This window comes from Microcoleus sp. D3_18a_C4 (assembly GCF_036702415.1).
Lineage (GTDB): Bacteria > Cyanobacteriota > Cyanobacteriia > Cyanobacteriales > Microcoleaceae > Microcoleus.
On the sequence record NZ_JAUBTI010000050.1, the window covers coordinates 1 to 47,754 of the forward strand.

A 47,754-nucleotide genomic window follows, 5' to 3' on the forward strand; every position below is an offset into this window, starting at 1 on the left:
ATCTCAGTTTTGCATTTACAGTGCGAGCGTCCCCGCTCGCGTATTGTACAATACGCGAGCGGGGACGCTCGCACTACCATAAAAAAAATGCTTTTTACAAAACTGAGATGATCCCAATTTTTAGATAAACTCCCCGGTTGAAAAGCTGGGGAGTTAGTCTTACATTAGAAATGAGAAATTGCCGGCCACTCAACAATCTCAAATCTCAAATCTCAAACTGCATCGCAATTTCACCGGCCGCCAACCCAAAATCTCAAATCAGCCATCTAAAATCTCAAATAGTTTCGTTAGCGGCGAACCACGCCAGTAAAACCTGTAGCTTTAAATTGCTTGAGCTTCAAAGGTGTTCTCTGATTGGCTGCAACCGAAATTCTGAGCTGAAAATCGCTAACTCCGGGAGGAACTTCTTCTATAGAACCCAAGCGAGTCCGATTTTGCATCACCGGATTGTCGTCAGCATCATAAATGCGGCCGAAAATATCGGCATTGACAACTGGTTTGCCGGTGCTATTTTCAGCTTTCCCAGTAATCAAAAAGCAGGTAGCTTCCATAGAACTGCCGCTGGTGACTGTTCCTTCTCCCATTTCTGCCGGACATTCGCGATAAGAAAGGTCGGAAAGTTTAATCTGCGTCAGAGCCCAAGCAGGTGGAGTGAATACCAAACTAAAAATTCCGATTAGGCAAGTAGCAAAAAAAAGGCTGATAGCTCGAAATTTCATAAATTGCGGGGCAAGTATATTTTAATTTTCAGCTTAGCGCGAATTGGGCCTCAAATTCCTACTTATAGGAATTCGGAAAACAACAGCTACTTTTTGAAGAAATGGCATTAATCTAGACCTAAATGCTGTCGCAAGGCTTGGCGCATCACATCGACTGGGACGGATTCTTTATCCAGCCAAATTTTTAAGGCGGCTGCTCCTTGTTGAACTAGCATTTCGAGTCCGTCAATAGCTCGCGCTCCCCGAAGCTGTGCATCTTTGAGAAACTGGGTAGGATTAGGGTTGTAAATTAAATCATAGACGATCGCACCTGCGGAAATTCGATCGAGCTCACCAGCCGCAACCGGCGACTTTTCCCCCTGCGGATACATCCCCACAGGCGTCGTGTTCACCAGCAAATCTGCCTGCGAGATTAAACTTGACAAATTATCCCAAGTATGCACCTGCAAATTCTGCACGGGCATCGGAGAATTGACCCAACTCTGCTGAAATTCCGCTAAATTTTGTTCGCTGCGGCCGAGAACGTGAATCTGGGCACATCCCAATTGAGCGCATCCAGCCACAACAGCTCTCGCCGCCCCGCCATTCCCCAAAATTACTGCTACTTTCTGACTCCAATCGGAACCCGGAGATCCCCCTAAATCCCCCTTAAGAAGGGGGACTTTGACACAATTCTCCCCCCTTTGTAGGGGCGGTGCCCCCGTGCCCGCCCTGCGGGGGGGATCGGAATCTGATTGGAAAGTTTGAAAACCCCCCGTTTGCAGCGGCGCGAGAAAGCCTTCAACGTCAGTATTTGTGCCGCACCAACCTTTGTCAGTCAGGTATACGGTATTGACAGCGCCGATCGATCGGGCGATCGGGGAAACTTCCGACAACAGCGGTAAGATTGCTTGTTTGTGCGGAATCGTGATGCTAAATCCCCGAACGCCGATCGCCGCAAATCCTGCAAGAGCAGCTTTTAAATCCCCTGGTTTTACCGGAAACGGTAAGTAAACAAAATCGACTCCCAAGTGGGAAATAGCAGCATTGTGCATCGCCGGCGACAGAGAATGTTCGACGGGATGACCAATTACTCCCAACAGTTTAGTAGTGCCTTTAATCATTTTTGTTAGTTGAGTGTTGACGGTTGACTGTTAACGGTTGACTGTTGAGTTTTGTTAGTTTTCATACCAGATCCTGCTACAGTTGGGCCCTTATTCTTTAGTCGGCTAGGAGTGAACTTCGTTGGTTCAGAAGCGATTTTCCTCGCCGAGTTACTGTCAACTGTCAACTGTCAACTGTCAACTGTCAACTGTCAACTGTCAACTGTTTCTCGAAACTCTTTGGCGTCAGCCAAAATCGGATTGACATCAAACCAGTAATCCTCGCCGTAACGGTATTCAAACACCCAGAGACTCCGCAACAATATTTGGTATTTAGTTTCCCCGTTCACAGTTTTGGTAGCGGATACTTGGCGCAGCAATTTCCACTCATCAGGTTCGATCGCCAAAGTAAGCTGGTGGCGGCGCTGGACGATCACATTTTCCAAAGTTTCCCGCGACAGAGGAGGGTCTTGTTTCTGCAGACAGCCATACAGTAGTTGCAGCAAATTGCGGACATGACCGCCGCTGACTCGACACAGGCGATCGAGAGTTTCCGCAGAGTCGAAAACTTTGCCAACCAAAGCATAGCGCTGCGAAGGGTGCACTGTGGGAAAAGCCCGCGCCAGAACCATCTGCCGCAGCAATTCCAGACCCTCAGAACACTCAGAACCGTCGCTAAACTGCACCGGCACCATCGGCAAAACCTTCGGATCTACCCCAAATCGATTGGTCAACTGGCCCAAATCGTTAGAGAAAATCAGCACCAAAGGAATTGTATACACGACGTGGCAATTTAGTCTTGCCAACTGTTCGCCGCGATCGACAAACAAATATTCCGGCTGCAGCCGCCCCGTCGGTTTCGCGCACAGGTGTATGCGATCGAGATTGTCGATAATTACTACAAGTCCTTGTTTCCCTTGGCGTTTGAGTTCTTGGTTAGCCGGTTCCAACAACTCCTTATTCAGTGCATCTAAAATTACGTTAGTTCGCGGCTCCAAATATTGCCTCAACTCCGATCGCAGATTCGGAGCATCTTTCGCCTTAGCAGTAATTTTGCCAATTCCCAACGCCAGAGAAAACTCTCCCTCCGTGCTGGCATTTATTTCCCCCAAACCAGGGACAGTAGCTTCAGCGCTCAAGTCTATTTGAGTTTGAAAAACATCAGCAACCCCTTTGAGCAAAGCTTTAAAACCCGTCGGTTGCAGCTTGATTTTCATTTTCTCAATGCTTTCGCTCACCTGACGAGCAACGCTCAACAAAATGTCAGTGATATCTACATCTGCCATGTCTAAGTCTTTACTCGACTCAAAGTAAACAACATGAAATCCTTGTTGCTGCAATTGAGCTTGCAGCCGCAGCAATTCTGTTGATTTACCAGAGCCGATGTGACCGGTGAATAATTGACAGGTAGGTGCATCGGGGGACAGACGGCTGATGGTGCGCTCCAATTGTTCTACGATTGTGCCGCCCCGCACTGATGAGAAATCGATATAGTATTGTCGGTCTTCTTGATTTGCTACTGCCAGGGTGTAGCTGGGATTGCAGGCGCTATAAAATTTCTGTAAATTTAGTTCCATACCCTGTTCCATCTTTCACAACATTATGCCCTAATACCTTCTTCGTTTCGCTATGGTAATAATCAGAACAACTTACCAACTTTTTCTGAGGTTTTATGGACTCTCAATACCTTAATTTTTCCCTAAACCAGCACTCCCCAATTATACGTAATTTTTGCGTACTGGGAATGAATTGAATTCACTAATACCCCCATAAATAAGTAATTTATCCTCGTACAGCGAGCGCAACTTCATTGACATCACAGACGAAAAATTTCCCGTAATGTTCTCGGATAGAACTGGGTATTTGAGTACGGTTAACCGAAGAAAATAGGTAGTAATTAGGTATCCAAGAACCAGGTGTTTTTTATAATACCTTCGCCCTTTTTAGAACACGTTGGGTTCTTGTGAAGCGAAGCCAACAACAGATTTTAGATGTGAGATTTTAGATGGGAGCAAAAATCTCAAATCTCCAATCTCGAATTTAAAATTTATGGCGTTGGATACGAGTGCCTCAACCCAACCTACTTTCTTAGAGCATTTTGACTTAGGCGCGAAGGTGTTGTTTAACAAACCGGGTTTTTCGGTGTGATCTTTGTTTGGACTATACTTATTTTTTATCAATTCTACCATTTTGTGACCGACACCTGCTGCCGAAGCGGGATTTTGGCCTGTGACGGGCCTCTCGCTGGCCACAACGCAAACTTGAAAATTAGGAACTTTCGTAAAATTAGCGCCGCGTTCAATTAATTTCGACTCCAGCAAAAACGGCACTATTTCAGTCAGTCCCACAGCGGCTTCCTCTTAATTAGTAAAAGCAGCCACAGTCTTGTTAGCAACCAAATATTCGCCATCCGACAACTTAATATTAACTAACGCCGCGGGCCCGTGACAGACAGCACCCACAATGCCACCTGCTTCGTAAATAGCACGAATCCCAGCAAGTTCCTGGTTATCAGCAAAATCCCACATTGTACCCTGTCCCCAGCGTAGAAAATAGCCCCTTATTCTGCGGAGTCAATTTGTGCAGGACTGAGAGTATTTCCCACTCGCGACACTTGCTGACCGCCGCTTTTTGTGAGTTGTACTTTGCCGAGTAATTGACGTTCTTCCAAAACTATTTTTTCCAGATTTAATAGAAATTAGACAAGCCGTTGCATCGGGATTTTGCGTGAGCGTTCTTCCCGAATAATTGTATACAAAGTGGGTGAAATAAAATCGCTTAACCCTTCTCTTCCAACCTGCACAAGCTTTTATTAATAGGCTTTGGCTAGCTTTTCGTAAATCTGAGAGACAGTTGCCAAAAATCAAACGGATGTTTGAATTTTAGCAATTTTAATAATTCTATTAACGCAAGGCTAAGCCTCAAAATCCGTATTCCCCGGCACTGCTAGCGAACGAGAATTAGGACTTTATAGCGGTTCTCATTAGGATGAGGTACAGGCTCAGAATGCCGAAAAGAATAAGCTCCTCATTAGGGCTGTAGTTTATCCAATTACCAACCACTATCTCAATGGGCCCTTTTTGTAGAATACTTGACTTTCACCCAGTTTTGTACAAGGTGCCACCGCTATTATTGGGGTAGATTTTGCATAAATCTAATCGGTTAAGGACATTATAGAAGAAAATTATATAAGGTCAACAACAAACAAGATTTGGTAACACAATGCTCATATAATTTAGGGAATTTCCCCAATTGTTTATAATTCAATAAGTATACATTAAATTTATAAAAACCTCTAAAATAAAGCCGATTAAGGTAATGTAAAGCCTGCACATCCCTACTGAAAACAACGTCAACTGGCTGAACAGACAGAGCAACTAACAGCCCGGTTAGCGGCGCAATTACGAGCCACTGGGGTTGACATTGAACAATTATGAAACAACCTTAATGAGAAGTTAAACCAACCTTATCTTGGTCTTGATGCAGGTTTAGTATGCTTTGTTTAATTCACCGGAAAAGCTGATGCAACTATCACGACGAAAGTTTTTTACCTTGGCAGGAGCGAGCGCTGCTGGCACTTTGATGATGTCTCCTCTAGAAGCGCTTTATGCCAGAAAGGCCAATGGTGAATCAGTATTTGGAGGAGGGTATGGGCCCCTCGTACCCGATCCGAATGGATTGTTAGATTTACCGCAGGGGTTTCAGTATCGGGCTTTTTCACGAACGGGCGAAATGATGAGCGACGGTTCCCCTGTGCCCGGCGGTCACGATGGCATGGCGGCTTTCCCAGGTCCCCAAAACACGATCATTCTGGTTCGCAATCACGAACTGAGTCCGAATTCTTCCACCCAAGTTGTGGGCCCAAATCCTTACGATCCTCTTTGCAAAGGCGGGACAACCACACTACAGGTTGGACCCAATCGTCAGCTCATCAAGCACTACGTTTCGCTGAGCGGCACCTATCGAAATTGTGCGGGCGGCCCGACTCCCTGGGGTTCTTGGATTACTTCCGAGGAGGATGTCTCGACGCTGGCGACTAATAGACCTAGACCAAACGATGCAAGAAATGTATCGAAATCTCACGGCTACAACTTTGAAGTTCCGGCTCTGGCAACGGCTCCTGTGAATCCCGTACCTTTAGTTGCAATGGGACGGTTTAACCATGAAGCGGTGGCGATCGACCCCAAAACCGGAATTGTGTACGAAACTGAAGACCGAGGAGATGGCCTTTTCTATCGCTTTATCCCCAATGAAGTGAAGAATTTAAGCGCAGGGGGCACTCTCCAAGCGCTGAAGATTAAGAATATGCCGCAGGCAAAAACTTTTGCAGGGTTTCCCAAGGGCCAACCGATGTCGGTGGAATGGGTGACAATTGACAATCCTGACCCTGCTACGGATACGGTACGGGTCGAAGGTTTCGGTAAAGGTGCTGCCCAGTTTACTCGTGGGGAAGGCATCTGGTACGGCAATCGTGAAGTTTACTTCTGTTGCTCGAACGGTGGCTCTGTTGATCCTGCCACTGGCAGACCCAACGGATTTGGTCAGGTTTGGCGGTATCTTCCCGATCAAGATATGATCGAACTTTTTGTTGAGGCTAAATCGGCTGACGAACTCGATGGCCCTGACAACATTGTTGTGGCCCCTCATGGTGATCTGATCATTTGCGAAGATGGCGAGGATGAGCAGTTCGTGGTGGGTGTAACTCCTAACGGGGAACTGTATCGTTTCGCAAAAAATGCGCTCAACGATCGGGAGTTTGCCGGAGCCTGCTTCTCGCCGGACGGTCGAACTATGTTCGTTAATATCCAAACCCCAGGCATCACGTTTGCCATTTGGGGCCCTTGGAAGTCTCAACGAGGAGCATAACATTACTGCCTTGTAGTGCGAGCATTTTATTGGCCGGTAAAACGCTTAATGTTCGCACTATGTAATGACGAATCACGCCGGATTGTAGCAATATCCGGTGTGAGTTCTTCTCTATAAGCTTATGAAAATTTAAGGATTTGTGGGAGTTTGAAGAGTCGTGCCATACGTCAGCCGGTCGAAACAAGTGTTTTATTGTGTAGTAATGGTATTGAGTGCCTTTGCCGTTGACCTATTTCAATCTAGTGGTTCACTCGCTCAAATACCTGATGATTACGTTTGCTATATACAGAGGAGTAATGGTCAAACGATCGACTTAGGTAAGCTTTGTGGAAGTAGTGGCAGAGGTCGCCCGATCGCTTTACAGCCAAATGACCAGGCTTTTATTAATAATTACCAACGATCGTTGAGCAAACGGCTCAATTCATCCTCATCCGATGCGGTGTCTCGCGTTCAGCGAAATCCCCAAGCTGCTATCGAACGTGCGCGCGGGATATGTAATGCGCTCAGTGGGGGAATGTCGATCGACTTGCTGCAACCTAAAGGCAATGCTGAAGTTGATGCGCTTAACGCTCTGGCTCCTAAATATTACTGCCCTGAGTTTGACGACTGAGCAAGGAAGTCTGAGTGGAGCGATCGCACTCCCACAGATAACTGAACCGAACCGGAGCCTTTCGGGAAGCAGATACCCTTTTGGCACGTCACCTCTGAAGCTTGTCAAGCCTAACAACGTTGCTCATCACCCGCCACACACAGACAACCTCTGCATCATAACCGAGGGACTCTCAACGGTCGGCGTGCATGGGCGTTGTTATGCAGCTCACAGATAGCTATGCTTGATAGTATCCTTGCTGTCTAAGGAAACTGATTAGAACCTGAACATTGGGTACATCCGCAACTAGAATTGGGGCTGTATCTCTATATGTAGCTCTAGCTATAGATGTAGCTATATATATTTTGCCTTTCCTGACCCTAACACGACCAACCGTTGACCAAGGGATGCCTTGCCCATAAATCACAATTCCCTTTTTATGAAGACGGATAGGACCAAATTCAAGAGTATAGCCCTGATTATAAGCAGCGATCGCCTGTGGGAGTTGATGTTGGACTACCAGTACCTGCAATTTGTCCGCAAGATCTTCGGAGATACTAAGCAGTTTACCTTTGGGAAATTCTAGAGTGTAGGTACGACTCACCTCTACTGAAATAAATAAAATCCTACGATATAGGCTCTCTTGCCAAATTTGTAACTCCTCATAATGTGCAGATAGTCGATTGTTTGGTTTATCGTAAACAATGCCGTGTTCATAAACCAATATATTGTGTTTTCTATGCTGAATTGTCCGATAAATTATCCATATTCCGCCCCCCACACAAAAAATACTTGTTGTCAGTTTGAATAAAAAAGACACGCTAGTAGTAAGGATGAATCCTCCAATAATTAAAAGTATAGGAGCTACAATAATTGCTTTAATCCATCCTGGAAAACTACCACTCCTATATTGCTCCAAAAAGTTTCCTAACAAATGAGGCTCATTTTGAATTACGGAGACTTTAGTTGGCGGCAATTGAGGTGGTTCAGTTAAGCCGCGTCTTTGTATTTCGACTCTAATTACCTCTTGAGCTTCTTCTGTGTAATCAGAAATTACTAGAGCAGCAAACTCTAGTTCTCGATCGCTTTTCTGCCGCCATATTTCTTCAAGTGTCACTGTCAACTCCTCTTTCAAGAAATTGTGTTTATACAGTTAAATTTTTCAATTAAAACGACTATGTTTGCTGTCTAACTTAAGCATTACTTTATTTCCCCAATTGTTCTTTCCAAGGTTTTATCCATATTGGAATCTCCGGGTCGTCGCTGTTGCGGTACTCATCAGCCCTTTGGATTCATTTTAACTCGACTCTCACTGCCCGATCACCCTCTACCAAAAATCCCTCCATACACGTTTACCATAGCGAGGGATTTTTGTCAACCTACCAACTCAATTTTCTTGCAGTTTGTTGTTAGCTTCTGTCAGTAGCAGCTACTGGTTCAAAGCTTGGAACCACCAACTCACCATTCTGCTTAGTGAGTTGATTGTACAGCCTTTCGGTATTCGGGAAATTCGCAGCCGGCAGAGTCGGAAAGCGACGGTAAGGAACAGTATCCTCGCCAAACGCCTCGGCATATTCAACGCTGTTCAACATCGCGTTGATAAAGCCCTTAATCCCTTTACTTGCCAAGATTTGGTTGTACGTCCGAATCTCCGCTTGATTGCGGGGAGCGCGGCCCAAGAAGTGCTTCGTTCCCAACTCAATCACCTTAGTATTGGGATAAGGTGCGTAGAACTGTTTGACGTACAGCGACGAGCAGCCCAAAGCCTCAATGAACTCCTTGAGATTGATTTCATTGTTGCCCAGTTTGCTTTCTAGCGCCGTGAATTCATTCTTCACAACATACGGGTTGATGTCGCGCTCAAAAATTTGACGGTAAGCAGCTTGAATTAAAGTTTTCAAAGCTACTTTGTCCGAAGTATTCGTCAGCTTGAACACCTTAGTTTGTTCGCGCCGCTTGCTGACACTTTGAGCAATCCGACTTTGCAACTCGATATCGCCCCGATCGCCCGCAGCGCCCCATTCGATAAACCTCGGAGTTTCTTCCTCAGTCTCGACAGTTTGCTCGACAACAGAACCGCTGCGCGTAGTCACAAGCGAGCTTAACGAAGAGAACCTCTCTTCGTTAAGATCCGAAGAAAGGCAATCGCAGAAGTTTCGAGTTATTTACATTCTGTTACATAAGCGGGTTTATTTACGCCTACCTACTGAAATTTCATAATTGGTTTTCTATCGCTCCTAACGCCTTTAATGTTGCTTTTTGAGGTTCCGTTAATCCGGTTACTCCAGTAATATTCATGCCTTCATATAACCGATCGGGACGGAGAATCTTGAGACATTCTCCTGTTTGAACATTCCACAATCGCAGGGTTTCATCATAGCTACCACTGGCTAGAATCAGCGGACGATCTGAAGAAACGCCATCACAATGCGGTTGAAACGCAATAGAAATGACCGCTCCTGTGTGTCCTTGCAGCACTCGCAGGCACTGCCAAGTTGTTGTATCCCACAGGCGAATTGTGCGATCGGTACTGCTGCTTGCCATTAATCTACCGTCTGGGCTGAAAGCAATAGAACAAATCGAACTCGTATGTTCCTGCAAAGTAACGCAGCATTGACCTGTATTAATGTCCCACAACTTCAACAAATGGTCATCACCACCTGTTGCCAGCAAGTGCCCCTGGGGATGAAAGGCCGCTGTCCAGTTGCGACTGGTATGACCCTGCAAAGCCATACAACGCTCGCCAGTGTTTGCATTCCACACTCTGACTAACGGATCGTTACTCACGCTTGCTAGGAGATGAGCTTGCGGATGAAACGCGATTGCTAGTACATTCCAATGCCCCCCATCAAATAGGGTTTTAATCGTGGTTTCAGTAGTAATATCCCAGAACCGAATCATTGCATCGCCATGACCCATCACTAAAATATCGCTTTGAGGATGAAAGCCGATCGCTTGCACCCAATGGGTATGCTGGTAAACCGTCTTAAGACGACAGTCAAATGCAGTTTCTGAAGCTTGACTGAGAGTAGAAGGTTGAGCAATTACCTCAAACTCCCACAGGCATACCTTGCCACCCAAATCGGACGTAGCAAACCAGTTTTTTTGGGGATGAAACGCAGTACCCCAAACCTGTATAGTATGTTCTGCTATAACTTTCAAGCAGCGTCCAGTTGCTATATCCCAAATTCTTACTTGACCATTTTCACTGCCACTAACCAGTAGAGTTCCCTGGCTGTTGCAGGCGAGGGTTCTAAAAGCAATCATCTTTCCTTGCAAAGTTCTGGTACATTGCCCGATTGTTGTATCCCAAAATCTGATGGTTCCGTTAACGCTGCCACTGACAACGATCGAACTGTTCGAGAAACAGCCAATTGCGAAGACAGCATCTCCATCGCCTTGCGACAGAACTTTAAGACATCTTCTAGTCCGGACATCCCAGAGGCGAACGGTGCCATCGCTACTGCCACTTACCAAAATGCTGCTATCAGCAGTGTAGCCGATCGCATTTACAGGACCTTTGTGACCTTCCAAAGTATGGAGACAGTCCCCCGTTTCTAGATCCCAGATTTTGACTGAAGAATTTGCTCCACCCGTCGCCAGATGAGTACCGTCAGAATTAAAAGCAACTGACCACACCATATCTGTATGGACAAATGTCTGCAAACATTCTCCAGTCGAGACATCCCAGAGTCTGACTGTTAGTTCGGCCCCAGCACTCGCCAGTAGCCTGCTGTGAGGGTGAAATGCCAACCCAATACCTTGAGCCTGACTGCCTGAAAGCACCCTGAGACATTGCCCGGTTTGGACATCCCACAGTTCGATCGTATTGCCATCTTTACTGCAGGCAACTAGCTTACCGTCTGGGCTAAATATCGTTACTAGCACAGAATTACCAACGAACCAGCTTTGCAGGCATCTTCCTGTTGTGACATCCCACAACTTGACGAGATGATCGTAACCACCACTCACCAGCAATCGTCCGTCTGGGCTAAAATCCAAACCTTTCAAGACTAAAGAAGTGTGGGCTGCTAAGGTAAGCACTCGTTGACCTGTTGCCACCTGCCAAACACAAATCATGCCATCGTTACCGAGCTTTGCGACTAAGGTATTGTCTGGGCTGACGGCAACTGCATTGAGGCTGCCCAGTAATTCGGCAAAGACTGAGTTAATCAAATGGGTATCAGCTAAATTAACTTGTTTAAGCGACACTTGTCGCAAATCTGCTTGACGAATCGTTAAGCCAGAAAAATCATATCCACTCAGATCGGCGTGCAATTGAGATAGTAGATTGATTAAGTTACCAGCTCCATATCCCGATCGCAGGTGAGGTTCTCGTTTCAGGCGTTCTAGCATTGGCTGTAATTGTTGCGCGATCGCCTGTTGAGTGCCAAAATGACCCAACAGTTGAGCAATCAGAGGTTGCACGAGCGCTCGCAGTTGCGCCTCTCGAATGTAATCTTTTGCCTGCGCTTTTAACAGTGCGTAGGTTGATAATAATTGCGGTGCCTGCTGACAAATTTCATCACAAACAGTTTCGATCGACTTCTGTGTCATGTATTCCATGACAACAGGTTGCTGGGTAAATCCTTGAGTGCTGCATTCAATCAGCGATCGCCGCCGCAAGTATTCTAATGCTTCTAGCAGTTTGGCTTTAGAAAGCGCAGGGAAAAAATCATTTTGCAATTCCTGAGTTGTTACCCAGTCTCGATTAATAGCCAGCCAATACATTACCTGTTTTTCTATATCCGACAGACGATTGAATTGCCCATCAAGTAACAACCGAATTCCGTTAAAAACAGCAGTTTTTTCCTGTATAAACGCAGAAATATTGCCGTCAAATACTTCGCTAATCGAGGTGGCGACAATCTTTAAAGCCAGAGGATTTCCCCCATAAAGTTCATTAAGCTGTTGGCGATCGGCATCTGAACCGCTCAAAGACTTACTTGAGAAAATGCCATCGCTTTCTGCAGCGCTTAAACCGATCGTTTGCAGTACCCGCACTAGAGAGAGTTCTCCTGCTAGAACCGCAACTTCGTCTGGTTTTTCACGACTGGTAAAGACTAAACAGCTTTGATGGCTGCTCTCGCCAACACGCTGCAACAATTGTCCGTAGCCTTCATACTGAGGTAAATAGTGCCCGGCTCGATCGCCGCTCTGCAAGATCGATTCGCCATTATCTAGAATCAGCAGACAGCGATGTTTTTGCAAGTATTGCAATAAACGAGAAGTTTGTTCGTAAGTCGATCGAGGCAGCTCAATGTCTTGTTGCTGGGAAAGTATTAGAATTAGGTCTTTGAGCAAGTCTTCTAGGGGAGGCGCGTTCCGCAGCGATCGCCACACAACAAACTCGAAGTGTTCTTGAATCTGCTGGGCCAGTTTTACTGACAGTGCGGTTTTGCCAATGCCACCCATCCCTAACAGGGCGACTAATCGACAGCGATCCCACACTATCCACTGGGTTAGCTTGCCTAATTCTTGAGTGCGTCCGTGAAAAATGGAGACATCGATCGCTTCTCCCCAATCACAAAGAGGATCCACATTGAGGCAGCCGATCGCAGTGGCTGGTGTTTGGGCCAGGCTAGCTTGATGGTCAGCAAGAACAGGAGCATTCTTTTGTTTTTCTGTGTCTTGTCCCTGTTGTTGTGCAATTATTTGTCCGGCCGCAAGGCGTTCTATACAAGCACGAAAGCTTTTCTTCGTTACAGATTCGCCAAAGGCAGTTGATAAACGTTGCCATAACTGGGGTGCAAAGGTACGGCTGAGGTAGCTGGCAGAGTAGTTAGTTGTCTGTGCGATCGCTTCGTAGGTTTGTCCCAACCACGCACCTCTAAGCAGCGCAATTTCCATAGCAGTCAGAGGATTGCCCGTGCGATTTTTCACCAGCCGATCGACCCATTCAAGTCCGTGTTCCAGCTCCATACTTTATCGATAAAAGTATTAATTGTTACAAAAATTACCTATCGAACAATATTTCCTTTGAAGCTTACCAAATAATTTACGAATTTCAGCTATTGACAGGAAACGGATTTTGTGAATTGCAATGCGGTTAAATTTTTTGGACTCTAACCGACTGCCAGAAGTTGGCTCAAACTCCTTTAAGTTCAACAGTTTGGCTGTGGCAGATACCCTGCACGAACTTGCTCTGTGGAAAATCGATCTGTAACGCGAAGTTTATCTATCGACATGAAAGCCTGAATTCGAGATGCTGGTACACATGATGCAAACAACACCTTGCATTAGATTGAGAATAAATCGAATTAGAAATCAGCCAGTCCCAAAAATTATCGTATCCTATCGTGTAGGCGCGAGCGACCGCAATAACTATGCTTCGTATTCTGGACTTTAACCCGCACTATCCTGCTGCATAAAGTCCGCACTACAAACAGTTTTTGTTATGGTAATCGATCGGACACGAGCTCGGTTATCTGCTTGCTAAAACTTGCCGATAATTGCAAATATTTGTGAGGCTAAACCGATGAAATTACAAAAATCAATCCTAACAATGAAAGCAAAATTTGTTTCTACAGTCATGGGAATTTCACTGTTAAGCGTACCGGTGCTGTCTGATATTACCAATGCCCAAACCCCATCACCCGCCCTGCAAACCGGATTGCAATTTCAAGCATCTGAGGAATTCAATGTCGGTGCAGTAACTACTTTATCTGTCACTACAACTTACCAAGTAGACTCAGGCAAGTGTGTCGGTCAGTTCTACCACCCTAATATGGAGACTCACAGCCGCACCCACGAAGAGCTAGTCTTCGGGAGAGCAGCCTTCATTTCCCAAACTACGCCACCCGCTCCAGGGTTGCGCGTTACTATCAGAAATGTCACCCCCGGGCTCGATCGCAACCCTTCTCCTTATACCGATCGCGGATACGATAAAGCTCCAATGTCGCAAGGATTTAAAGTGTCTTTTGACATCACACACAAGGGTAGCTATTTAGCCGTACAACCTGGCAATAATGACTTTTCCTATGAGATAAAACGCGGTAATACCATCATTGAATCCGGGACTTTTACCGCCAGAATCGATCGCAGAAATCAAAGCACCACCCGCAACGAAAATTTCAGTTGGAACATGGGCTTTGGCTTAAATGACGACAAAAAGCGGTGTCAACAACAGCCTGCTTCCCAGCAGAATGGCTTCCCAATACCGCCCCTCGATTGGCCGCCTAACATCCCAAGAGATTTGTTTAGGGATATGAAGCCGTAATTAAACGACTAAAAAGCAAATGCACCGACAGCACCTAAGTGATGTCTAGTTTTGCGTGAAAAAATTTTGGAATTTGGCATAACTTCTATGAACATCGATCCTGTAAATATCAACTTATCTACTTTCCTCGATCGCCACAATCTGCTGCTAGCCAGTAACATGAAAAGCCCGATGGCACTTCCCAACAATTTCAACGATTTGATGGCAAGATTCAACCATGTCAGCGAGGCAATAAACAATCAAAGTGGCGATCGCATCAATGGACTGAATGATGATGACATCCTGTTGGGCGATGCCGGCAACGATACGATTTGGGGGAATGCTGGCAGCGATTTGCTCGCGGGCGACGCGGGGCTAGATGTATTAATCGGCGGGACTGAGAGCGATATCTTCGTGTTGGAAGAGCAGGAAGGAACTGATATTCTCACTGACTTTAATCTTAACGAGCGCGATCGGCTCGGTTTAGCTGCGGGGTTAACCCTTGATGAATTAATCGTTTATCAAGGCACAGGCGACAACAGCGACAGTACATTAATTAGCACTAAGACTGGGAATTTGCTGGCAATTATCAAAAACACCAGTGCCAGCGCGATCGACAATTCAGCCTTCCTCACTTTAAAACCTCCTGGATCTGTAACCAGCCTGGGCGATCGGGCCATGCGATCGGATCTCGCTAGAGAACAGTTTAAGGTAGATGGCACTGGCGTAAAAATCGGGGTTATATCTAATGGTTTCAACAGGTTGGGTGGAGCCGCCAAAGATATTGAAAGTGGCAACTTGCCTGCAAAAGTCAAGATATTAGCAGAAGAGCCGGATAATAACTTATCTGCGCCTAATGATGAAGGCAGGGCTATGCTGCAACTCATTCACGATATTGCTCCGGGAGCAGATTTGTTATTTCATACAGACAGACCTGTCGGTCAGTTTAACAGCTTTCTAGAATTTTCCAAAGCAAGTGAAAGGGTAATGGCTGATGGCATTCGCGCGCTGGCAGCACAGGGAGCTCAAATCATTGTGGATGATTCGAGATTCCCATCTCAACCGATGTTCCAGGATGGAATTGTTGCCCGAGCGATCGAGGAAGTCACTAAAAAGGGAGTTGTCTACTTTACTGCGGCGGGTAATAGCGATCGCGCTAGCTATCAAAGTGCTTTCAACTCGGCTGGTTTCTTTGCTGGTTTTGGAGAATTGCATGACTTCGATCCGGGGATTGGGGTCGATATCTATCAAAGCATCACGCTAGAGAAAGGTGATTCCTTCAGCCTCTCATTCCAATGGGACTCACCGATGGGTCGATCGACTAACGACCTCGATATTTACTTTGTTGACAGTACAAAACAAAAAGTATTGGCTCGCAGTATGCTGTCAAATGTAGGAGGAGATCCGATCGAGCTTCTCACATTCCGCAATGATGGGTCCTTTGGCTCCGATCGATTCAATCTCATGATTGCCAAGCGATCGGGTGCGGATCCCAGTTTGATGAAGTATATAGCGGGCGGTTCCGCTACCTTCAAAATCAACAATTACAACACCAATAGTTCAACGGTATATGGCAATGCGAATGCCAGAGGAGTCGCAGCAGTCGGGGCAGCCTCTTACTTGCTCACCCCTAAATACGGTGTAAATCCTGCAATATTGGAAAACTTTTCTTCGGCTGGCGGCACTCCTATTTTGTTTGATGAAAAGGGCGATCGTCTATCTAAACCTGAGTTGCGCCCGCAGCCGAGTTTCGTCGCTCCCAACAATACCAATACGACGTTCTTTGGCAACGATATTCTGGAAGATGCTGACAGTTTCCCCAATTTCGCGGGCACATCTGCAGCGGTTCCTCATGCGGCGGCAGTTGCGGCTTTGATGCTGCAAGCAAATCCCTACTTAAGCCCAGCGGACATTAATAGAGTCCTAGCGCAAACGGCTTTGGATATGGACGATCCAAACACGCCCGGTTTTGATGTTGGATTTGACCTTGCCAGTGGATATGGTTTGATTCAAGCCGATCGGGCGATCGAGCTAATTAGTTAAAAGTGTTCGGTTGTAGGCATTAGGTAATAGCTATGAGGTGATAGAGTTCGGTTGTAGGTGTTAGGTTTGAGGTGTGAGGCTATTTTCGCAAGTTGCCGAAATTAGCATTTCATATCATCCCATCAGCGTTTATCCGCGTTTATCCGCTAAGGAATGAGAATTAAATAACTTAGAATTTTGATGGTTCTTGTGGGATGGGCGTCCCGCCCGTCCAGAAAGGGCGGGCTATAAGCCCAACCCCTACTCCCCACTTTCAAGAGTGTAAATTATTTAATTCGCGATCCTAAAATCTGCGGTTGCAAAAATCCCCCGCTACAGCATTACCATAGCGAGGGATTTTTGTCAACCTACCAACTCAATTTTCTTGCAGTTTGTTGTTAGCTTCTGTCAGTAGCAGCTACTGGCTCAAAGCTTGGAACCACCAACTCACCATTCTGCTTAGTGAGTTGATTGTACAGCCTTTCGGTATTCGGGAAATTCGCAGCCGGCAGAGTCGGGAAGCGACGGTAAGGAACAGTATCCTCGCCAAACGCCTCGGCATATTCAACGCTGTTCAACATCGCGTTGATAAAGCCCTTAATCCCTTTACTTGCCAAGATTTGGTTGTACGTCCGAATCTCCGCTTGATTGCGGGGAGCGCGGCCCAAGAAGTGCTTCGTTCCCAACTCAATCACCTTAGTATTGGGATAAGGTGCGTAGAACTGTTTGACGTACAGCGACGAGCAGCCCAAAGCCTCAATGAACTCCTTGAGATTGATTTCATTGTTGCCCAGTTTGCTTTCCAGCGCCGTGAATTCATTCTTCACAACATACGGGTTGATGTCGCGCTCAAAAATTTGACGGTAAGCAGCTTGAATTAAAGTTTTCAAAGCTACTTTGTCCGAAGTATTCGTCAGCTTGAACACCTTAGTTTGTTCGCGCCGCTTGCTGACACCTTGAGCGAGGCTATTTTGTAACTCGAATTCGCCTCGATCGAGCGCAGTGCCCAATTCGATAAATCGAGGAGTTTCGGGCGTCTGAGCTTGGAAATTTTGCTCAGCGATGGAACCCGATCGCATCGTCCGCATCGACAAACCACCGGGAGTCACATAGCGCTCGTAGGGCACTGTATCTTCCCCAAAAGCTTCGTTGTACTCCGTGCTGTCCAGGATGCTATCGACCAGCGCGTAGAAGCCCTTCTTGGCGCAAATGTCAAAGTAAGCGTTCATTTCCTGGCGGCCATAGGTAGGGCGTCCCAGGAGTCGGCGGTGAATGTACTCGATCGCCTTACAAACGTAGAGCTTGCTCCAGTACATATTGCGGAACACGTCAGACTTCGCCAACATCCGAATAAACTCGCGCATCGGAATCTCGCCGTTTTCCAGCTTAATTTCCGCCACCTTTTGGCGCTGGCCGTCGAACACGTCGCGACCAAACACTTGCAGGTAAGCAGCCCGAATCACCGCTTGGGTGGAACTTTCGGTAAATTTGACACTGGAAGCATTGCTGTAGCTGCTGGAGACACCGCGGGCAGTTTTCTTGGAAGCAACATAGTTGCTCGGTAACTGGTCTAATTTAAAGACCTTGGGGCCCAGAGAACCAGGAGCAGCACCGCGAGCCGCCGGATTGCTCAACTGATTGTCAATCCCCGCACCTTGACGGATCAGGATGCGGCGAGTGTCTTTGCCGAAGGGAGCCGGACGGCTCTTGGGGTTGCGAGTTTCTTTCGGGAAAATCGCGCCAAACTGAATTTCTAAGGGGTCATTGCCAACACCGTAAACGTGCTGGTCTGGCAGAGGCTGGGTGTAGCCGGCGAACAAGGTGATGAACTGAGGCACCTTGCGGAACGGAGCGCTGAAATTGAACAAATCAATTTGCGGGCCCCAGTTGCGACACTCCTGAGCTTCTTGGCCCAAACCGCGCAGGTAAGGCACTGTTTCTTCGCCGAAGTAGTCGGAATATTCTTGCGAATAAACCATCGCGTCTACGAGGGCTGGCAGGCCGCCTTTGCTGACGATCGCAAAATACTTGCTAAATTCCTCCCGCGAGCTCAAACCGCGGCCGAGGAAGTGGCGGGCGGCAAGTTCTACAGCGCGGCTGTTGACAAACGGCTCGTAGAATTGCTGACGGTACAGAGGAGATTTACCAAGGCGGCGAATAAACTCTTTCATCGAGATTTCGCCATTTTTGACCTTGGATTCCAAGTCAGAAATGCTTTGGCTGTATGCGCGGGTAATATCGCGCTCAAAAACTTGGCGGTAAGCTGCTTTGATTACTTCTAGCTTTTCGGCCGAAGACAGACCGGTTTTCATGACGAATTTCGATCGCCGCTCGGCTGCGTTGAAGTAGATTTGAGGCAGTTGCAAGCCTTGCTGGTCGTTGCTTTCGCGCTGCCGCACCTTGTCTGAAGGTGTGGGAGCTTTGAATTCGGTAATTGCTACGTCGAAATACTGTCCGACGATCGCACTTGCCTCTGGATTGTTTTTGAAATAGCCCAAAGATGCAGCCTTCATTTCCTGCATTGCCACAATTGTGGCCGCTGAAGAGCAAGCATTTTCGATGATTTCCCGCAATCCGCGCACGTTCACCGAAATAATGTTCGGGTCGCCAGCGACGATCGCGTAGGTGATGTAGCGCAAAAACCAGCTCAAATCCCGCAGAGATTTGGTCATGTTGCCCGGGCCGTAGCGCGAGACATTGATTGGCTGAAATCCTGCTGGGATTGGGCCGCTGTAGCCGCCACCGTTGCCAGAAAACAGATTTCCCAGCCCTAAGAATCCGCCGCCACCGCCACCGCCGTTGCCGCCGCCTGCGCGACCTTCAACGTAGGTAACAGTTCCCAGTTTCATGCCTTCAGAGACATTCCCCGAACCGCCACGAGCCGCGCCTGCTACAGCCATCGCTTCTTGTGGTCTTTCCAAAAATGCCAGCGGGGAACCGCCCGTAAAAATCCGGTTGGCTGCGCGGGATACTATCAGTTCCGAGTTTTTGGTCAGCGTCGCAGAGATATCGATCCGAAGAGCCCCTGAACTGAAATAACTTGCCAGTTCGCTGAGTTCGCCCCGCTGTAGAAAGCGGTCTTGCTGTTCTGCTTGCGAAATTGTTGCGACCGGTACAGTTTGATATAGTTGCGGACGCGCAACCGAGCTTCCACCACTTGCTTTTACAGTCATTAGACTCTTTCGCTCCCTATCCAAATAGTTGCAGCATTTAACCAGACTAACCTTGCCTTCTGATGCAGGTCAAAGTAGGTATTTTTGCTTTGTTTACTTTTTGCCTTTACCTGTCACGAGGTTCGGGCGCGCTTACTTTCTTAGATTAAAATGTTTTGGTTTCATCTTTCTTCCTGCCGGGAAATGTCCGACCCGAAGGCAGGCACGGGGTACTCCCTCCGCTGCACTCCGCCGGCATACCCGTGGAAAAAAAGACTCGGCAGGAGAGTTGCCTTTGGGCGATCGCAGCCAGTGCCTTGAATTAAAGGAAAAGAAAATCAAAAATTTTCTTGTGCCTTTTTCTGGATCTGTGACTTTCTGCGGAAAGACGCCTCCGCTTTACCCAAAAGCTCAGCGGTGGGTTATTGACAGTCCTGGTTTGTTAAAAAGCCTGCCGACATTTATTGTATAGATTTAAGAGAGCGTATATGAGAAAAAATGATAAGTTTTATTACGCAGAAGCTGTCAGGGCTTGGCTACCAGGGGTTAGTCGATCGCCCGATCCCTCTCTCTTAGGCTTCCCAACTTGGCGAGACGCCACTTTGGTTGCCAGTAAGGAAGCAATAGAAGTGCATCGCGTCGCGCTGTTCGTCCGTAGCTACTGACAACCAATCTCCAAACTCACGCACTATTACCTCACTTATGGATACTACGCCTGATATCAGTGCTGCCGTGCGGCGGCTGTACGATACTTTCCCTTTCCCGCCCGATCCGTTGTCCGATGAACCGCCCCCAGGCTACAACTGGCGCTGGAGTTGGCCTGATGCTTACAATTTTTGCACCGGCCAAAAGCCGCCAAAACTCGATATTCGGATTTTGGATGCTGGCTGCGGCACTGGTTCGAGCACCGATTATCTGATTCACCTCAATCCAGAAGCTTCGGTGACGGCGATCGACCTGAGTGCGGGTGCTTTGAAAGTAGCACAAGAACGGTGTCGGCGATCGGGGGCGCGCGAAGCTGATTTCCGCCACCTCAGCCTGTACGATGCCGCCGAGTTAGAGGGCGAGTTTGATTTGATCAACTGCGTGGGCGTGCTGCACCACTTACCCGATCCGATCCGGGGCATTCAAGCGCTGGCGGCGAAGTTGGCGGCGGGCGGTTTGATGCACATTTTTGTGTATGCTGAGCTCGGGCGCTGGGAAATTCAACTCATGCAAAAGGCGATCGGACTTCTCCAAGGCCCGAAAAAAGGTGACTATCCCGATGGTGTGAAAGTCGGTCGTCAAATCTTTGCTTCTTTACCAGAAAACAACCGTCTTGTCAAGTACGAAAAACAGCGTTGGGCAGGAGAAAATCAGCGGGACGAATGTTTTGCTGATATGTACGTTCACCCGCAGGAAATTGACTACAATATTGAGACTTTGTTCGAGTTAATTGATGCTTCGGGATTGGAATTTATCGGTTTTTCAAATCCGGGATATTGGCAGTTAGAAAGACTTTTGGGGAAAGCGCCGGAATTGATAGAAAGAGCTCAGGGTTTGACGGAAAGAGAGCTTTATCGATTAATTGAATTGTTGGATACGGAAATCACTCATTACGAGTTTTTCTTGGGCAAAAAGCCTGTTAATAAAATTGATTGGTCGGACGATCGGGTACTTTTGGCGGCAATTCCAGAGTTGAGTGGTTGTATGCACGGTTGGCCTAGTCAACAAGTGTTTGATTGCAACTACCAATTGATCAATTTGTCAAGTGCTGAATTTGAGTTTTTGCAAGGTTGCAATACCAAAACTGTGGGAGAGATTTTGGCGGATGTGGAGATGGGATTGGATGAAGTGCGATCGATCTTATCAAAACAGCTAATTTTGCTAACACCGTGCGATCGGATATAACAATCGACAACAGGGGAATTGAGGACACGGCAATGCCGTTTCCCTACCCCAAAATAATCGATCGATCCCCCTGGCAACAGATGTAACCATCGCCAGATTAACTGTAGGGAAACGGCACTGCCGTGTCCTGATTGTGGGTAACTTCCCGTAAAATCCAAAACTTGTGCTGAGCGAAGTCGAAGTATCCCAAATGGATTGACACAGGCCCCCCTCTGCGGCTACGCTTTGAAGTTAGAGGTTGCTTTGCTTGTAGAGGAAGTAGCCGGCGTCGCCCAAAAATCTAGTTGCACTGCCCAAAGCTGCTGGTAACAGCAATGGACAGCTAACCGCCAAACTGATCAAAGCAGTCTGGAGGCTAACGGAGTATGATAACACTCTCTGTAGCCGCCCTGCTATGTGTTGAAATGCGGGGCGGCTGGGTTTTTGGGTTTTTCTAGAAAACCCAAAACCAGGAGAACATAATTATGTCACAGGAATTCTTGCCTGACGACAACAAATTCGATCGGCCAAATGACGACTCAGCAGCAGAATCGGAACAGGATGTGGTGTGTGTAACGGTGACAGGTTCGCCCAAGGGTGTCAGGGAAACCATACTCACTTTGTACCGCCTGGGATTTGCCGAAGTTGGCGATTGGAGTCCCGTACAACGTGCAGCTAATCCGAAGCAAGTGATGAGTGTGCTGATTCGCCGTCGGAAGCGCAAAGCGTAGGAAGTAGGCGATTGCTCGTTCCCAGTTAAAATATGTCATTGCGAGCTCTTAGCGAAGCAATCGCCTAGTCTCTGCGATTGCTTCGCTAAGAGCTCGCAATGACAAAAAATACCACAAAAGGTTAATAAACCCAGATTTGTTATATCACTCGCGAGGGATGAAAGAAATGGCTGCGATGTTGGAAGTTCGTTCTAGCCCTCGATATATTGCTATCTAAGGGTTTCAGCGATTGCGACGGTATGCTGGGAGGCGGTTTCCAGGTACAAATTTGCTATCCCTCGCAAACGGCCTCTGGACACCTTGCGCTGTCTTGGGTGTACAATGTAGGTCTCCCCACTCGTTGGGGAAACTAATTGAATGGAAACACCATATTAGCTGTAAGTTTACCGACTTTCTCAAGCATATCCTCCCCACTCGTTGGGGAAACTAATTGAATGGAAACATGTTTGCAGTTCTACATGATGGATGGACATTTGACTCCCCACTCGTTGGGGAAACTAATTGAATGGAAACTAGGTTGCAATAATCCACTCTTTGCCGTTGGTTCCGCAACTCCCCACTCGTTGGGGAAACTAATTGAATGGAAACTTTCGAGCCTTGTCAAGCACCGATTGAAGATTGCTTACTCCCCACTCGTTGGGGAAACTAATTGAATGGAAACGCAACAGATACAGCCTTCAGCTTGGGTGTCTTAGCCTCCCCACTCGTTGGGGAAACTAATTGAATGGAAACTGGATAAATTGTCCTGTCCCTAGGTTGTGGTATCTATAGCTCCCCACTCGTTGGGGAAACTAATTGAATGGAAACATCAACTGCAATTTCACGAGCCTTCAACATCTGCCATTGCTCCCCACTCGTTGGGGAAACTACTTGAATGGAAACCGGAATAAGTCGAGGCGAGCACCGAAGTAGACAAACCTCCCCACTCGTTGGGGAAACTAATTGAATGGAAACAAACCGATCGCCCGTTGCCCAAACCAACAGCAGCCGCAAGCTCCCCACTCGTTGGGGAAACTAATTGAATGGAAACAGCTTGGTATGCTCTTTTAACCACTCTTTTGCAACAGACTCCCCACTCGTTGGGGAAACTAATTGAATGGAAACCCATCAGGATCGAGTGTTTCAAAACGTACCCTGTTAATAGTCAAGTCTCCCCACTCGTTGGGGAAACTAATTGAATGGAAACAGTATCTTTTCTTGTCCTGTTTGGATGCAAATTGATTTATCTCCCCACTCGTTGGGGAAACTAATTGAATGGAAACTTGATCGCGTAGGTCAATCCTTTAAACCACTCCTCTTGGTAAACTCCTCACTCGTTGGGAAAACTAATTGAATGGAAACTCTTCGATCGCACTTTCTAGAGATTTGTGTCCGGCTGCAACGCCACCTTCTCCCCACTCGCTGGGGAAACTAATTGAATGGAAACCAGAGATGCCGACCTAAACCAAACTTAGCGGCTGCTGTCCCCACTCGCTGGGGAAACTAATTGAATGGAAACACAAATGATACTTTACCGAATTTTTGGGTTACGTTTGTCCCCAATCGCTGGGGAAAGTAATTGAATCGAAACCTAAGTGGGTATCTTTATCTGCTTCATAAGTTTGAAGCCCCCACTCGCTGGGGAAACTAATTGAATGGAAACTCAACACCGAGTTTATTGTCAATTTGATCAGTAAATTGTCCCCACTCGCTGGGGAAACTAATTGAATGGAAACTCAACCCACGGGAGCGGATCAGAAAATGGAGGGTTGATGAATACTGTTTTATTCCAACTCCCCACTCGCTGGGGAAACTAATTGAATGGAAACCTTTCTCATTTGAGAGAATCGATAGAGAGTAGCTTGCAGGTCGTCCCCACTCGCTGGGGAAACTAATTGAATGGAAACGAAATCAGTTCAATCTTTGTCAGCGCTCCGATGTTTGGTGGCAAGGCCCCACTCGCTGGGGAAACTAATTGAATGGAAACATTTGTAGGCTGACGGGTGTATTACCGTCGTTGAGAGTCCCCACTCGCTGGGGAAACTAATTTAATGGAAACATAATCAGTGGCAAAAAACGGTGTTTATCAAGTCCCCACTCGCTGGGGAAACTAATTTAATGGAAACGCAACACGCCACGCTGCCTGAGCGCCTATCTTTCCGCTGAGATCCCCACTCGCTGGGGAAACTAATTGAATGGAAAATCATCTGCCCTGGCTATTTTCAACGTCAGGGTTTTTTTTCTCCCTATTTGCTCAAACCTGAAATCCTGACCTAAACAAACCAGGATTATTTGCAGTTATAATTACGCTTATTAGTACAAAATATTGATTTATGGACTACCACGACATCATCACAATTGAACCAGGAAAACGCAGTGGCAAACCATGTATTCGGGGAATGCGAATCACCGTCTACGATATCTTAGAATATCTCGCAGGTGGCATGACGCAAGCAGAAATTCTGGAAGATTTTTCACAATTAACTGGGGCAGACATCAAAGCCTGCCTTGCTTTTGCCGCAGATCGTGAAAAAAAGTTATTTGTGGCATCCCTGTGAAACTTCTATTTGAAGAAAACCTCTCAGATGCAGCCTTATAATATAATTGAAACAGTGCTAGCCAGCTTGTTAATCCAATGAAAATCACTGCGGCCGCCGCTTCCCTCGGATGTGTAAGTATTTTAATAACAATAGAAATCCTGGAAGGTAAAAGATGATACAAGCCCGCAAGCAAAAACTCACCTTTGAAGAGTACCTCACCTATGAGGACGACACCGACAACCGCTACGAATTAATTGATGGAGAGTTAGTAACATTGCCGCCCGAATCCGAACCCAACACCGCCATTGTCAGCTATCTGTTTTTAGTGCTTGTTAATACTGGCATCCCTTGGCGGTGTATCAAACTTCACCTGTGCGAAATCCAAGTTCCGATCCTGCGGGAGGGCGACGCAGCTAACCGCTACCCCGACTTAGTGGTTTTGCGCCCCGAACACATCTTGCTGACAGCAACCAGGCTAACCATCACCCAAACTATGCCACCTCCTCAGTTGGTTGTCGAGGTTGTTAGTCCAGGTAGAGTTGGGCGCGATCGCGATTACATTAGTAAACGAGCTCAATATGCAGCGCGGGGTATCCCTGAATATTGGATTGTTGACCCTCAAGAGGAGATAGTAGCGGTACTACGACTAGAATCGGGTCAGTATGTCGAAGTTGGGGTTTTTCAAGGGGAACAAGCGCTGATATCGCCGACTTTTCCGCAGTTGAACTTGACGGCCCAACAAGTCCTGGAAGGGGAGCTTTAGCCGCCGATTTACAAGGAATTCACAAGGAGAAAATGTATGAAAATTAGAGCAATTATTCATCCCGCAGAAGAAGGTGGCTATTGGGCTGAAGTACCTGCACTTCCCGGGTGCATTACCGAAGGAGATACTATGGAAGAAGTGATGGCTAATTTAAAAGATGCGATTGAAGGTTGGCTCGATGTTGCTAATAGTCGTGAAGCAATTGCCTCCACAGATAAAATTGTTGAAATTGCTGTATGAAATCTATTTCAGGGAAGCGACTGTGCAAAATAGTAGAGTATAAAGGTTGGGTTTTGAAAAGGATTACTGGGAGTCATCATATCTATGAAAATACCGAAATAGAACAAATTTTGTCAATTCCTGTTCACCGGAATCAAGATTTAAAAATTGGAACCTTAAGAGCCTTGATGAAAATAGCCCAGCTATCTGAGGAAGATTTACAAAGTTTGTCTTAAGCCGAAATTAGGAGACGGCAGTGCCGTGTCCCTACCGAAAATAATACTGTAGGGACACGGCACTGCCGTCTCCTCTATATCATTCCGGTGTAACCGGAATTGATACTACCCGCCGATTTGAGACATGGTGCGGCTGTAATTTCCTTGAGTAGTTCCAGAATCCCGCTGCTTGAAATTAATTTCGGGTTTAATCTCTAATATGTGCCGCACTCGATCGCGCAATTCGCCTGTAGACACCCCATCCCGTAAAGCAGTTTTTAAGTCAATTTGACCAGTTTCGTTCAGCAGACAAGGCCGCAACCACCCGTCAGCAGACAAACGCATCCGGTTGCAGCGATCGCAAAAACACTCGGACATTTGGCTAATAAATCCTAAAGTGCCTTTCGCCCCCGGAATTTGAAACACATCCGCCGGCCCGTTACCGCGCACTCCCGACTCGGCTAACCCGTATTTGTCGCTAATTTGTTGCCGCAATTCTGCCGAGGCTACCCAACCTTTATCGCCAAATAAATCCCCATTCCCGATCGGCATAAACTCAATAAAACGAACGTGCCAATTCCGGTTAATTGTTAACGCCGCTAAATCCAATATTTCGCTGTCATTCACACCAGGAATTACCACAACATTCAGTTTTAGCGGGTCGAATCCTGCTTGATAAGCCGCTTGAATTCCCTCCCAAACCTGCGTCCATCGCGATCGTCCCCGACTACCAATTATCTTATCAAAAGTCTCCGGTTCCAAGGAATCCAAACTAATATTAATCCGGCGCAAACCAGCATTGTAGAGATTTTCCGCCATTCCGGCGAGCAAAAAGCCATTAGTTGTCATTGACAAATCTCGCGTTTCCGGCATCGAGGCGATCGACCTTACCAATTCCACCACCCCAGGCCGCAGCAGCGGTTCCCCTCCAGTCAAGCGAAACTTGGTAAATCCCACGGGTATGAAAACTTCGCGCAGCAGAGTTAGCAATTCCGAGTGAGTTAACAACTGCTGCTGCAATACATAGTCCAACTCGCTACCTTCCGGCATACAGTAGAGACAGCGGAAGTTGCAGCGGTCTATCAAGCTAATCCGAAGGTAGTCTACGGTATCCATGTCAATAGTTTGTAATATTATTTAATTATAAATGCTGACTCGATTTTCTGCAATTATTGATAGAGAGCAATAAACCTGCATCAATTTCTTTTCACCTTCCCCCTCCTCTCTTACTCTGCGCCCTCTGCGCCCTCTGCGGTTAATAAAAAAAAATCTCATTCACAAATTTGTATATTTATGTTCTTTGAATTTGAAGCTGACTTTGTAGAAGCCCTGCGCTGTATCCCCATGCAAGTACGTCTCAAGTTAGATACTTGCGGCATTAAATTAAAGTTGCAGGATTGGAATCATTTTAACCAAGCAGAACGTCAAATGCTTGTACAGAAACCTTGCTTGACAGAAGCAGAAATTATCGATTACCGAGAACAGCTAAACCAAGTATTAATTAAACAGACAGGTAAACCGGGAACTGATTTGGCTGTTGATGAAAATCCCCCCTGGATGGATGCTGCAACTGTACCGGAGTCGGTTTCTGCAAAAGCGCAAGAGCTCGGCGTGACAATTACTTTGGGACAGTGGGCGAGTTTGCAGCCTCTACAGCGATTTGCTTTGATTAAGCTTAGTCGATCGAGCCACGAGAATAAAAATTTTATTCCGGCGCTTCAAGAGTTTCAACTTATTGAATAAGTATATGGTAAAAAGTTTATAGCCAGCACGAGCAATCGCTCAATGTAGGTTGTTGGTTGGGAGCGATTTCTTTACCATATCGCCTCATTTTCAGCGAGAATATAACTTTTAAGTAGCATTTACTTTCAAGACACCATGTCTAACAATCCTCAGTTTTTTGATCCACTGCCCTACTCAGCTTTCAACAATCCATCAGCAGGAAGTGCCATCAGCCCATTTAGCCCAGTTAGGTTCACTTACTTTCATTTAGAAGACTTTGAAGACGGCGCTTTAAATACACCGGGTGTTACTGTTTCTGAGTTTGCCACAACAAATATTGCAACAACCTTCAGCGACTCGGTGGACGGCGATGACGGTGTTATTGATGGTCAGGCCAGAGGAAACAGCAGCAGCTTATTCTCGAATTTGAGGACTAGCAGCTTTACCTTCAACTTTTCCGCTAATGCACTTGGGGGTCAATTACCAACCCATGCTGGAATTGTCTGGACGGATATTGGCAGGAATGGTGGCGGCACACCCCTGTCTGGCGACCTGCTAAATAACACGTTATTTGAGGCGTTTGGGCCATCGGGAGAATCTCTGGGGGTTATCGGTCCCTTTTCGCTGGGTGATGAGAGTATTTCGCGTACAACCTCAGAAGATAGATTCTTTGGAGTGGTCAATCAAAACGGGATCTCATCAATTCGATTGTCCATGCCCGGTAAAAATAACTGGGAAGTCGATCATCTTCAATATGGTTTCACACCTGGAACCATTTCTCCTTCCCCCTTGGGCCCCAATGGCCTCTTCTTCAACCTCTCCACCAATGCCGATAACTTTACCATCGATCCAGCTCTAGTCGGCAATCTATTGGTTCAAGGTTTAGATGGTAACGACTTGATCCAAGGATCGCCATCGGTCGATCGGGTAAATGGCAATGCCGGCAACGATACTATACTAGGAGGCGACGGCAACGATACGCTCTGGGGCGGTCGCGATAACGATCGCATCGATGGCAACGCCGGCAATGACATTCTCGCTGGAAACCTCGGAAATGATACGCTCTCTGGCGGTTCGGGTGACGACCTCATACGTGGCGGACAAAACAACGATGTGCTCAATGGAGGAGAAGGTAACGACCAATTGGTAGGTGACTTAGGTAGAGATATTCTGACAGGTGAAGCTGGAAACGATCTGTTTGTACTGCGGGGGAATGCAGCGGCCTCCAATGTATCTGAAGCCGATGTTATTGCGGATTTTACGGCGGGTCAAGATGCGATCGCCCTCACCAACGGACTTGCATTTGCAGGAATTGCCTTAGATGCTTCGGGTAGCAACACAGCGATTCGGATTGTTGCTACCGGACAAATTTTAGGGGTTGTTACTGGAGTCCAACCTGCTGCTCTAAGCGCAGCCAATTTTACCACGTTGAATGCGGACTTTTAACTGTTATCAGTTATAGCAATCCTCAAGCTGAATGCGGTGAAGTAGTTTTCTGAAGACGACTGCAAGAAGACTAAAAATTATAGGATTTCAGTCGGTTTTTAACCGACTTGTGCTATGAGACAGGGAATTAATTCCCTGTCGGTCTTCTGGACAATCCGACAGCCCGACAATCCGACAGCCCGACAATCCGACAGCCCGACAGTCCGACAGGGGGTTGCAAACCCCTGTCTCATAGTGAAAGTCGTCGGTCGCCGACTAAAAATGATGATGCGTTCAGTCGGTTCTGCCTGGTAACGCAGATAGGCGAGAAGAGCCTCCAATTTACCCTTCGCCACGCGAGGCAGAGCAAGAGTGACATCGGTTCCCAGGCTCTTCCTAGAAACCAGTAAAGTAAAAAATATGATTAATTTTATTTTAAGTATTGTTACCGCCGCGTGGTATGATTTTTCTGAGTTTGCAAAGCACTCGCCTGCTACCTGCATTAGTTTCTGAGCTTCGTGAACACGCAAAACACACCCACCGAACCCGCACCAGCAAACGAGGATATTCCTCAAGCTGGCACAGTCTCGACAGTCTCGACAGTCTCGTCCGAGACAACGAATCCCATGCAAGACTTTTATCGCCTCCAACAAGAGTTGTTGGCGTACACCCTTGCTTTTACGGCGATTATTTTTATCTCCGTTTGGATTTTTTACTCGCTCAATATTGCCCTGAATTATTTGCTTGGGGCGAGCACAGGTGTGGTTTACTTAAAGATGTTGGCTAGAGACGTTGAACGAATCGGCAGCCAAAATCAGCGCATCAGCAAGACAAGGCTCGGTGTGTTTTTAGCGGTGATGATAGTAGGAACACAGTGGAATCAGCTACAGATTTTACCGATATTTTTGGGATTTCTGACTTACAAAGCTGCGCTGTTGGTTTACGTGATCCGAAGTGCATTAGCACTAGACTACAGGTAAGTCAGGCAATTCGAGCAAAACTCAACTCATCGATTTGTATGGGGAAGCCCGTTGAATGGCAATGCTTGACGTTCTAAACACCTTTAATCGTTTCCCCCTCGCCGAATTGGAAGTTGGGCAGCAGTTGTACTGGCAACTCGGCAATCTGAAAGTGCACGGGCAGGTTTTTCTAACCTCGTGGTTTGTAATTGCCGTTTTAGTCGTAGTTTCGATTTTAGGAACCAGCAAAATCCAGCGAATTCCCAGCGGAATGCAAAATTTTATGGAGTATGCGCTGGAATTTATTCGGGACTTGGCTAAAAACCAAATTGGGGAAAAAGAATATCGCCCTTGGGTACCGTTTATTGGTACATTATTTCTGTTCATCTTTGTGTCAAACTGGTCTGGCGCTCTAATTCCTTGGAAGCTGATTAAGCTGCCATCAGGCGAATTGGGAGCTCCTACCGCTGACATCAACACGACGGTAGCATTTGCACTGCTGACTTCTCTAGCATATTTTTATGCAGGTCTCAGCAAAAGCGGCTTGGGGTATTTCGCCCACTATGTTGAACCGGTGCCTTTCATGTTGCCGTTCAAAATCATAGAAGATTTCACTAAGCCTCTGTCCCTGAGTTTCCGTTTGTTTGGCAACATTCTTGCGGACGAATTGGTGGTCGGAGTGCTAGTCTTGCTAGTGCCTTTATTTGTTCCTCTGCCAGTGATGGTTCTGGGACTATTTACGAGTGCAATTCAAGCTTTGATTTTTGCTACCTTAGCCGCCGCCTACATTGGTGAAGCTCTAGAAGGCGGTCACGGCGAAGAACACCACGATTAACTAACGATAAACGGCTAAGAATGAAGGAGGAAAAATAAAAATTCTGAACTCAAACTTTCTCCCGTTAAATCGGACAATTCTCTAGACTTTCTGTTCTCAATTTTGTACTTTAGATAAGGAAAATCATCATGGACTCAACAGTTGCTGCCGCTTCCGTAATTGCCGCCGCTTTGGCAGTAGGTTTAGCCGCAATCGGCCCTGGCATCGGTCAAGGTAATGCAGCAGGTCAGGCTGTAGAAGGGATTGCCCGTCAGCCGGAAGCAGAAGGTAAAATTCGCGGCACTTTGCTGTTGAGTTTGGCGTTCATGGAAGCGCTCACAATTTACGGTTTGGTCGTAGCCCTAGTGCTGCTGTTTGCCAACCCCTTCGCATAATAATTGGAAATTTTAGATTTGAGGTTTTGGCGATTCTAATCCAAAATCTCAAATCTAAAATCGATTAAGCGAATTAGATGGAAGCCGTCAAAAAATCATGATGCACTGGACAGTATTACTAGCAGTTGAAGAAGCGGCTAAGGAAGGGGGACTGTTTGATATAGATGCTACGCTGCCTCTGATGGCGGTGCAGTTTTTAATTCTAGTCGCAGTCTTGAATGTAATTTTTTACAAGCCGCTCAGCAAGTCAATTGACGATCGCGCCGATTACATTCGCAACACTCAAGTCTCCGCCCAAGAACGCTTGGCAAAAGCTCAGCAACTAGCGCAGCAGTACGAGCAAAAACTGGGAGAAAGTCGCAAACAGTCTCAATCAGTAATTGCTGCTGCTCAAGCTGATGCCCAAAAAATTGGGGCAGCAAAAGTAGCTGAGGCTCAACAAGAAGCTCAAGTCGCGCGGGAAAAGGCTGGGCAAGAAATAGAGCAGCAAAAGCAAGAAGCAATGCGCTCACTAGAACAACAAGTAGACGCGCTCAGCGGCCAAATTCTCGAAAAGCTATTAGGGCAGTCGCTGGCCAAATAGCGAGACAGAAGAGTTTTAGATTTTTGAGGGAATCTCAAATCTAAAATCGCTTCACCCAATCTGCACGCGCAATTATGGAAGAGTATCATGGGGACTGTTTTATTGCTAGCCACAGAAGCTAGCGGCGAAGGTGGTTTCGGTTTAAATTTCGATATTTTAGAAACCAACCTGATTAACCTGGTCATTATTATTGCAGTGCTGTTTTATTTCGGGCGCGGATTTGTAGGTAAAATCCTGACAGAGAGGCGTTCGGCCATCCAAGAGGCGATTCAAGAAGCAGAAAAACGCCAAAAAGATGCAGCAGCAGCTCTAGCAGAGCAACAGCAAAAATTGACTCAAGCGCAAGCAGAAGCGGAACGAATTCGTGCCGCGGCTGAAGAAACTGCCCAGAAAGCAAAAGAAGCAATTCTAGCTCAGGCAGCGCAAGACGTTGAACGCATGAGAGCAACAGCAGGTCAAGAGTTGGAAGCGGAGCGGGAAAGAGCGATCGCCCAACTGCGATCGGCTGTTGTATCTCTGGCATTAGCAAAGGTGGAAAGCCAGCTAAAAACTAGCTTGGACGACGGCGCTCAACACCAATTAATCGATCGCAGCATTGCGTTACTGGGAGGCTAAAACGTGAGTACAGTCAGCACAGAAGTCTTACAGCCTTACGCATCTGCCTTGATGTCACTGGCTCAGTCCAACAATCTCTCAGAGAAGTTCGGCGAAGATATTCGTTCCTTGCTGAGCCTGCTAGAAGGTTCGGAAGATTTGCGTCAATTTTTAGCCAATCCGTTGATCAAACCGGATGCTAAAAAAGCCGTAATTGGGCAAATAGCGGGTGAAGAAATGAGCCCCTTGATGCACAGCTTTCTGAAGCTATTAGTAGACAAAGGAAGAATTCTTTTTTTAGAAGGGATTGGCAAACAATACTTGGCAAGGCTCCGAGAACTAAACCAAACAGTATTGGCTGAAGTTACATCGGCAGTCCCGCTTTCAGACGCTCAACAGCAGACTGTTCGCGAGAAAGTGCAGGCGATGACCAGCGCTAGAAGCGTAGAAATTGAAACCAAAATAGACGCAGATTTAATCGGCGGTGTGGTAATCAAAGTAGGCTCTCAAGTAATTGATGCCAGCCTGCGGGGACAATTGCGCCGTCTAGGAATTCGCTTGAATTCCTGAGAGTTAATAGCTGATGACTATTAGCTAATTTAATTAGCAGTTAACGGTTGGTAGTTTTGAACAACTGATAACTGACAACTGACAACAAACAACTGACAAAAAACAACTGACATGGCAGCAATCAGACCTGACGAAATTAGCAGCATTATTCGCCAGCAAATTGAGCAGTACGACCAAGACGTAAAAGTCTCTAACGTCGGTACGGTTCTGCAAGTAGGCGACGGCATTGCCCGGATTTATGGCTTGGATAAAGCCATGTCTGGGGAATTGCTAGAATTTGCCGACGGCACCGTGGGCATTGCACTGAACCTGGAACAAGATAACGTCGGTGCAGTGTTGATGGGCCAAGGCCTCGGCATTCAAGAAGGTTCGGCAGTTACTGCTACTGGCAGAATTGCTGAAGTCCCCGTGGGTGAAGCAATGTTGGGACGGGTAGTTGATGCTTTGGCCCGTCCGATTGACGGCAAAGGAGAAATTAAAACTACTGAATCTCGCTTGATTGAATCTCCGGCACCGGGGATTGTTTCTCGCCGTTCTGTTTACGAACCGATGCAAACAGGAATTACCGCTATTGATGCGATGATTCCGGTGGGAAGAGGACAGCGGGAACTGATTATCGGTGACAGACAAACCGGTAAAACTGCGATCGCGATCGACACAATCATCAACCAAAAATCGGAAAACGTGATCTGCGTTTACGTGGCGATCGGTCAAAAAGCTTCTACAGTAGCTAACATCGTCAACGTCCTGCAAGAAAAGGGCGCGATGGACTACACGATCGTAGTAGCAGCCAACGCTAGTGACCCCGCAACCCTGCAATACTTGGCTCCCTACACAGGTGCTAGCTTAGCCGAGTATTTCATGTACAAAGGCAAGCACACTTTGGTCATTTACGATGACCTTTCCAAACAAGCACAAGCTTACCGCCAAATGTCCTTGTTGCTGCGCCGTCCTCCCGGTCGCGAAGCTTATCCCGGAGACGTGTTTTACCTGCACTCTCGCTTGCTAGAACGCGCTGCTAAATTGAGCGACGATTTGGGCGAAGGCAGCATGACTGCTTTGCCAATTATCGAAACCCAAGCTGGTGACGTTTCTGCTTACATTCCGACGAACGTAATTTCGATTACCGACGGTCAAATCTTCCTTTCTTCTGACTTGTTTAACGCTGGTTTGCGTCCCGCAGTAAACCCCGGTATTTCGGTATCGCGGGTAGGTTCGGCGGCTCAAACTAAGGCGATGAAAAAAGTAGCCGGTAAGGTGAAACTGGAATTGGCGCAGTTTGAAGAACTGGCAGCATTTTCTCAGTTTGCTTCTGACTTGGATAAAGCTACTCAAAATCAATTGTCGCGCGGCCAGCGCTTGCGGGAACTGTTGAAACAGCCCCAAAGTTCGCCTCTGCCGATGAACGAACAAGTGGCTGTAATCTATGCCGGTATTAACGGCTATATGGATGACATCCCAGTGGAAAAAGTCAGCAAGTTTACTGTTGGTTTGCGCGACTATTTGCGGACTAGCAAGCCGAAGTACGGCGAAATTGTTCAAGGCGGAAAAGCCTTGACTGATGAAGCTGAGAAGCTGCTGAAAGAAGGCATCACTGAATACAAGCAAAGTTTCTTAGTTTCTGCGTAATTAGTCATTAGTCATCAGTCATTAGTCATTAGTTAAGTCACAGATCCCCCCTAGCCCCCCTTAATAAGGGGGGGACAAGAGCGTTCAAAGTCCCCAGTTAAGTCACAGATCCCCCCTAGCCCCCCTTAATAAGGGGGGGACAAGAGCGTTCAAAATTCCCCTTCTTAAGGGGGGAGATTAGAAGCACTCAAAGTCCCCCTTCTTAAGGGGGATTTAGGGGGATCGAGACTTTGAAAAAAACGAGAGAGACAGGTGGTTTCGGTCTTAAGTTGACACGAAGAAGGACACGGTGCCGTATCCCTACCGTAGCTAAGCTTAAAAATTGATGACTGGGAACTAAAAACTCAGAATAAAAGCTAAGAAAAAAGGAGAAAGTTATGGCAAATCTGAAAACTATTCGCGATCGCATTAAGTCGGTCAAGAACACTAAAAAGATTACAGAAGCAATGCGCTTGGTGGCTGCTGCAAAGGTGCGCCGCGCTCAAGAACAGGTGACTGCAACTCGACCTTTTGCCGATCGACTGGCAGAGGTATTATACGGTTTGGCGGAACGCTTGCAGTTTGAAAACCTGGATTTGCCGCTGCTGAAAAAACGCGAAGTGCGATCTGTGGGACTGTTGGTAGTTTCGGGCGATCGGGGTTTGTGCGGCGGCTACAACAGCAACATCATCAGATACGCCGAAAATCGCGCTAAGGAAATCAAAGCTGAAGGCTTAGACTACAAATACGTGTTGGTAGGACGCAAAGCTACCCAGTATTTCCAGCGCCGCGAACAGCCGATTGATGCTACTTACGCTAACTTAGAACAAATTCCGACAGCACCGGAAGCGGCACAAATTGCTGACGAATTGCTTTCCTTGTTCCTGTCGGGAACTGTGGACAGAGTTGAGCTAATTTACACCAAGTTTGTGTCGCTAATTAGTTCGCGCCCGGTAATTCAAACCTTGCTGCCCCTCGACCCGCAAGGTTTGGAAACTCCCGATGATGAAATCTTCCGCTTGACATCGCAAGGCGGACAGTTTCAAGTATCGCGCGAGAAGGTTGCTTCACCTACGAAGAGCTTGCCCAGGGACATGATTTTCGAGCAAGATCCGGCGCAAATTCTGGAGGCTCTTTTGCCCTTGTATTTGAACAACCAATTGCTGCGGGCTTTGCAAGAGTCTGCTGCTAGCGAGTTGGCTGCGCGGATGACGGCGATGAACAATGCTAGTGAGAATGCTAGCGATTTGATCGGTAGTTTGACGCTGACTTATAACAAGGCGCGGCAAGCAGCAATTACTCAGGAAATCCTGGAAGTTTGCGGCGGTGCTGAGGCTTTGAATGGTTAGGTTAGGGTTGACAATTGGTTGATTTTATGGTATGCGTCTGGGGGAACTCAGGCGCTTTTTTTTAACAGTTAGATCCTTGATAATATCAGGTTCGGTTAAATAGATATAATTCCTGTAGGGGCGGGTTCACCAATAATAATTGGCTAAAACCGACAATCTCATAAACCCGCCCGGCCGGTTCTTATCAGCAATTAACCAAACTTGATATAATTCGGCGGTTGAAACCGCTTCTTGTCAAACGAAGTCCGCCTGCGCGGACTAAGAAATAAGAAGGGTATTTAAGCCAGATTTGTTATTAGACTATCTTCCCGCGTTCTTCTAACCACCGCTGAAATGACTTCTGACTTTCTCCAGATGGTTTACCGAGAATAATATTTTTGATGCTAATGTCTTCGTCAATATCAGGCCAGTGGATTCCATCATTTCCACCAATAAATCGCCAATTATTGCGTTCGTTTGGTGTGCTATGCAATAGCCGAGGATACCAAGCTAAAGGAACAGAAATAGTACGACCATCGGATAGATCGACTGTTAGAGCGTCGTCTGTAACAACTACGTTTTGTGCTTGGGGGATTTCTAGCAACTCAACCATTAAAGAAGTCATTCCAACCTGCTAATAATTGCTGTTGATGTTCTTCAACAAGTTTCTGAATGTCATTGATTTCTGTACGATTGAAGCCTTTATTATTTTGAAGGCGAACTGGACTAAGCCAAAACTTAGCTTCTTCTCGATCGCGCTCAACGTGAACGTGGGGTGGTTCATCCCGATCGCCCGCCTAGCAGAAGAAACGGTAGGGGCCGACTCGGAGTAACGTAGGCATTCAGACTTATTAATCACAAACTGACTTCTATATTTTAACCGATGCACGAGCTTTCATCTCTGATATAGTCGAAGTATTGAACGCGATTGTGCGATCGTCTTTAAAAAAATGACTAAAAAAATCTGGATTGTCTACAAAACCGAAAGCATGAGTGCTCCGGGCTGGGAAGAACGTCAGCTTATGCCGAGGGGCGGTCTAACTAATATACTTTGGGAAAATTGGACTTGGGAAGAAAACCCAGAAATTCCTCAAGTAGGGGACAAAACCCGCGATTATGAAAATCTATCTGACCCCGGTAATGGAGTCACCCACGGGAAAGATGGAGATTGGGTAGTTACTCGCGTTCAGCAGTTTTCTGCTTCTGATACTGACGAGCGAATTGTGGTGTGTTACTGTTCTTACCAACCTGTTACATCTGATTGGGAAGCACTACAACGGGGTGAGTCTGTCAATCAGATGCTAGCAACTGTCGAGCAATATTGAGTGGATAATTAGTTCGTAAAAAGCGATCGACTATTCCTGCACAATTTCCACCAAGTCTTCAATCATCACATCAAAGGTTCGGGCCAATTTGTGTATGGAAATGAAGTCAATGGTGGACACTCCCGGACAGCGGGCGTAGTGTCTGACGGTGCTGTAAATTACTCCCGATCGCTCTGAAACTTCTTTCAGCGTCCAACCTTTCTCAGCAGCGAATTCTCTGACTTTTAGCCTGACTAAACCCATACTTGACAAATGATGGTGTACCATCATAGGATAGTTTTATCCCAAAAAGCTATCGCCCCAAGGTCTGCACAACTGACGGTCGATCGCCGATTCAAATCCCTTGAAAAAGGATTTATCTATGATATTAGCCTGGTTTCAGCCAAAAGCTACTCTTTGACGACCTCAACCAAATCTTCCACCATCACGTCAAAAGTACGTGCCAACTTCAGCAGACAAGTAAAATCAACCATTGCCATTCCCGGAGAACGTGAATAGGTGCTGAGTGTGCTGTAAATGACTCCCGATCGCTCAGAAACCTCTTTGATCGTCGGGCCTTTCTCAGCAGCCAACTCTCGAACCCTCAATCTAATTAAACCCATTGACAAAAAACTAGATTTACTCTGGGATAAAATTTTATCGTAAAAAGCGATCGCTCACTCCTGCACAATTTCCACCAAGTCTTCAATCATTACATCAAAGGTGCGAGCCAATTTGTGTATAGAAATAAAGTCAATGGTTGACACTCCCGGACAGCGGGCGTAGTGTCTGACGGTGCTGTAAATTACTCCCGATCGTTCTGAAACTTCTTTCAGCGTCCAGCCTTTCTCGCTAGCTAGTTCTCTGACTTTTAACCTGACTAAACCCATACTTGACAAATGATGGTGTACTACCATCGGATAGTTTTATCCCAAAAAGCGATCGACTACTCTTTGACGACCTCAACCAAATCTTCCACCATCACGTCAAAAGTACGTGCCAACTTCAGCAGACAAGTAAAATCAACCATTGCCATTCCCGGAGAACGTGAATAGGTGGTGAGTGTGCTGTAAATGACTCCCGATCGCTCAGAAACCTCTTTGATCGTCCAGCCTTTCTCAGCAGCAAATTCTTTAACCCGCAATCTAATTAAACCCATTGACAAAAAACTAGATTTAGTTTAGGATAATTTTATCGTAAAAAGCGATCGCCCCCAGGTCTGGAAAACTAAAAGACGATCGCCTATCCAAATTCAATCCCTTTACAAAAGTTTGTACTCTTTACAAAGGATTTGCTTAAAATCATGTTAACAAAATTTTCGCGAAAATCAACCCCCAGACACAGATTGAGCCGGTTTGTGACAAAAGAGGCGATCGCGCGGCTGCTGAAAATCAAGGTAGAACAAATATATCGCTTCGAGTGCTGGGCGCATATCCTGTACGTGCACGCCAAAGGCATGAGTCGGTTTGTCAGTTATGCGGACTTTCCGCCAGTTTTGGGAGTGGAATCGCCCTCTGGTTTAGATTTTGGTTATTGGAAGCGCCGGATGGCGAGTCAGAAAGAGAGACACGCGCCGGATTTTTGGGTGGATTTTTATGCGGATAGATTTCACAAAGCTGTTTCTGTTTCTGAATTGTTCGAGTGGGGAAATTTGGTGGGGGTGATTAAATTGATGTTAAGTGCGATCGGGCTGGAGTCGCTGCGAAAGGTTTACGCCCAAGAAAAATCTCTGCTGCAACATTTTTAAATTATGACTAAAACACGGGTGATTAGAAACCGGGTTTTTTTGCGAAAATACGGCATCCCAGCCTTTAACTAAGTGAAAAACCCGGTTTCTTTGCTGTGCGTAACTCTCATAAATCCGATCTCTGCCACAAATATTCAAAAATTGGTTCAAGCTCGACTGCAACAGTTATAATTTCTCCATGCGTTTCCCTCTCTATCCCTTGTTAACCCCATGAGTAACCTTTCAAACATCCTAGGCGATCGCGGGAATTACAGGCTAAGTCCGCTCAGTCTGCGGTTATGCGTTTGGCGGGGTTCTCGCCGTCGGAGTCGAAGCAGGCTTTGATTGAGTTGGCTGATTATGTTTTTAGTCAACTTTATTAGGTGCGATCGCGCAGTTTTAGGGAAGATAATCAAATTGTGGTTTACATCTTGCCTGAAAGTTTTATGTCAATTAGTTGGAGTAATTTACAATGAGTGTTATTAGAAAATTTGTAATTTTGGAAGACCGTCAAAAAAGCTTGGAAACGACAATAGATTTTTTATTAAATTGTAAAGAATACTCTTGGGATAAAATTTATCTGTTTTCTGCTTTTGTTAGTGATGATGGGGTGAAAAAAGTAAAAAAGATTCTTGAACACCCTTATTTAAATGAAAATACGGAAGTTGTGATTGCGATCGGAACAAAAAATTATTTTAATAAACCTAGTGAGATCGAAAATTTATTAAATTTTATCGATAAAAAATCAATGAATGTTAAAGCTAAGTCTGTTCGTTTTATCTGTCCCACAAATAACTTTCATGTCAAAGCCTATTGTTTTTTAGGCCGTCATGTTAGAGACAATAGAGAAATAGGGTTTTCTATCATAGGGTCATCTAATCTAACCAAGGTAGGTCTTGAATGTGAGGGAGAATTATGTATTAGTATCCATAACTTAAATTTAACAAAAGGATTGATTGATCGTTGGTCAAATAAATATAATAGTGAATCGCATCTGTGGAATCAACTAAGAATTAAGGAGTATGAAAGACAATATAATAAAGAACACTCTCGTAAAGATCAAGATGAAGATCCCGAAATTCTCGTTAAAGAAAACTCTACGCTTGTAAATCAAGATCAACCGATACCAAAATGTAAATTCCTTAAACTAGGTGTCACTGATGATATTGCTCTTATTGACAAGGGAACTAATCTCGTTAATGGTAGGGAGAAGATAGATTGGTTCCACTGGTCACACACAACTATAGAGCAAGCGAAAGTGGATTTGCCCGAACGTTCTTTATGCCTCTTATCCACAGAAAACAAGATATTCCAAATTGGTGAAATCATGTCTCACAGGGCCGCCAAAGAAAATACAGAAGGATGTTTTGTAACATATAGAGTAAATGTAACTTATAAGCTTAGTGAAGATATTGGTGAAATTCTTGCGAATGAAAAGTATAAAATAATATCTAATCCAGAGCATATGGAGGAATTACCGTATGACACTCTAAAGGATTTTGAAGAAGAAGTTAATAAATATCAGAAAATGCTCAACGATCCGAATTATCAAACAGGGCTAAAAAAAGGTGAGAAGAAGATGCAGAAGATGCAATCAGAAATTGACAGAATATTAGAATTAGAAATTGATCCCAGTTTAATGAAGGAACAGATAAAAAAAATTCTTCACTCCATTTAATGCGCGATCATTGTGTTCTCAATGCTAACTTAATTTGACAATAGTTATGGGATAAAATCATCGTCTTTACCAGCCATAATATTAATAGCAGGCTTCTTGCAAAAGTGCCATTAATAGTCAGAAAATCAAATATAATTTCTTGTTTCAGAGTTTATACTTATCTTAAGTCTTTGCTAAAAGTTTAAGTAACTTCTTTGCTGGTAAGCCTGTAAGATGGCATATAGAAGGAACTAGAGATAGTGTTAGTATTAGGGTAATAGTAGAACCTGATGGGAGAGGAATCATTGTATTGACTAAGTGAGAAACCCGGTTCTTTTTCTCAAGTGACTTGGCTCATAATGTGCGATAATTCACCAAAATTTTAAATAACAAAAAATGGTGAATAACGGGACTAACCAAACCCCTAAGCAAAATTCGGCTAATTGTGGCAGTATTGATGAATCAGAAAGAGCTTTTGGTGCAACCGAAAGAGCGATTGCTGAATTTCTGGAAAGAGAGGGAAAGAATGTTAAAGCCTTGGTGGAAAAAACCGATGGAGGTAGAAATCCCGATGCTGAGGTAGATGGAAAATTCACTGAATTCAAAAGTCTGGATGCCGGTGCTACAAGCGCTACAGTAAAAAATCAGATCAACAACTCGATTAGACGAGGGGGACAAGCTAGGGATATAATTATAGATGCTAGGGTGTCTGGGTTGATAGAGGCTGAGGCTGAACGAGGTTTGCAGAGGGCGAAAAATATTACACGCGGAAAAATTGATAGCGTCCGAATTATTGGCGATATCTATGACATCACTTTTACTGAGTTTCAATAAAGGAGGTTTTTATGTCTCGCACACTAGATATTTTTGTAGACTTTCCACAGGACATCGAACATTTAATCAAAGAATTAGAGTTTATATTGGCTCTTAAATTAGAGCTGGTTTCTGATGGCATTGACAACTGGTATGAGTTTCGGAACTCAACAATCACTCTTACAGTAGGAAAGCATGATTTTGAAAATGATAAAGAGCTCAACTTTGAAGAATACCCTTACAACCTATCAATCAGAGCGCTGAACATCTCGAATGAACTTGATAGAAAAAAGTGGCGCGATGAGTTTGCTAGTTATGTTCTCCACAAGTTGAAAACTACCGAAAGGTATCGTTTAATGCTGGTGGATGACTTACAAGTGAAGTTAGAGGAGTTTGCGCCATTGGTGAAGGTTTGATCGAACATCATACAGGCAAGTTCTGAAACCGATTTGTAAAAACGAGGAAATGACTATGGTCACTGCTACTGCTGTACAGGATAATTTTACTTTAGAAGAGTTCGTCACCGAGCCGCCGGACAACATGGAATTGGTAGACGGCAAACTTGTGGAGAAAAATGGCATGACACTAAAAACGGGTAAAATTCAGTTAAGCCTGGGGGAAGCTTGGAAAAATTACAAAAATTCTAGCGGACAAGGTGGAGAGGCTTATGTCGAGGTTCCTTGTCGCACCAACCAACAAATTCGCCGCCCCGATGTCGCTTATCTCACACCCGAATTAGTTGCACAATTTGGCAACCTTGCCACTTTACCCCAAAGTTTCCCCTTAATTGCCGAAATAGTTTCACCCACCGATATCGCTGAAGATGTTTTTCTCAAAGCACAGGAATATTTAGAATCTAGCTGTCAGGAAGTTTGGCTAGTTTTTCCCGAAAGTCATTTAGTATTTGTGATGACTCAAAATCAAATATTGACATTTAGATCCGGCGATACCGCCACCACCCAACAAATCCTGATCGGTTTTAGCATTGAGGTCGATCTATTGCTAGCTTAAACTAAAATTATGAAATCAGAAACTCAGTAGGTTGGGTTGAGTTTACGAAACCCAACACTTTCTGGGATTTGTTGGGTTTCGTGAACTCAACCCAACCTACTACTGAAATCAAATTGTTACAATATATTTAATACTCCCCTGTCCCCCTCAGCTCGGACTTGGTTTATAGAGCCTCCGAATTCTATTCGGTGGTATTTAATCCAGATTCGATATCCCACCATTATCGGAGCAAACCGCCATGTCAGACGACTTTTCCTTAGACGAGCTTTTAAATAGAAGTTACTACGCCTTCAAAGACGCAGAAAACCAAGTGGGACAGTGCAATGTTTTAGTCATCGGCAAAACCGGCGTCGGCAAAAGTACCCTAATAAATTCCGTTTTTCGCCAACGCTTAGCAGAAACCGGAGTCGGCCGCCCCATAACTCAAGGCATTCGCCAATATACCAAACCGAATTGCCCAATTACAGTCTACGATACTCCCGGACTCGAACTCAACGCCGAACAAATTAAAGTTATTCAATTAAACGTTGCTAAACTAATTGAAGACCAAAGACTCCTGCACCCAAAAGAACACATTCACGTCATCTGGTACTGCATCAATCACAGCGCCAATAGAATAGAATCTGTCGAGGAAAACTGGCTAAAAGAAATGGAAGTCAAAGATGTACCAGTTCTTTTAGTGCTGACTCAGACGACATCTAAAAAGCCGGGCGAGTTTTTCAAGCAACTGGAACACATGAATTTGCCAGTCAGTCAAATCATCCCTGTGATGGCTGAACCGGAAGAAATCGATGAGGATTATACAGTAAAATCTCACGGTTTAGACAAGTTGGTAGATGCAACTGTTCAACTGCTGCCGGAAGTAGCTAAAAAAGCTTTTATTAAAGAACAAATTGCCAATATTGCGCTCAAATCCGATATGGCATTTAAGTATCTAAGTGCTTATGTTGCAGGTTCTGCAATTGTCGGCGCGACTCCTGTACCGTTTGCTGATGCGCCGATTTTGATGACGATGCAAACGGCAATGATTGCTAATATTACTGTAATTTTTGGAATGCCCTTTGATAAGGGCTTTATTTCGGCGATGCTGTCTGCTATTAGCGGCGCTGGCGGGGTTACTGCTATCGGCAGAAGTATTGTTACTAATTTGATTAAAATGATTCCTGGTGCGGGTACTGTTGTCGGCGGTGCTATCTCCGGTGCAACCGCAGCAACTCTCACGCTGGCCCTCGGTTTGGCTTACATTGAAGTGCTTAAAGCTTATATGAAAGCTCAAATTAATGGCGAACAACTTTCTTTGCAGCAGTTGACAAAGATGTTTGTGGATTTTTATAAGGATTATGCTAGTTCGGGGCGTAAAACTTTGAAGGATGACAAACCGAATCAACCTAAGCCTCCCAATCAAATTAATATTGAGTAAATTGGGCATGGGGCATGGGGCATAGGGCATAGGGCATGGGTTATTTTTTTACTCCAACTGAGATATTGCACCATTCTCAATAAGCCTTTTATGAACAGGCAAGATGCCTGTTCCACAAAGATATTGATTTTCTTGTGGAACAGGCATCTTGCCTGTTGCTGAAAAGGGCGCCTGTTCCACAAAGATATTGATTTTCTTGTGGAACAGGCATCTTGCCTGTTGCTGAAAATGGTGCAATATCTCAGTTCCAATTCCCAATTCCCAATTCCCAATTCCCAATTCCCAATTACCCATTACCAATTGATTGCTACAATATGAGTGAATTCTGCAAAAGAGAGTAAATGGCTATGGTAATGGCTGCCGTTTTATCAGAAAATGTTTCTCTAGAAGACTTTATGGCTAATCCCCCCGACGATATGGAATGGGTGGACGGGCAAATCGCGGAGAAAAATGGCATGACAGTAAAACACAGTCTCATCCAATCTAGACTAGATCGTTATTGGGGAAATTACAAAGATTCTAGCGGACAAGGAGGCGAAGTTTATGTCGAAGTTCCTTGTCGTACTGACAGGCGTGTGCGCCGTGCTGATGTAGCTTATCTGACTCCTGAACTTGTGGCTCAATTTGGCGATGTTCCTGCTTTGCCTCAAAGTCCGCCGTTAATTGCTGAAATAGTTTCTCCTACTGATAGTGCGGAAGAGATTTTTCTGAAAGCACAAGAGTATTTAGATTCGGGTTGTCTGGAAGTTTGGATAGTTTTTCCAGAAAGTCGCTGGATATTGATCGTGACTAAAACTCAAAAGTTAACCTTTAACCAGGGTTCTACCATCAGCACTCAGTTAGTGCTGGCGGGTTTTAGTGTTGCTGTTGAGGAGTTGTTGGCTTGAAGGCAAAAATTAGTTAGGTATAAGTGCTTTCTGGCAGAGTTCGCCCGTGACGATCGTTATAATTTGTGAAAAAGTCATTGACAAAATGCCACTCGCTCGCCCAGCCAATTAATAAAAAAAATTATCAATAAAAAATGCAGTTGTAAAATTGCACAAAAGCACAAACAGCGGTAAAATACTGATTGCTTTGTTTCCAAATCTAGCGTAAATTCCAATTGGGGAATTAAAACCAATAATTGAAATATGTCTAAGACTTACACTGTTGAATTGATCCACCAAGGCACTACCTATACCGTAGAAGTACCCGAAGATAAACAAATTCTCCGCGCCGCCAACGCCGCCGGCATTGAGTTGCCGAGTTCTTGCAATGCGGGGGTTTGTACTACTTGCGCTGCTAAAATTATTGAGGGTGAAGTTGATCAAGTTGATGGCATGGGCGTTAGTCCCGAACTTCAGGCAGAAGGTTATGTGTTGCTGTGTGTTGCTTATCCCCGATCGAACTTGAAGATAGAAACAGAAAAAGAAGACATTGTGTACGATCGCCAATTCGGTAAATCCTAGGGCTAAGCTAAAATTGAGCTAAGTACCGATCACAGTAAAATCACTATGGATCGCCCGATGACTACCCATTTCATTTCCGCAGAAGTTGACCTCCACGATACCGCCGAAGAATTGCACTCGGCGATAGAAATTGAACTGCAAAAGCACGGCGAACCCCTGCGGTGGGCAGTCACAGACGTGGATGTCGATCGGCAAAAGGCTGTGGTAGAAGGCTACGTGCTCGTGGAAGCATCCCCCGCAACACCGTGAACCCCCGCCCTTTGACAGTGGTTTTGATAGTCCCCACAGGCGTTGGAGCCTCGATTGGTGGGTTTGCAGGAGATGCGCTGCCCGTGGCTAGGGCGATCGCCCAAATTTCAGACACCCTAATCACTCACCCCAACGTCCTCAACGGCGCTCAACTTTATTGGCCGATACCTAACGCTCTCTACGTTGAAGGTTACGCCCTTGACAAATTTGCTGCCGGATGCTGGGGCCTGCAACCGGTACATCAAAATCGCATCGGCTTAATCCTCGATGCCGGCATTGAACCAGACTTGCAACTGCGCCAACTGCAAGCGGCTGATGCAGCGAGAGCTACATTGGGTTTGAATATAACCGATTGTGTTTTAACCGATCGCCCCCTGCAAGTAGAATTGCGTATTTCTGAATCAGGGGCATCCTGGGGGACGATCGGCAATCCCGACAGTTTATTGCGCGCGGCAGAAAAATTAATCAAACAAGCAAGAGTAGAGGCGATCGCAGTTGTAGCCAGATTTCCCGACGATGAAGGCAGCCTCGCCCTCGAAAACTACCGCCGCGGCAAAGGAGTTGACCCCCTCGCCGGCGCGGAAGCTGTAATCAGCCACCTCGTCGTCAGGACGTTTAAAATCCCCTGCGCCCACGCCCCCGCGCTGTCTGCGCTTCCCCTCGATCCGCACCTGTCCCCGCGATCGGCTGCTGAGGAAATCGGCTATACTTTCCTACCTTGCGTCCTTGCCGGCCTCAGCAAAGCTCCCCAATTTGTCACTCCTACTGTGGGACAGGCATCTGGCCTGTCACAGGTATTGGGCGGGCAAGATGCCCAACCCCTACTCCCCACAAGAGAGAAATTCTATGCAAACAGGAGAGATTTCGAGTCTCAGGGTTTGTGGGCAGATCGAGTCGATGCGGTGGTGATACCCGCCACAGCCTGCGGCGGCAGTGCTATTCTGAGTTTGAGTGGGCGATCGTCCGTACAAATCATCGCTGTCGGGGACAACAAAACCCAGATGCAGGCGACTCCAGAAAAACTCGGAATCAAAGCTTTGCAGGTAAACTCATATTTAGAGGCGATCGGAGTTTTGGTCGCTTTGCGAGCCGGCATCAGTCCAGCTTCCTTGGGTGCAGACATCTCCTCCCTGCGTTGTTTATCTAACTAATACCAATTTAATGTGAAGTTGCACATATCTCGATCCCCCTAAATCCCCCTGATTGTTGGGGAGTAGGGGTTGACTTTGATCCGGCTCTTGTCCCCCCCTTATTAAGGGGGGCTAGGGGGGATCGGATTCTACGGGGCCTCATAAAAAATTGGTATAAACCCAACAAATCTCAAATCTCAAACCTCAAATCTAAAAGTGATTAAGTGGCAGAAAAACTTCCCGGAAATCCTGAAATTGAACCCTTGACGCGCACCCAAGTTTTAGTAGCAATGGGCGTGACAGCAATTATGTTGCTGGCGGTAGCTAAATTGTGGTTGCTATTTGCATCGGTATCGCTTTTGCCAGTCAAATTGATAGGAATGGACTTGCTCAAAGGATGTACGCTCGGACTGGCAATTACAGGCGGTAGTGCGATCGTTTATCACCTCTGGCCTGGTTATCGCCGGAGTGCGGATGTTTACTTGGAAGTAGTGCTCAAACCTTTGTTTTGGCCGGATTTAATTTGGCTGGGACTGCTGCCGGGACTTAGCGAAGAATTGTTATTTCGAGGCGTGATGCTGTCTGCTTTGGGATTGAATGTTACCAGTTTAGTTTTATCGAGTTTTTGTTTCGGCATTCTGCACTTGGGAGCCCTGGATCAGTGGCCTTATGCTGTTTGGGCAACGGCTGTCGGATTGCTGTTGGGTTACAGCGTTTTAGTTACTGGGAATTTGTTAGTGCCAATTACGGCTCATATCTGCACTAATTTGATTTCTAGCTGTGTTTGGAAGTGGGAACACAATCTGGTGAAGCGTTAGCTCGATCGCGCTACAATATCGAGGTTGGGGCGGGTTTAATGAATCTCTCACTGGATTGGAGAGATTCATTAAACCCGCCCCTACGGGAATTATGTCTATTTAACATGATACCGAGTCAATAAACGTAAATTTTGTAGGGGCGGGTTCACCCGTATCTCTGCTTAGGAATGAGAATTAAATAACTTCCACAAGTTTGTGGGATGGGCGTCCCGCCCGTCCTTTTTGGACGGGCGGGA

49 protein-coding genes, 2 pseudogenes and 1 CRISPR repeat array are annotated in these 47,754 nt (G+C 46.0%); of the genes and pseudogenes, 33 read left to right on the forward strand and 18 right to left on the reverse strand.

Annotation, left to right across the window (positions count from 1 at the left end):
• Window positions 1-287: 287 nt before the first annotated feature.
• From QUB16_RS20390 to QUB16_RS20410, 5 genes are all read right to left on the reverse strand, one after another.
• Window positions 288-719 carry a hypothetical protein gene (locus QUB16_RS20390; RefSeq protein WP_190657424.1) on the reverse strand — a complete coding sequence of 144 codons (432 nt, stop codon included), beginning with the start codon at window positions 717-719 and terminating at the stop codon, window positions 288-290.
• A 107-nt stretch (window positions 720-826) separates the two neighbouring features.
• Window positions 827-1,822, reverse strand: a complete 996-nt coding sequence (locus QUB16_RS20395) for a shikimate dehydrogenase (RefSeq protein ID WP_333318877.1) — start codon at window positions 1,820-1,822, stop codon at window positions 827-829.
• A gap of 191 nt (window positions 1,823-2,013) precedes the next feature.
• Window positions 2,014-3,378, reverse strand: coding sequence for a P-loop NTPase fold protein (locus QUB16_RS20400; RefSeq protein ID WP_333318879.1), 1,365 nt, complete (start codon window positions 3,376-3,378; stop codon window positions 2,014-2,016).
• Window positions 3,379-3,744: 366 nt separating this feature from the next.
• A complete protein-coding gene (locus tag QUB16_RS20405) occupies window positions 3,745-4,149 on the reverse strand; it encodes a hypothetical protein (protein WP_333318880.1) in 405 nt (134 codons plus the stop codon).
• A gap of 12 nt (window positions 4,150-4,161) precedes the next feature.
• Window positions 4,162-4,329 carry a hypothetical protein gene (locus QUB16_RS20410; protein WP_333318882.1) on the reverse strand — a complete coding sequence of 56 codons (168 nt, stop codon included), beginning with the start codon at window positions 4,327-4,329 and terminating at the stop codon, window positions 4,162-4,164.
• A gap of 994 nt (window positions 4,330-5,323) precedes the next feature.
• Here QUB16_RS20410 and QUB16_RS20415 point away from each other — a divergent pair.
• Complete coding sequence (locus QUB16_RS20415; protein ID WP_333318884.1) at window positions 5,324-6,667, forward strand: alkaline phosphatase PhoX; 1,344 nt, start codon at window positions 5,324-5,326, stop codon at window positions 6,665-6,667.
• A gap of 157 nt (window positions 6,668-6,824) precedes the next feature.
• A complete protein-coding gene (locus QUB16_RS20420; RefSeq protein WP_333318885.1) occupies window positions 6,825-7,277 on the forward strand; it encodes a DUF732 domain-containing protein in 453 nt (150 codons plus the stop codon).
• A 217-nt stretch (window positions 7,278-7,494) separates the two neighbouring features.
• Here QUB16_RS20420 and QUB16_RS20425 read toward each other — a convergent pair whose 3' ends face one another.
• The 3 genes and pseudogenes from QUB16_RS20425 to QUB16_RS20435 form a co-directional block, all read right to left on the reverse strand.
• The gene (locus QUB16_RS20425) at window positions 7,495-8,373 is read right to left on the reverse strand and encodes a DUF6585 family protein (RefSeq protein WP_333318887.1); all 879 of its coding nucleotides are present in this window, start codon (window positions 8,371-8,373) and stop codon (window positions 7,495-7,497) included.
• 292 nt (window positions 8,374-8,665) lie between these two features.
• Window positions 8,666-9,304 (reverse strand): annotated as a pseudogene (locus tag QUB16_RS20430) (phycobilisome rod-core linker polypeptide); the annotation flags it as partial.
• 166 nt (window positions 9,305-9,470) lie between these two features.
• Entirely contained in the window at window positions 9,471-13,178 is a 3,708-nt protein-coding gene (locus QUB16_RS20435) for a WD40 domain-containing protein (RefSeq protein ID WP_333318889.1), read from the reverse strand.
• 583 nt (window positions 13,179-13,761) lie between these two features.
• On the opposite strand from QUB16_RS20435, the gene QUB16_RS20440 reads away from it, so the two are divergent.
• Window positions 13,762-14,475 (forward strand): hypothetical protein, encoded by a 714-nt coding sequence (locus tag QUB16_RS20440; protein WP_333318891.1) that lies wholly within the window; start codon window positions 13,762-13,764, stop codon window positions 14,473-14,475.
• 87 nt (window positions 14,476-14,562) lie between these two features.
• On the forward strand, window positions 14,563-16,497 hold the full coding sequence (locus QUB16_RS20445; RefSeq protein ID WP_333318893.1) for a S8 family serine peptidase: 1,935 nt from the start codon (window positions 14,563-14,565) through the stop codon (window positions 16,495-16,497).
• 377 nt (window positions 16,498-16,874) lie between these two features.
• Here QUB16_RS20445 and QUB16_RS20450 read toward each other — a convergent pair whose 3' ends face one another.
• Window positions 16,875-19,649 carry a phycobilisome rod-core linker polypeptide gene (locus QUB16_RS20450; protein ID WP_333318894.1) on the reverse strand — a complete coding sequence of 925 codons (2,775 nt, stop codon included), beginning with the start codon at window positions 19,647-19,649 and terminating at the stop codon, window positions 16,875-16,877.
• A 467-nt stretch (window positions 19,650-20,116) separates the two neighbouring features.
• On the opposite strand from QUB16_RS20450, the gene QUB16_RS20455 reads away from it, so the two are divergent.
• On the forward strand, window positions 20,117-20,293 hold the full coding sequence (locus QUB16_RS20455; protein WP_333318896.1) for a hypothetical protein: 177 nt from the start codon (window positions 20,117-20,119) through the stop codon (window positions 20,291-20,293).
• Between the two features lie 37 nt (window positions 20,294-20,330).
• Complete coding sequence (locus QUB16_RS20460) at window positions 20,331-21,518, forward strand: class I SAM-dependent methyltransferase (protein ID WP_333318898.1); 1,188 nt, start codon at window positions 20,331-20,333, stop codon at window positions 21,516-21,518.
• Window positions 21,519-21,749: 231 nt separating this feature from the next.
• Here the strand turns inward: QUB16_RS20460 and QUB16_RS20465 are convergent, their stop codons facing one another.
• Window positions 21,750-21,893 (reverse strand): hypothetical protein, encoded by a 144-nt coding sequence (locus tag QUB16_RS20465; RefSeq protein ID WP_333318899.1) that lies wholly within the window; start codon window positions 21,891-21,893, stop codon window positions 21,750-21,752.
• Between the two features lie 89 nt (window positions 21,894-21,982).
• On the opposite strand from QUB16_RS20465, the gene QUB16_RS20470 reads away from it, so the two are divergent.
• From QUB16_RS20470 to QUB16_RS20490, 5 genes are all read left to right on the forward strand, one after another.
• Window positions 21,983-22,228, forward strand: coding sequence for a hypothetical protein (locus QUB16_RS20470; RefSeq protein WP_333244187.1), 246 nt, complete (start codon window positions 21,983-21,985; stop codon window positions 22,226-22,228).
• Between the two features lie 329 nt (window positions 22,229-22,557).
• Window positions 22,558-24,410: direct repeats of the CRISPR family, unit length 36 nt; unit sequence CTCCCCACTCGTTGGGGAAACTAATTGAATGGAAAC.
• Between the two features lie 130 nt (window positions 24,411-24,540).
• On the forward strand, window positions 24,541-24,765 hold the full coding sequence (locus QUB16_RS20475) for a DUF433 domain-containing protein (protein WP_333318901.1): 225 nt from the start codon (window positions 24,541-24,543) through the stop codon (window positions 24,763-24,765).
• 154 nt (window positions 24,766-24,919) lie between these two features.
• Window positions 24,920-25,510, forward strand: a complete 591-nt coding sequence (locus QUB16_RS20480) for a Uma2 family endonuclease (RefSeq protein ID WP_333318903.1) — start codon at window positions 24,920-24,922, stop codon at window positions 25,508-25,510.
• Between the two features lie 36 nt (window positions 25,511-25,546).
• Window positions 25,547-25,750: a type II toxin-antitoxin system HicB family antitoxin gene (locus tag QUB16_RS20485; RefSeq protein WP_193972043.1), complete on the forward strand. Its 204-nt coding sequence runs from the start codon at window positions 25,547-25,549 to the stop codon at window positions 25,748-25,750.
• Complete coding sequence (locus tag QUB16_RS20490) at window positions 25,747-25,965, forward strand: type II toxin-antitoxin system HicA family toxin (protein ID WP_333318905.1); 219 nt, start codon at window positions 25,747-25,749, stop codon at window positions 25,963-25,965. The genes QUB16_RS20485 and QUB16_RS20490 overlap by 4 nt, the downstream gene beginning before the upstream one ends.
• A gap of 105 nt (window positions 25,966-26,070) precedes the next feature.
• Here the strand turns inward: QUB16_RS20490 and moaA are convergent, their stop codons facing one another.
• Window positions 26,071-27,060, reverse strand: a complete 990-nt coding sequence (moaA, locus tag QUB16_RS20495) for a GTP 3',8-cyclase MoaA (protein WP_333318907.1) — start codon at window positions 27,058-27,060, stop codon at window positions 26,071-26,073.
• A 177-nt stretch (window positions 27,061-27,237) separates the two neighbouring features.
• On the opposite strand from moaA, the gene QUB16_RS20500 reads away from it, so the two are divergent.
• The 10 genes from QUB16_RS20500 to QUB16_RS20545 all read left to right on the forward strand — a co-directional run bounded on the left by QUB16_RS20500 (window position 27,238) and on the right by QUB16_RS20545 (window position 35,963).
• On the forward strand, window positions 27,238-27,687 hold the full coding sequence (locus tag QUB16_RS20500) for a nitrate reductase associated protein (protein ID WP_333318908.1): 450 nt from the start codon (window positions 27,238-27,240) through the stop codon (window positions 27,685-27,687).
• A gap of 135 nt (window positions 27,688-27,822) precedes the next feature.
• On the forward strand, window positions 27,823-29,112 hold the full coding sequence (locus QUB16_RS20505; RefSeq protein WP_333318910.1) for a hypothetical protein: 1,290 nt from the start codon (window positions 27,823-27,825) through the stop codon (window positions 29,110-29,112).
• Between the two features lie 497 nt (window positions 29,113-29,609).
• The gene (locus QUB16_RS20510) at window positions 29,610-30,071 is read left to right on the forward strand and encodes an ATP synthase subunit I (protein WP_333318912.1); all 462 of its coding nucleotides are present in this window, start codon (window positions 29,610-29,612) and stop codon (window positions 30,069-30,071) included.
• A gap of 55 nt (window positions 30,072-30,126) precedes the next feature.
• A complete protein-coding gene (atpB, locus tag QUB16_RS20515; RefSeq protein WP_006631104.1) occupies window positions 30,127-30,885 on the forward strand; it encodes a F0F1 ATP synthase subunit A in 759 nt (252 codons plus the stop codon).
• A gap of 128 nt (window positions 30,886-31,013) precedes the next feature.
• A complete protein-coding gene (atpE, locus tag QUB16_RS20520) occupies window positions 31,014-31,259 on the forward strand; it encodes an ATP synthase F0 subunit C (RefSeq protein WP_242717122.1) in 246 nt (81 codons plus the stop codon).
• Between the two features lie 97 nt (window positions 31,260-31,356).
• Window positions 31,357-31,842: a F0F1 ATP synthase subunit B' gene (locus QUB16_RS20525; RefSeq protein WP_333102793.1), complete on the forward strand. Its 486-nt coding sequence runs from the start codon at window positions 31,357-31,359 to the stop codon at window positions 31,840-31,842.
• An 87-nt stretch (window positions 31,843-31,929) separates the two neighbouring features.
• Window positions 31,930-32,457 carry a F0F1 ATP synthase subunit B gene (locus QUB16_RS20530; protein WP_333318914.1) on the forward strand — a complete coding sequence of 176 codons (528 nt, stop codon included), beginning with the start codon at window positions 31,930-31,932 and terminating at the stop codon, window positions 32,455-32,457.
• A gap of 3 nt (window positions 32,458-32,460) precedes the next feature.
• On the forward strand, window positions 32,461-33,006 hold the full coding sequence (gene atpH, locus QUB16_RS20535) for an ATP synthase F1 subunit delta (RefSeq protein ID WP_333233762.1): 546 nt from the start codon (window positions 32,461-32,463) through the stop codon (window positions 33,004-33,006).
• 111 nt (window positions 33,007-33,117) lie between these two features.
• Complete coding sequence (atpA, locus tag QUB16_RS20540; protein WP_333037344.1) at window positions 33,118-34,635, forward strand: F0F1 ATP synthase subunit alpha; 1,518 nt, start codon at window positions 33,118-33,120, stop codon at window positions 34,633-34,635.
• A 377-nt stretch (window positions 34,636-35,012) separates the two neighbouring features.
• Window positions 35,013-35,963 (forward strand): F0F1 ATP synthase subunit gamma, encoded by a 951-nt coding sequence (locus tag QUB16_RS20545; protein WP_006631110.1) that lies wholly within the window; start codon window positions 35,013-35,015, stop codon window positions 35,961-35,963.
• Between the two features lie 295 nt (window positions 35,964-36,258).
• On the opposite strand, the gene QUB16_RS20550 is transcribed toward QUB16_RS20545, so the two are convergent.
• Window positions 36,259-36,567 (reverse strand): DUF2442 domain-containing protein, encoded by a 309-nt coding sequence (locus tag QUB16_RS20550; protein ID WP_333318916.1) that lies wholly within the window; start codon window positions 36,565-36,567, stop codon window positions 36,259-36,261.
• Window positions 36,548-36,670: pseudogene (locus tag QUB16_RS20555) on the reverse strand (DUF4160 domain-containing protein); the annotation flags it as partial. The gene QUB16_RS20550 and the pseudogene QUB16_RS20555, both read right to left, overlap by 20 nt.
• Before the next feature lie 222 nt (window positions 36,671-36,892).
• Here QUB16_RS20555 and QUB16_RS20560 point away from each other — a divergent pair.
• Window positions 36,893-37,267: a hypothetical protein gene (locus tag QUB16_RS20560; protein ID WP_333318918.1), complete on the forward strand. Its 375-nt coding sequence runs from the start codon at window positions 36,893-36,895 to the stop codon at window positions 37,265-37,267.
• A gap of 30 nt (window positions 37,268-37,297) precedes the next feature.
• On the opposite strand, the gene QUB16_RS20565 is transcribed toward QUB16_RS20560, so the two are convergent.
• The 4 genes from QUB16_RS20565 to QUB16_RS20580 all read right to left on the reverse strand — a co-directional run bounded on the left by QUB16_RS20565 (window position 37,298) and on the right by QUB16_RS20580 (window position 38,405).
• Window positions 37,298-37,510 carry a helix-turn-helix domain-containing protein gene (locus QUB16_RS20565; protein WP_106149042.1) on the reverse strand — a complete coding sequence of 71 codons (213 nt, stop codon included), beginning with the start codon at window positions 37,508-37,510 and terminating at the stop codon, window positions 37,298-37,300.
• A 146-nt stretch (window positions 37,511-37,656) separates the two neighbouring features.
• The gene (locus QUB16_RS20570; RefSeq protein WP_333318919.1) at window positions 37,657-37,869 is read right to left on the reverse strand and encodes a helix-turn-helix transcriptional regulator; all 213 of its coding nucleotides are present in this window, start codon (window positions 37,867-37,869) and stop codon (window positions 37,657-37,659) included.
• 54 nt (window positions 37,870-37,923) lie between these two features.
• Window positions 37,924-38,136, reverse strand: a complete 213-nt coding sequence (locus QUB16_RS20575; protein ID WP_190735550.1) for a helix-turn-helix domain-containing protein — start codon at window positions 38,134-38,136, stop codon at window positions 37,924-37,926.
• A gap of 56 nt (window positions 38,137-38,192) precedes the next feature.
• Window positions 38,193-38,405 carry a helix-turn-helix domain-containing protein gene (locus QUB16_RS20580; protein WP_006631112.1) on the reverse strand — a complete coding sequence of 71 codons (213 nt, stop codon included), beginning with the start codon at window positions 38,403-38,405 and terminating at the stop codon, window positions 38,193-38,195.
• A gap of 144 nt (window positions 38,406-38,549) precedes the next feature.
• On the opposite strand from QUB16_RS20580, the gene QUB16_RS20585 reads away from it, so the two are divergent.
• The 6 genes from QUB16_RS20585 (at window position 38,550) to QUB16_RS20610 (ending at window position 43,873) form a co-directional block, all read left to right on the forward strand.
• Window positions 38,550-38,993 (forward strand): hypothetical protein, encoded by a 444-nt coding sequence (locus tag QUB16_RS20585; protein ID WP_333318923.1) that lies wholly within the window; start codon window positions 38,550-38,552, stop codon window positions 38,991-38,993.
• Window positions 38,994-39,444: 451 nt separating this feature from the next.
• Window positions 39,445-40,650 (forward strand): restriction endonuclease PLD domain-containing protein, encoded by a 1,206-nt coding sequence (locus QUB16_RS20590; protein ID WP_333318925.1) that lies wholly within the window; start codon window positions 39,445-39,447, stop codon window positions 40,648-40,650.
• 375 nt (window positions 40,651-41,025) lie between these two features.
• Window positions 41,026-41,463: a CdiA C-terminal domain-containing protein gene (locus QUB16_RS20595; protein WP_333318927.1), complete on the forward strand. Its 438-nt coding sequence runs from the start codon at window positions 41,026-41,028 to the stop codon at window positions 41,461-41,463.
• A gap of 11 nt (window positions 41,464-41,474) precedes the next feature.
• Window positions 41,475-41,858, forward strand: a complete 384-nt coding sequence (locus tag QUB16_RS20600) for a hypothetical protein (protein WP_333318929.1) — start codon at window positions 41,475-41,477, stop codon at window positions 41,856-41,858.
• Window positions 41,859-41,913: 55 nt separating this feature from the next.
• Window positions 41,914-42,453: a Uma2 family endonuclease gene (locus tag QUB16_RS20605; RefSeq protein ID WP_333318942.1), complete on the forward strand. Its 540-nt coding sequence runs from the start codon at window positions 41,914-41,916 to the stop codon at window positions 42,451-42,453.
• 238 nt (window positions 42,454-42,691) lie between these two features.
• The gene (locus tag QUB16_RS20610; protein ID WP_333318931.1) at window positions 42,692-43,873 is read left to right on the forward strand and encodes a GTPase; all 1,182 of its coding nucleotides are present in this window, start codon (window positions 42,692-42,694) and stop codon (window positions 43,871-43,873) included.
• Window positions 43,874-43,921: 48 nt separating this feature from the next.
• Here the strand turns inward: QUB16_RS20610 and QUB16_RS20615 are convergent, their stop codons facing one another.
• On the reverse strand, window positions 43,922-44,167 hold the full coding sequence (locus QUB16_RS20615) for a hypothetical protein (protein ID WP_333318933.1): 246 nt from the start codon (window positions 44,165-44,167) through the stop codon (window positions 43,922-43,924).
• Between the two features lie 47 nt (window positions 44,168-44,214).
• Between QUB16_RS20615 and QUB16_RS20620 the strand changes: the two genes are divergently transcribed.
• From QUB16_RS20620 to QUB16_RS20640, 5 genes are all read left to right on the forward strand, one after another.
• Entirely contained in the window at window positions 44,215-44,760 is a 546-nt protein-coding gene (locus QUB16_RS20620; protein WP_333318935.1) for a Uma2 family endonuclease, read from the forward strand.
• A 243-nt stretch (window positions 44,761-45,003) separates the two neighbouring features.
• The gene (locus tag QUB16_RS20625) at window positions 45,004-45,321 is read left to right on the forward strand and encodes a 2Fe-2S iron-sulfur cluster-binding protein (RefSeq protein WP_333318936.1); all 318 of its coding nucleotides are present in this window, start codon (window positions 45,004-45,006) and stop codon (window positions 45,319-45,321) included.
• 57 nt (window positions 45,322-45,378) lie between these two features.
• On the forward strand, window positions 45,379-45,570 hold the full coding sequence (locus tag QUB16_RS20630; protein WP_333102814.1) for a hypothetical protein: 192 nt from the start codon (window positions 45,379-45,381) through the stop codon (window positions 45,568-45,570).
• Window positions 45,567-46,721, forward strand: coding sequence for a DUF3326 domain-containing protein (locus QUB16_RS20635; RefSeq protein WP_333318938.1), 1,155 nt, complete (start codon window positions 45,567-45,569; stop codon window positions 46,719-46,721). Before QUB16_RS20630 ends, QUB16_RS20635 begins: the two co-directional genes overlap by 4 nt.
• Before the next feature lie 203 nt (window positions 46,722-46,924).
• Window positions 46,925-47,518: a CPBP family intramembrane glutamic endopeptidase gene (locus QUB16_RS20640; protein WP_333318940.1), complete on the forward strand. Its 594-nt coding sequence runs from the start codon at window positions 46,925-46,927 to the stop codon at window positions 47,516-47,518.
• Window positions 47,519-47,754 lie beyond the last annotated feature (236 nt).

What these genes read in the sequence shown, in the direction of transcription:
- QUB16_RS20455 (WP_333318896.1), top strand. Translation starts at nt 20,117, where the DNA reads ATGAGAAAAAATGATAAGTTTTATTACGCAGAAGCTGTCAGGGCTTGG.
- QUB16_RS20610 (WP_333318931.1), top strand. Translation starts at nt 42,692, where the DNA reads ATGTCAGACGACTTTTCCTTAGACGAGCTTTTAAATAGAAGTTACTAC.
- QUB16_RS20620 (WP_333318935.1), top strand. Translation starts at nt 44,215, where the DNA reads ATGGCTATGGTAATGGCTGCCGTTTTATCAGAAAATGTTTCTCTAGAA.
- QUB16_RS20595 (WP_333318927.1), top strand. Translation starts at nt 41,026, where the DNA reads ATGGTGAATAACGGGACTAACCAAACCCCTAAGCAAAATTCGGCTAAT.
- QUB16_RS20440 (WP_333318891.1), top strand. Translation starts at nt 13,762, where the DNA reads ATGAAAGCAAAATTTGTTTCTACAGTCATGGGAATTTCACTGTTAAGC.
- QUB16_RS20435 (WP_333318889.1), bottom strand. Translation starts at nt 13,178, where the DNA reads ATGGAGCTGGAACACGGACTTGAATGGGTCGATCGGCTGGTGAAAAAT.
- QUB16_RS20585 (WP_333318923.1), top strand. Translation starts at nt 38,550, where the DNA reads ATGTTAACAAAATTTTCGCGAAAATCAACCCCCAGACACAGATTGAGC.
- QUB16_RS20615 (WP_333318933.1), bottom strand. Translation starts at nt 44,167, where the DNA reads ATGGGTAATTGGGAATTGGGAATTGGGAATTGGGAATTGGGAATTGGA.
- QUB16_RS20525 (WP_333102793.1), top strand. Translation starts at nt 31,357, where the DNA reads ATGATGCACTGGACAGTATTACTAGCAGTTGAAGAAGCGGCTAAGGAA.
- atpE (WP_242717122.1), top strand. Translation starts at nt 31,014, where the DNA reads ATGGACTCAACAGTTGCTGCCGCTTCCGTAATTGCCGCCGCTTTGGCA.
- QUB16_RS20500 (WP_333318908.1), top strand. Translation starts at nt 27,238, where the DNA reads ATGTTCTTTGAATTTGAAGCTGACTTTGTAGAAGCCCTGCGCTGTATC.
- QUB16_RS20565 (WP_106149042.1), bottom strand. Translation starts at nt 37,510, where the DNA reads ATGGGTTTAGTCAGGCTAAAAGTCAGAGAATTCGCTGCTGAGAAAGGT.
- QUB16_RS20475 (WP_333318901.1), top strand. Translation starts at nt 24,541, where the DNA reads ATGGACTACCACGACATCATCACAATTGAACCAGGAAAACGCAGTGGC.
- QUB16_RS20625 (WP_333318936.1), top strand. Translation starts at nt 45,004, where the DNA reads ATGTCTAAGACTTACACTGTTGAATTGATCCACCAAGGCACTACCTAT.
- QUB16_RS20575 (WP_190735550.1), bottom strand. Translation starts at nt 38,136, where the DNA reads ATGGGTTTAGTCAGGTTAAAAGTCAGAGAACTAGCTAGCGAGAAAGGC.
- QUB16_RS20590 (WP_333318925.1), top strand. Translation starts at nt 39,445, where the DNA reads ATGAGTGTTATTAGAAAATTTGTAATTTTGGAAGACCGTCAAAAAAGC.
- QUB16_RS20445 (WP_333318893.1), top strand. Translation starts at nt 14,563, where the DNA reads ATGAACATCGATCCTGTAAATATCAACTTATCTACTTTCCTCGATCGC.
- QUB16_RS20390 (WP_190657424.1), bottom strand. Translation starts at nt 719, where the DNA reads ATGAAATTTCGAGCTATCAGCCTTTTTTTTGCTACTTGCCTAATCGGA.
- QUB16_RS20530 (WP_333318914.1), top strand. Translation starts at nt 31,930, where the DNA reads ATGGGGACTGTTTTATTGCTAGCCACAGAAGCTAGCGGCGAAGGTGGT.
- QUB16_RS20415 (WP_333318884.1), top strand. Translation starts at nt 5,324, where the DNA reads ATGCAACTATCACGACGAAAGTTTTTTACCTTGGCAGGAGCGAGCGCT.
- QUB16_RS20400 (WP_333318879.1), bottom strand. Translation starts at nt 3,378, where the DNA reads ATGGAACTAAATTTACAGAAATTTTATAGCGCCTGCAATCCCAGCTAC.
- QUB16_RS20460 (WP_333318898.1), top strand. Translation starts at nt 20,331, where the DNA reads ATGGATACTACGCCTGATATCAGTGCTGCCGTGCGGCGGCTGTACGAT.
- QUB16_RS20600 (WP_333318929.1), top strand. Translation starts at nt 41,475, where the DNA reads ATGTCTCGCACACTAGATATTTTTGTAGACTTTCCACAGGACATCGAA.
- QUB16_RS20490 (WP_333318905.1), top strand. Translation starts at nt 25,747, where the DNA reads ATGAAATCTATTTCAGGGAAGCGACTGTGCAAAATAGTAGAGTATAAA.
- QUB16_RS20580 (WP_006631112.1), bottom strand. Translation starts at nt 38,405, where the DNA reads ATGGGTTTAATTAGATTGCGGGTTAAAGAATTTGCTGCTGAGAAAGGC.
- QUB16_RS20410 (WP_333318882.1), bottom strand. Translation starts at nt 4,329, where the DNA reads ATGTGGGATTTTGCTGATAACCAGGAACTTGCTGGGATTCGTGCTATT.
- QUB16_RS20480 (WP_333318903.1), top strand. Translation starts at nt 24,920, where the DNA reads ATGATACAAGCCCGCAAGCAAAAACTCACCTTTGAAGAGTACCTCACC.
- QUB16_RS20505 (WP_333318910.1), top strand. Translation starts at nt 27,823, where the DNA reads ATGTCTAACAATCCTCAGTTTTTTGATCCACTGCCCTACTCAGCTTTC.
- QUB16_RS20630 (WP_333102814.1), top strand. Translation starts at nt 45,379, where the DNA reads ATGACTACCCATTTCATTTCCGCAGAAGTTGACCTCCACGATACCGCC.
- atpB (WP_006631104.1), top strand. Translation starts at nt 30,127, where the DNA reads ATGGCAATGCTTGACGTTCTAAACACCTTTAATCGTTTCCCCCTCGCC.
- QUB16_RS20560 (WP_333318918.1), top strand. Translation starts at nt 36,893, where the DNA reads ATGACTAAAAAAATCTGGATTGTCTACAAAACCGAAAGCATGAGTGCT.
- QUB16_RS20605 (WP_333318942.1), top strand. Translation starts at nt 41,914, where the DNA reads ATGGTCACTGCTACTGCTGTACAGGATAATTTTACTTTAGAAGAGTTC.
- QUB16_RS20450 (WP_333318894.1), bottom strand. Translation starts at nt 19,649, where the DNA reads ATGACTGTAAAAGCAAGTGGTGGAAGCTCGGTTGCGCGTCCGCAACTA.
- moaA (WP_333318907.1), bottom strand. Translation starts at nt 27,060, where the DNA reads ATGGATACCGTAGACTACCTTCGGATTAGCTTGATAGACCGCTGCAAC.
- QUB16_RS20570 (WP_333318919.1), bottom strand. Translation starts at nt 37,869, where the DNA reads ATGGGTTTAATTAGATTGAGGGTTCGAGAGTTGGCTGCTGAGAAAGGC.
- QUB16_RS20470 (WP_333244187.1), top strand. Translation starts at nt 21,983, where the DNA reads ATGTCACAGGAATTCTTGCCTGACGACAACAAATTCGATCGGCCAAAT.
- QUB16_RS20485 (WP_193972043.1), top strand. Translation starts at nt 25,547, where the DNA reads ATGAAAATTAGAGCAATTATTCATCCCGCAGAAGAAGGTGGCTATTGG.
- atpA (WP_333037344.1), top strand. Translation starts at nt 33,118, where the DNA reads ATGGCAGCAATCAGACCTGACGAAATTAGCAGCATTATTCGCCAGCAA.
- QUB16_RS20395 (WP_333318877.1), bottom strand. Translation starts at nt 1,822, where the DNA reads ATGATTAAAGGCACTACTAAACTGTTGGGAGTAATTGGTCATCCCGTC.
- QUB16_RS20550 (WP_333318916.1), bottom strand. Translation starts at nt 36,567, where the DNA reads ATGACTTCTTTAATGGTTGAGTTGCTAGAAATCCCCCAAGCACAAAAC.
- QUB16_RS20545 (WP_006631110.1), top strand. Translation starts at nt 35,013, where the DNA reads ATGGCAAATCTGAAAACTATTCGCGATCGCATTAAGTCGGTCAAGAAC.